Origin of the sequence: Cryobacterium sp. Hh7 (assembly GCF_004403155.1) — a bacterium.
In the GTDB taxonomy this organism is placed as follows: domain Bacteria; phylum Actinomycetota; class Actinomycetes; order Actinomycetales; family Microbacteriaceae; genus Cryobacterium; species Cryobacterium levicorallinum.
In genome coordinates this window covers 1-57,671 of sequence record NZ_SOHG01000032.1, presented here as the reverse complement: position 1 = coordinate 57,671, position 57,671 = coordinate 1, and the positions used below count along the sequence as shown (strand labels likewise).

General features: G+C 65.8%; 50 protein-coding genes (1 of these 50 running past the window's edge). 16 read left to right on the top strand and 34 right to left on the bottom strand.

Annotated elements, in window-relative coordinates; genetic code table 11:
* Positions 1–453: the start of a LysR family transcriptional regulator gene (locus tag E3T43_RS10820; protein ID WP_134472462.1), read on the bottom strand. The gene continues 489 nt to the left of window position 1, outside the view; 453 of the gene's 942 nt are visible here — the first part of the coding sequence; it begins with the start codon at positions 451–453; its stop codon lies off the left edge, out of view.
* A gap of 82 nt (positions 454–535) precedes the next feature.
* Between E3T43_RS10820 and E3T43_RS10815 the strand changes: the two genes are divergently transcribed.
* Positions 536–1,675 carry an aminotransferase class V-fold PLP-dependent enzyme gene (locus tag E3T43_RS10815; RefSeq protein WP_134472461.1) on the top strand — a complete coding sequence of 380 codons (1,140 nt, stop codon included), beginning with the start codon at positions 536–538 and terminating at the stop codon, positions 1,673–1,675.
* A gap of 72 nt (positions 1,676–1,747) precedes the next feature.
* Here E3T43_RS10815 and E3T43_RS10810 read toward each other — a convergent pair whose 3' ends face one another.
* Both E3T43_RS10810 and E3T43_RS10805 read right to left on the bottom strand, forming a co-directional pair.
* The gene (locus E3T43_RS10810; RefSeq protein WP_134472460.1) at positions 1,748–2,455 is read right to left on the bottom strand and encodes a type 1 glutamine amidotransferase domain-containing protein; all 708 of its coding nucleotides are present in this window, start codon (positions 2,453–2,455) and stop codon (positions 1,748–1,750) included.
* A gap of 53 nt (positions 2,456–2,508) precedes the next feature.
* A complete protein-coding gene (locus E3T43_RS10805; protein ID WP_134472459.1) occupies positions 2,509–3,543 on the bottom strand; it encodes an NADP-dependent oxidoreductase in 1,035 nt (344 codons plus the stop codon).
* 110 nt (positions 3,544–3,653) lie between these two features.
* On the opposite strand from E3T43_RS10805, the gene E3T43_RS10800 reads away from it, so the two are divergent.
* Complete coding sequence (locus E3T43_RS10800; RefSeq protein ID WP_241978935.1) at positions 3,654–4,250, top strand: TetR/AcrR family transcriptional regulator; 597 nt, start codon at positions 3,654–3,656, stop codon at positions 4,248–4,250.
* Between the two features lie 58 nt (positions 4,251–4,308).
* Here E3T43_RS10800 and E3T43_RS10795 read toward each other — a convergent pair whose 3' ends face one another.
* The 3 genes from E3T43_RS10795 to E3T43_RS10785 are packed head-to-tail and all read right to left on the bottom strand — an operon-like array spanning position 4,309 to position 7,232.
* Positions 4,309–5,028, bottom strand: coding sequence for a fumarylacetoacetate hydrolase family protein (locus E3T43_RS10795; protein ID WP_134472457.1), 720 nt, complete (start codon positions 5,026–5,028; stop codon positions 4,309–4,311).
* 33 nt (positions 5,029–5,061) lie between these two features.
* Positions 5,062–6,165, bottom strand: coding sequence for a branched-chain amino acid aminotransferase (locus E3T43_RS10790; protein ID WP_134472456.1), 1,104 nt, complete (start codon positions 6,163–6,165; stop codon positions 5,062–5,064).
* Positions 6,162–7,232, bottom strand: coding sequence for a 3-isopropylmalate dehydrogenase (locus tag E3T43_RS10785; protein WP_134472455.1), 1,071 nt, complete (start codon positions 7,230–7,232; stop codon positions 6,162–6,164). Before E3T43_RS10785 ends, E3T43_RS10790 begins: the two co-directional genes overlap by 4 nt.
* Positions 7,233–7,344: 112 nt before the next feature.
* On the opposite strand from E3T43_RS10785, the gene E3T43_RS10780 reads away from it, so the two are divergent.
* Positions 7,345–7,596 (top strand): DUF6458 family protein, encoded by a 252-nt coding sequence (locus tag E3T43_RS10780; RefSeq protein WP_134442607.1) that lies wholly within the window; start codon positions 7,345–7,347, stop codon positions 7,594–7,596.
* A gap of 74 nt (positions 7,597–7,670) precedes the next feature.
* On the opposite strand, the gene E3T43_RS10775 is transcribed toward E3T43_RS10780, so the two are convergent.
* A complete protein-coding gene (locus E3T43_RS10775) occupies positions 7,671–9,173 on the bottom strand; it encodes an MFS transporter (protein WP_241978941.1) in 1,503 nt (500 codons plus the stop codon).
* A gap of 203 nt (positions 9,174–9,376) precedes the next feature.
* Here E3T43_RS10775 and E3T43_RS19525 point away from each other — a divergent pair, with 203 nt between their 5' ends.
* Complete coding sequence (locus E3T43_RS19525; RefSeq protein ID WP_134442608.1) at positions 9,377–9,940, top strand: TetR/AcrR family transcriptional regulator; 564 nt, start codon at positions 9,377–9,379, stop codon at positions 9,938–9,940.
* 171 nt (positions 9,941–10,111) lie between these two features.
* On the opposite strand, the gene serA is transcribed toward E3T43_RS19525, so the two are convergent.
* A complete protein-coding gene (serA, locus tag E3T43_RS10765; protein WP_134442609.1) occupies positions 10,112–11,704 on the bottom strand; it encodes a phosphoglycerate dehydrogenase in 1,593 nt (530 codons plus the stop codon).
* Positions 11,705–11,790: 86 nt separating this feature from the next.
* On the opposite strand from serA, the gene E3T43_RS10760 reads away from it, so the two are divergent.
* Positions 11,791–12,186 carry a DoxX family protein gene (locus tag E3T43_RS10760; RefSeq protein ID WP_134442610.1) on the top strand — a complete coding sequence of 132 codons (396 nt, stop codon included), beginning with the start codon at positions 11,791–11,793 and terminating at the stop codon, positions 12,184–12,186.
* On the opposite strand, the gene E3T43_RS10755 is transcribed toward E3T43_RS10760, so the two are convergent.
* The 14 genes from E3T43_RS10755 to E3T43_RS10690 form a co-directional block, all read right to left on the bottom strand.
* Positions 12,187–12,561 carry a hypothetical protein gene (locus tag E3T43_RS10755; protein ID WP_134442611.1) on the bottom strand — a complete coding sequence of 125 codons (375 nt, stop codon included), beginning with the start codon at positions 12,559–12,561 and terminating at the stop codon, positions 12,187–12,189.
* Positions 12,558–13,079 carry a DNA polymerase III subunit gamma/tau gene (locus tag E3T43_RS10750; RefSeq protein ID WP_134442612.1) on the bottom strand — a complete coding sequence of 174 codons (522 nt, stop codon included), beginning with the start codon at positions 13,077–13,079 and terminating at the stop codon, positions 12,558–12,560. The genes E3T43_RS10755 and E3T43_RS10750 overlap by 4 nt, the downstream gene beginning before the upstream one ends.
* 29 nt (positions 13,080–13,108) lie before the next feature.
* Entirely contained in the window at positions 13,109–14,407 is a 1,299-nt protein-coding gene (locus E3T43_RS10745) for an Nramp family divalent metal transporter (RefSeq protein WP_134472453.1), read from the bottom strand.
* A gap of 158 nt (positions 14,408–14,565) precedes the next feature.
* Entirely contained in the window at positions 14,566–15,864 is a 1,299-nt protein-coding gene (locus E3T43_RS10740) for an alkaline phosphatase family protein (RefSeq protein WP_134472452.1), read from the bottom strand.
* Positions 15,865–15,887: 23 nt separating this feature from the next.
* Entirely contained in the window at positions 15,888–17,531 is a 1,644-nt protein-coding gene (locus tag E3T43_RS10735) for an alkaline phosphatase (RefSeq protein ID WP_134472451.1), read from the bottom strand.
* 86 nt (positions 17,532–17,617) lie between these two features.
* Entirely contained in the window at positions 17,618–18,292 is a 675-nt protein-coding gene (locus tag E3T43_RS10730) for a DUF998 domain-containing protein (RefSeq protein WP_134472450.1), read from the bottom strand.
* Positions 18,293–18,376: 84 nt separating this feature from the next.
* Positions 18,377–19,405, bottom strand: a complete 1,029-nt coding sequence (gene ilvC, locus E3T43_RS10725) for a ketol-acid reductoisomerase (RefSeq protein WP_092449282.1) — start codon at positions 19,403–19,405, stop codon at positions 18,377–18,379.
* A gap of 46 nt (positions 19,406–19,451) precedes the next feature.
* The gene (gene ilvN / locus E3T43_RS10720; protein WP_092449283.1) at positions 19,452–19,961 is read right to left on the bottom strand and encodes an acetolactate synthase small subunit; all 510 of its coding nucleotides are present in this window, start codon (positions 19,959–19,961) and stop codon (positions 19,452–19,454) included.
* Between the two features lie 2 nt (positions 19,962–19,963).
* Complete coding sequence (locus E3T43_RS10715) at positions 19,964–21,772, bottom strand: acetolactate synthase large subunit (protein ID WP_092449284.1); 1,809 nt, start codon at positions 21,770–21,772, stop codon at positions 19,964–19,966.
* A gap of 86 nt (positions 21,773–21,858) precedes the next feature.
* Entirely contained in the window at positions 21,859–23,553 is a 1,695-nt protein-coding gene (gene ilvD / locus E3T43_RS10710; protein WP_104132618.1) for a dihydroxy-acid dehydratase, read from the bottom strand.
* 47 nt (positions 23,554–23,600) lie between these two features.
* On the bottom strand, positions 23,601–25,910 hold the full coding sequence (locus E3T43_RS10705) for a bifunctional alpha,alpha-trehalose-phosphate synthase (UDP-forming)/trehalose-phosphatase (RefSeq protein WP_134472449.1): 2,310 nt from the start codon (positions 25,908–25,910) through the stop codon (positions 23,601–23,603).
* 92 nt (positions 25,911–26,002) lie between these two features.
* Positions 26,003–27,922 (bottom strand): YhgE/Pip family protein, encoded by a 1,920-nt coding sequence (locus tag E3T43_RS10700; RefSeq protein WP_134472448.1) that lies wholly within the window; start codon positions 27,920–27,922, stop codon positions 26,003–26,005.
* Positions 27,919–30,831 (bottom strand): MMPL family transporter, encoded by a 2,913-nt coding sequence (locus E3T43_RS10695; protein WP_198414347.1) that lies wholly within the window; start codon positions 30,829–30,831, stop codon positions 27,919–27,921. Before E3T43_RS10695 ends, E3T43_RS10700 begins: the two co-directional genes overlap by 4 nt.
* A 28-nt stretch (positions 30,832–30,859) precedes the next feature.
* Complete coding sequence (locus E3T43_RS10690) at positions 30,860–31,486, bottom strand: TetR/AcrR family transcriptional regulator (RefSeq protein ID WP_241978934.1); 627 nt, start codon at positions 31,484–31,486, stop codon at positions 30,860–30,862.
* Positions 31,487–31,610: 124 nt separating this feature from the next.
* Here E3T43_RS10690 and E3T43_RS10685 point away from each other — a divergent pair, with 124 nt between their 5' ends.
* The 8 genes from E3T43_RS10685 (at position 31,611) to E3T43_RS10650 (ending at position 37,939) form a co-directional block, all read left to right on the top strand.
* Positions 31,611–31,799 (top strand): hypothetical protein, encoded by a 189-nt coding sequence (locus E3T43_RS10685; protein ID WP_092449289.1) that lies wholly within the window; start codon positions 31,611–31,613, stop codon positions 31,797–31,799.
* A 99-nt stretch (positions 31,800–31,898) separates the two neighbouring features.
* Entirely contained in the window at positions 31,899–32,387 is a 489-nt protein-coding gene (locus E3T43_RS10680) for a hypothetical protein (protein WP_134472447.1), read from the top strand.
* 46 nt (positions 32,388–32,433) lie between these two features.
* Positions 32,434–34,233, top strand: coding sequence for a glycoside hydrolase family 15 protein (locus E3T43_RS10675; protein WP_134472446.1), 1,800 nt, complete (start codon positions 32,434–32,436; stop codon positions 34,231–34,233).
* 96 nt (positions 34,234–34,329) lie between these two features.
* Positions 34,330–34,938, top strand: coding sequence for a biotin transporter BioY (locus tag E3T43_RS10670; RefSeq protein ID WP_134472445.1), 609 nt, complete (start codon positions 34,330–34,332; stop codon positions 34,936–34,938).
* Positions 34,935–35,615, top strand: coding sequence for an energy-coupling factor ABC transporter ATP-binding protein (locus E3T43_RS10665; RefSeq protein WP_134472444.1), 681 nt, complete (start codon positions 34,935–34,937; stop codon positions 35,613–35,615). Before E3T43_RS10670 ends, E3T43_RS10665 begins: the two co-directional genes overlap by 4 nt.
* The gene (locus E3T43_RS10660) at positions 35,612–36,205 is read left to right on the top strand and encodes an energy-coupling factor transporter transmembrane protein EcfT (protein WP_134472443.1); all 594 of its coding nucleotides are present in this window, start codon (positions 35,612–35,614) and stop codon (positions 36,203–36,205) included. The genes E3T43_RS10665 and E3T43_RS10660 overlap by 4 nt, the downstream gene beginning before the upstream one ends.
* Positions 36,206–36,325: 120 nt before the next feature.
* Positions 36,326–37,318: an FKBP-type peptidyl-prolyl cis-trans isomerase gene (locus tag E3T43_RS10655; RefSeq protein WP_134472442.1), complete on the top strand. Its 993-nt coding sequence runs from the start codon at positions 36,326–36,328 to the stop codon at positions 37,316–37,318.
* A 294-nt stretch (positions 37,319–37,612) separates the two neighbouring features.
* The gene (locus tag E3T43_RS10650; protein WP_166788548.1) at positions 37,613–37,939 is read left to right on the top strand and encodes a DUF1801 domain-containing protein; all 327 of its coding nucleotides are present in this window, start codon (positions 37,613–37,615) and stop codon (positions 37,937–37,939) included.
* Positions 37,940–37,961: 22 nt separating this feature from the next.
* Here the strand turns inward: E3T43_RS10650 and E3T43_RS10645 are convergent, their stop codons facing one another.
* From E3T43_RS10645 to E3T43_RS10625, 5 genes are all read right to left on the bottom strand, one after another.
* Positions 37,962–40,187 carry an alpha-galactosidase gene (locus E3T43_RS10645; protein WP_134472441.1) on the bottom strand — a complete coding sequence of 742 codons (2,226 nt, stop codon included), beginning with the start codon at positions 40,185–40,187 and terminating at the stop codon, positions 37,962–37,964.
* A gap of 13 nt (positions 40,188–40,200) precedes the next feature.
* Positions 40,201–41,532, bottom strand: coding sequence for an extracellular solute-binding protein (locus E3T43_RS10640; RefSeq protein ID WP_134472440.1), 1,332 nt, complete (start codon positions 41,530–41,532; stop codon positions 40,201–40,203).
* An 80-nt stretch (positions 41,533–41,612) separates the two neighbouring features.
* On the bottom strand, positions 41,613–42,521 hold the full coding sequence (locus E3T43_RS10635; RefSeq protein WP_370449939.1) for a carbohydrate ABC transporter permease: 909 nt from the start codon (positions 42,519–42,521) through the stop codon (positions 41,613–41,615).
* The gene (locus E3T43_RS10630) at positions 42,518–43,471 is read right to left on the bottom strand and encodes a carbohydrate ABC transporter permease (protein ID WP_134472439.1); all 954 of its coding nucleotides are present in this window, start codon (positions 43,469–43,471) and stop codon (positions 42,518–42,520) included. The genes E3T43_RS10635 and E3T43_RS10630 overlap by 4 nt, the downstream gene beginning before the upstream one ends.
* Positions 43,468–45,504, bottom strand: a complete 2,037-nt coding sequence (locus E3T43_RS10625) for a beta-galactosidase (protein ID WP_134442630.1) — start codon at positions 45,502–45,504, stop codon at positions 43,468–43,470. The genes E3T43_RS10630 and E3T43_RS10625 overlap by 4 nt, the downstream gene beginning before the upstream one ends.
* Before the next feature lie 178 nt (positions 45,505–45,682).
* On the opposite strand from E3T43_RS10625, the gene E3T43_RS10620 reads away from it, so the two are divergent.
* Positions 45,683–46,705: a LacI family DNA-binding transcriptional regulator gene (locus E3T43_RS10620; RefSeq protein WP_134472438.1), complete on the top strand. Its 1,023-nt coding sequence runs from the start codon at positions 45,683–45,685 to the stop codon at positions 46,703–46,705.
* Positions 46,706–46,926: 221 nt separating this feature from the next.
* Here E3T43_RS10620 and E3T43_RS10615 read toward each other — a convergent pair whose 3' ends face one another.
* The 4 genes from E3T43_RS10615 to E3T43_RS10600 form a co-directional block, all read right to left on the bottom strand.
* The gene (locus E3T43_RS10615; RefSeq protein ID WP_134472437.1) at positions 46,927–47,823 is read right to left on the bottom strand and encodes a glycine betaine ABC transporter substrate-binding protein; all 897 of its coding nucleotides are present in this window, start codon (positions 47,821–47,823) and stop codon (positions 46,927–46,929) included.
* 134 nt (positions 47,824–47,957) lie between these two features.
* Complete coding sequence (locus E3T43_RS10610; protein ID WP_134442633.1) at positions 47,958–48,881, bottom strand: proline/glycine betaine ABC transporter permease; 924 nt, start codon at positions 48,879–48,881, stop codon at positions 47,958–47,960.
* Complete coding sequence (locus E3T43_RS10605) at positions 48,878–50,173, bottom strand: glycine betaine/L-proline ABC transporter ATP-binding protein (protein ID WP_134472436.1); 1,296 nt, start codon at positions 50,171–50,173, stop codon at positions 48,878–48,880. The genes E3T43_RS10610 and E3T43_RS10605 overlap by 4 nt, the downstream gene beginning before the upstream one ends.
* A 339-nt stretch (positions 50,174–50,512) precedes the next feature.
* Entirely contained in the window at positions 50,513–51,910 is a 1,398-nt protein-coding gene (locus tag E3T43_RS10600; RefSeq protein ID WP_134472435.1) for a cation:dicarboxylate symporter family transporter, read from the bottom strand.
* A gap of 136 nt (positions 51,911–52,046) precedes the next feature.
* Here E3T43_RS10600 and E3T43_RS10595 point away from each other — a divergent pair, with 136 nt between their 5' ends.
* A complete protein-coding gene (locus tag E3T43_RS10595; protein ID WP_134472434.1) occupies positions 52,047–53,744 on the top strand; it encodes a sensor histidine kinase in 1,698 nt (565 codons plus the stop codon).
* Positions 53,737–54,447, top strand: a complete 711-nt coding sequence (locus tag E3T43_RS10590; protein ID WP_134442717.1) for a response regulator — start codon at positions 53,737–53,739, stop codon at positions 54,445–54,447. The genes E3T43_RS10595 and E3T43_RS10590 overlap by 8 nt, the downstream gene beginning before the upstream one ends.
* Here E3T43_RS10590 and E3T43_RS10585 read toward each other — a convergent pair.
* The 3 genes from E3T43_RS10585 to E3T43_RS10575 all read right to left on the bottom strand — a co-directional run bounded on the left by E3T43_RS10585 (position 54,444) and on the right by E3T43_RS10575 (position 57,572).
* Positions 54,444–55,256: an enoyl-CoA hydratase gene (locus tag E3T43_RS10585; RefSeq protein ID WP_198414346.1), complete on the bottom strand. Its 813-nt coding sequence runs from the start codon at positions 55,254–55,256 to the stop codon at positions 54,444–54,446. The genes E3T43_RS10590 and E3T43_RS10585 overlap by 4 nt on opposite strands.
* Positions 55,253–56,461, bottom strand: a complete 1,209-nt coding sequence (locus E3T43_RS10580; RefSeq protein WP_241978933.1) for an enoyl-CoA hydratase/isomerase family protein — start codon at positions 56,459–56,461, stop codon at positions 55,253–55,255. The genes E3T43_RS10585 and E3T43_RS10580 overlap by 4 nt, the downstream gene beginning before the upstream one ends.
* A gap of 178 nt (positions 56,462–56,639) precedes the next feature.
* Positions 56,640–57,572, bottom strand: coding sequence for an HNH endonuclease signature motif containing protein (locus E3T43_RS10575; RefSeq protein ID WP_166791306.1), 933 nt, complete (start codon positions 57,570–57,572; stop codon positions 56,640–56,642).
* Positions 57,573–57,671: the final 99 nt, after the last annotated feature.

The following is a 57,671-nucleotide window of genomic DNA, read 5'->3' as shown; positions in this document are numbered from 1 at the left end:
GGCCCGATTCTCGCGCACGGCGGCGACGGCCTCCGGCGGTTCGGCCTCGAGATAGGTGATGCTGATCTGGGCATGCTGCTGCTTCATGCGCGCCAGCAGGCTCGGCACGAGGGTAGCGGATGCCGACGGGAAGGCCACGAGACGCACCAGCCCGGTGCGCAGCCCCTGCAGCTCGGCAATCTCCCCCGCGGCTGCATCGAGCGCTGTGGCCACGGTCACGGCGTGCCGCGCCAATACGAGGCCGGCCTCGGTCAGTCGCACTCCACGGCCGACACGTTCGACCACGGCGAGCCCGAGCCGCTTCTCGAGCCGTTTGAGCTGCTGACTCACTGCCGGCTGGCTGTAGCCGAGGGCGGCGGCCGCGGCGGTGATAGACCCGTTTTCATGAACCGCACGCACGACACGCAGTGCCTGGGCGTCAAGGTCGGGGCTCTGCCCAGGGAGGTGAATCATACCTCTAACCATAATCAGAAGTTATGCAATACATCGGATACTGGCCGTTGTCGCATGAATTCTCGATGGTCACACTAGAAACATGAGCCCCGCAGCAACGAGCACCAGCAGCCCCACCGCCAAACCGGCCACCAACCCGGGCGCCGGCAAGACCGCTGACACGAGCACGAGCACGGTAACCCTCCTCGAAGCCCGCGCCCGCTACACCTCGGGCCGCGGCTACCTCGCCGCCTGCACCCTCGGACTGCCCACGATCGACACGATCGCCGCGATGCGCGCCGATACCGAGGCCTGGGCCGGCGGCCAGGCCTGCGCCTCCCGCTACGGTGAGGTCGTCGAGCGCGTACGCGTCGGGTACGCCGATCTGGTGAACGTCACACCCCACAGGGTGGCGATCGGCTCGCAGGCCTCAGTCATGGCCGGCCTGGTCGCCGCGAGCCTGCCCGACGGTGCCGAAGTGGTGCTGCCCCTCGGTGACTTCAGCTCGATGGTGTTCCCGTTTCTGGCCCAGGCGCACCGCGGAGTGACAGTGCGGCAGGTCCCCCTCGCCGATCTGGCCTCAAGTCTCACCGCGAACACATGGCTGGTCGCGTTCTCGCTCGTACAATCCGCCACCGGAACTGTCGCCGACAGCGACGCCATCCGGGCCGCCGCACGTGTAACAGGTACCTTCACACTCTGCGACACCACCCAGGCCGCCGGGTGGATGCCGGTCGACGCCTCCCAGTTCGACGCCACCATCTGCCACAGCTACAAGTGGCTCTGCGCCCCGCGCGGCGTTGCGTTCTTCACGGTCGCCGAGACTTTCGCCGCACAACTGCACCCGATCAATGCCGGATGGTATGCGGGAGACGACCTGTGGGCATCCTGCTACGGTCCGGCGATGGCGCTTGCTGCCGAGGCCCGCCGGTTCGACGTATCGCCGGCCTGGCCGGCCTGGGTCGGTGCCGAACCGGCCATCGACCTGTTCCGCCGTCTGGATATGACCGAAGTGCGCACCCACGCTGCGGGGCTCGGTGACGCCCTGAGCGACGGTCTTGGCTTGCCTCGGCTTGATCAGGCCATCGTCAGCTGGCCGGATGCCGGTGGCCACGACCTCGCGCGCCTCGCCGCCGCCGGAATCACCGCCTCTGGCCGCGCCGGTCGAGCCCGCGTGGCGTTCCATCTCTGGAATGATCGGGACGACGTGGACGCCGTGCTGGACGCGCTGCGCCGCGGCTAGGTACAGCCAGGCAACGCTGGGCGTACGTTCGCTGTCGGCGACGTCGAGCTACTGGCCCGACGCCGCCCGCCGTTATACTTTCTCGGCGACAGCCGCGATGATCGCCTCGGCGAGGGCGCCCGACGAAGCGGGGTTCTGACCGGTGTACAGGTTGCGGTCGATCTCCATATGCGGGGCGAATGATTCACCGGCGATGAAGTCGGCTCCCAGTTCAACCAGGCGGCTCTGCACCAGCCACGGAGCTTTCGGAGCCAATCCGCCGAGAACCTCTTCGGCGTCGGTGAAGCCGGTCATCCGGTAGCCGGTGAACGGCCAGCTGCCGTCGGCGCGCTTGGCGGCGAGCAGCGCGGCTGGAGCGTGGCAGAGCACGCCGAGGATGCGGCCGGTGTCGAGAGATTCGGTGAGGATGCGCCCAGAGTCGGCGTCCACAGCGAGGTCTTCCATCGGGCCGTGACCGCCCGGGTAGAACACCACGTCGTAGTCGGCCACGGTGATGTCGTCGAGGCTGAGCGGTTCATCGAGCTGGCTGGAGATGGTTCCGATGTAGTCGATGATCTGTGCTGCACGGTCCTCTCCCCCGGCCGCATCGGCACGGAGGCTGACCGGGTCGATGGTCGGGGCCACACCGCCCGGTGTGGCAATGCTGATCTGCCAGCCGGCGGCGGAGAACAGACGGTGCGGCTCAGCGAGCTCCTCAGCCCAATAACCGGTGGGGTGCAGGCTGCCGTCGTTGAGAGTCCAGTGGTCAGCAGCGCTGACGACGAAAAGTACGTGGGTCATAGTGTCTCCGTTTTCAGTGAAGTCGTTCGTGAAATTGTGCGGGGTGATTCGAATCATAGGGTCGGGATGAGCCCGCCCGTGCGAACGACCTTTTTGCCGGTGTTCTCGCCGCGCATGAGGCCGAGGAACGCGTCGACACCGTTTTCGACGCCGTCGACGACGGTCTCGTCGAAGACGATCTCGCCGGAGTCCAGCCAGGCGGTCATCTCGGCGGAGAATGCCGGGAGGTGGGCCCAGTAGTTGCCGATGGTGAATCCCCGGAGGGTCAGGCCGCGGGTGACGATGTTGGACAGGTTGTTCGGACCGGCCGGGGCATCCGTGCTGTTGTACCGGGAGATCGCGCCGCACAGGGCCGCGCGGCCGCCGTCGTTGAAGGAGGCCAGGGCTGCCTCGAGGTGCTCACCGCCGACGTTGTCGAAGTACACGTCGATGCCGTCTGGCGCTGCGACGGCGAGCTGGTCTGTGATGGATCCGTCCTTGTAGTTGAACGCGGCGTCAAAGCCGTACTTGCTGGTGAGCAGGGCCACCTTCTCGGGCGATCCGGCCGAGCCGATGACGCGCTTGGCCCCCTTGAGCCGGGCGATCTGGCCGACCATGCTGCCGACCGCGCCGGCTGCGCCGGAGACAAACACGGTGTCGCCTTCTTTGAGCTGTGCGATCTCGAGCAGGCCGACATAGGCAGTCAGGGCGGTCATGCCGAGCACGCCGAGGTAAGCGGAGGCCGGAACGCCGGGGAGCTCGGGAACGACCCTGAAGCCGGCGGCGTCCTCCTGCACCAGGTCACGCCAGCCGTACTGATGGGTGACGACGTCGCCGATGGCGAACGCCTCGTTTGCGGAGGCGATGACGCGGCCGACAGCCGCGCCGGTCATGGTTTCACCGAGCACGAACGGCGGTATGTAGCTCTTCACATCGTTCATCCGGCCACGCATGTACGGGTCGACGGAGATGAATTCATTCGCGACTCGAATCTGGCCGACTGCAAGCTCCGGCAGGTCGACGGTCACTGTGCGGAAGTCCGCATCCGTCGGCCAGCCGACGGGACGGTTCACGAGCTGGATCTGGGTACTGACGGTATTTGACGCCATGGTCGGCTCCTCTGCTACTTCTAGAACGATCGTTTTACTATATAGTAGACTCATCGGTGCACAAAATTTTCCGATCGTCGGACAGGATTCAAGGAGCGAACATGGGGCGGATGCAGACCTTTGACAGCGGAGTGGTCGTGCAGGCTGCGCGAAACCTGTTTTGGGACAAGGGGTTCGACGGCGCATCCCTGGCCGAGCTGGAGGCGGCCACGGGCGTCGGGCGGTCCAGCCTGTACCACGCGTTCGGGAGCAAACGCGGGCTCTTCGACGCCGCGGTCACCGACTATCTGGAGACCGTTATCCGGCCGCGGCTGGCTGGATTGCGAGCGGGCCCCCGCGATTCCTCAGCCCTGCTCGAGTACTTCGCCGGCCTCGCCCGCGCAACGGTCACGCAGGCCCCCGACTCAGCGCAGACCGGATGCCTCCTGGTCAATTGCGCCGCCGGCCTCGCCGCGCACGACGAGCCGACCCGCGCCGTCGTGGAGGCATACCGCATCGAGTTGACCGATGCGCTCAGGCACGCCCTCGAATCGGCCGCGGCACCGTCATCGTCAGCGGCGGAATCCGTCGACGAGCGCGTGCGCACCCTGGCCTCCCTGTCCCTGAGCGCAATGCTCGTCGCCCGGGTGAACCGGGATGAGGCGATCGCCCTGCTGAACACGGCGTCGAACCAGGTCAGGATCTGGTTCCCCGACGCCACCGACTGAGTCCGGCGCCCGGATCCGGGCCCGGGCCTTTGCCTGGATCTTGGTGTCCGCTCGCGGGTCAGGCCGGGCGCACCACCGGGTTCACCAGCGAACCGATGCCCGCGATCGCCATCGTGATCGTGTCCCCATCGACGACGGCCGCGGGCGTGTCCAGGCGTCCGGTCAGGATCACATCACCGGGCAACAGCGTGAACACGCTCGAGGCGAACGCGACCAGGGCACAAACCGTGTCCTCGGTCATGCGCTCGTCATCGTCGAGCGCGACCGCCTGAAATTCCTCGTCGTTGATAAGCCCGCGCAGCGCTGATGACGCCTCATCGAATTCAGTCTCGATGACCGGACCGAGCGGCAAAAACGTGTCGAAGGCGCCCGCTACACCCGAAGCGAGGTTGGCCGCGGTGACGACCGTCGCGACGGTATAGCCGAAGACGCGGCTCAAAGCATCCGCTGGCGAAACGTTCTTGGCGATCTTGCCGATGATGATGGCGAGCTGGCCGTCGGCCTCGATCTGCTCCGACGCGGCCGGCAGCACGATGGCGTCGCCGGGGCCGACGACGGCGGTGTTCGGCCGCACCACGAACGCCTCGGCCGAGACCATCGCAACGATCTTCGACCGCGGAATCACCGGCGCGAGCATCTTCACGTCGGCGAGGGCGACCCGGTCGCCGGTCGTGTCGAATCCGGCGAACATCGGGTCACTGGTGAGCACGACCAGTTCGTGCTCGTCAACGATGCCGAACGCGATGGCGCCCTGGTAGCTGTAGCGTGCGATCTTCACGTGTCTCGTTCCCGCCCGCAAAGGCCAAAAGGTTCAGCTTAGCCGGGTGAGCCAGCCGTGACGGTCGGGCAGGCGCCCATACTGAATGTCGGTGAGTTCCTGGCGCAGCGACAGGGTGATCTCGCCGGCGGGGGCATCCGCGTCACCGATCGTGAAGTCGCGCGCCTTGAGCTGGCCGATCGGGGTGACGACGGCGGCGGTTCCGCAGGCAAAGACCTCGGTGATGGCACCGGATGCGACACCCTCACGCCACTCCCCGAGCGTCACCTCGCGTTCCTCCACCGTCATACCTCGGTCGCGGGCGAGCTGCATGATGCTGTCGCGGGTGACGCCCTCCAGAATGGATCCGGTCAGGCGCGGCGTGACGAGCGTGTCGGTGCCGTGCACGAAGAACACGTTCATACCGCCGAGCTCGTCGATGTGGCTGCCGGTCTCGCCGTCGAGAAAGAGCACCTGGGCACAGCCGTTTTCGTAGGCTTCCATCTGGGGCAGCAGCGACGCGGCGTAGTTGCCGCCGCACTTGGCGGCGCCGGTACCGCCGCGACCGGCGCGGGAGTATTCGGTCGACAGCCAGATCTTCACCGGGGCAACGCCGTCGGCGAAGTAGGCGCCGGCCGGGCTGGCGATGACGTAGAAGCTCACCTGGTGGGCGGCGCGCACGCCGAGAAAGCTCTCGTTGGCGATCATGAACGGGCGCAAGTAGAGGCTCGTCTCCGGCGCTGACGGAACCCAGTCGCCGTCGATCGCGATCATCTGCCTGATCGACTCGATGAAGTCGTCGACGGACAGCTCGGGCAAAGCCAGCCGGTGCGCGGAACGCTGCAGGCGCTGGGCGTTCTTCTCGGGCCGGAAGGTCCAGATCGTGTTGTCGGCGTGCCGGTACGCTTTGAGACCCTCGAAGATCTCCTGGCCGTAGTGCAGCACCGACGAGGCGGGGTCGAGCAGCAGCGGTCCGTAGGGCGTGACGCGGGCGTCGTGCCAGCCGGCATCGACCGACCAGTCAATGGTGACCATGTGGTCGGTGAAGTGCTTGCCAAAGCCCGGGTCGGCGAGAATTTCGGCGCGTTCGGCTTCGGCGCGGGCCTCGGTCGACGGGGTGACGGTGAAGTTCAGGGGAAACGTTGTGGTCTTGCTCATTTGAGTACCTTGTCTGTCAAAAGCGTCACGATGGCGTCTCCCACCTCAGCCGTGCTGCGTCGCACCGAAGCGGAGCGGCGCGCTAGGTCGTCGGCAACCGCGTCGTTGACGCGAGCCGCGGCATCCGTCAGCCCGAGATGATCGAGCAGCAGCGCCACCGAGAGGATGGCCGCGGTCGGGTCGGCGAGTTGCTGGCCGGCGATATCGGGGGCCGAGCCGTGCACCGGCTCGAACATGCTGGGAAAGCGGCCCGTCGGGTTGATATTGCCGGAGGCTGCCAGGCCGATGCCGCCGCTGATTGCCGCTGCCAGGTCGGTGAGAATATCGCCAAAGAGGTTGTCCGTGACGAGTACATCGAATCTACCCGGATTCGTGACGAAGAAAATGGTCGCCGCGTCGACGTGCAGGTAATCCACCGCAACCTGGGGGTACTCCAGCGCCACCTCGTTCACGATGCGCTGCCACAGGCTGCCGGCGAAGACCAGCACGTTGGTCTTGTGCACGAGGGTGAGGCGCTTGCGCTCACGCCCCTGGGCGACCTCGAAGGCGTAGCGCACGACGCGTTCCACGCCGTAGGCGGTGTTGACCGAGACCTCGTTGGCGACCTCCTGCGGGGTGCCACGGCGAATGGCGCCGCCGTTGCCGACGTAGGGACCTTCGGTTCCCTCACGCACGACGACGAAGTCAACCACGCCGGGGGCGGCGAGCGGGCTCGTCACTCCGGGGTAGATCGTGCAGGGCCGCAGGTTCACGTAGTGGTCGAGGGCGAAGCGCAGGCCGAGCAGCAAGCCCCGCTCAATATTGGCGTCTTTCAGCCGGGGGTCGCCGGGAACGCCGCCGACGGCGCCGAGCAGAATCGCATCGTGCTGCTGGATCGACGCGAGGTCGGCGTCGGTGAGCACATCACCGGTTTCAAGGAACCGCGCGGCGCCCAGCTGAAAGGTGCTCGCCTCAATCGTGACGTCATCACGCGCGGTGACAGCGCCGAGTACCTTCACGGCCTCAGCGACAACTTCCGGTCCAATCCCGTCTCCGGGAATGACAGCGAGTTTGATAGTACGAGACATGTGGCTCCGAAACAGTCAACGAACACCTGAATTGCGTATAGTCAAACCTTACCTTTGTCGCCGGAGTGCCTAGAATTGTCCCCAGGGCACCACCAATGGAGAGCGGGAAATCATGAGTATCGGACTAGGAATCTTTCTGCTCGTCGTGGGCGCCATTTTGGTCTGGGCCCTCGACGTGACCGTCACCGGCGTCGATCTGACGCTCGTCGGCTATATTCTGCTCGCGGCCGGAGCGCTCGTGACAATCCTCGGCATTGTGCTGATGACGCGGCGTCGTAACAGCGTGAGCACCACCCGCACGATCGCCGACCCGGCAAACGGCGAGCAGGTCACCCGTCGCGAGAACTCGATCGACGACCTCTAACCCACAGCTCGCGAAAGCGGGTGCAGTGTTGCTCCGCGGGTGCTGAAGCAACGCGTCACCCGCTTTCGCGGGCTTTAGCGAGCCCGGCGCAGCGACATCAGCGCCACGACGGCCGCTCCGAGCACCAGCGCGACGCCGATCCACGCGGTCAGGCCCACACCGCTGTCGAAGGCGTGTCGGGCCGACTCGAGCAGCTGCTCCCCGGCCGCGGGCGAAAGATGGCCGGCCACGGACACCGCTCCGCCGAGAGTCTCCCCCGCCGCCAGCCGGTCGGCCGCGCTCATACCGTCCGGCAACAGTACCGCCGCCCGGTAGGACACGGTGAGGATGGTGCCGAGTACGGCCGTTCCGAGCACCGCTCCCAGTTCGTAGGCTGTTTCAGACACAGCGGATGCCGCCCCTGCCTTGTCGGCCGGCGCGGTCGCCACGATGAGCTCGTTCGAGACGGTTTCGGCCGCGCCGATTCCGATGCCGAGCAGCACGAAGGCGACGCCGATCCAGAACGCATCGATTGCACCGCCGCGCAGCGCGATCGACGCGAATCCAGCCACCGACACCAGCAGCGCCACGGGCACCACCCGCGACGGCCGTACCCGGCGTGCAATCGGCACGATCAGCAGTCCGGCCACGATCATCGCGGCCAGGCCGGGAACGAGCACCAGCCCGGCGTTCAACGGCGACAGCCCGAGCACGAGTTGCAGGTGCTGCGAGATGAAGAACAGGCAGCCGACCAGCGCCGTGACACTGAGCAGGTTGACGCCGACCGCGCCGCTGAAAGCGCCGCGTCGAAACAGCCCCATGTCGAGCATGGGGTTCGGCACATGCAACTGTCGACGCACGAACCAGACGCCGAGCCCCAGCCCGAGCGCGATCGGGGCGACCGTGATCCAGGTCACGCCGTGCTCGGCGATGCTCTTGATGCCGTAAACGATCGGCAGCATGGTGCCGAGTGAGAGGGCAATACTGAGCAGGTCGATGCGCCCCGGGTGCGGATCCCGCGATTCGGTCACCAGAATTGGCGCCAGCACGAGCAGCGGCAGCAGAACGGGAACGGCGATCAGAAAGACCGAGCCCCAGGCGAAGTGCTCGAGCAGAATGCCGCCGACCACCGGGCCAAGGGCGCTGCCAGCCGCAAAGCCGGTGGCCCAAATCGCGATAGCGAGGCGACGCTGGTCGCGGTCGACGAAGGTGGAACGCAGCAGCGACAGAGTCGACGGCATGAGCATGGCGCCGAAGAATCCGAGGGCGGCGCGGGCGATGATGAGCCCCTCGATGCTCGGGGCGAAGGCCGCGAACACCGACACCACTCCGAAACCGGTCGAACCGATCATCAGCAGGCGGCGACGTCCAATGCGGTCGCCAAGGCTGCCCATGGCCACGAGCAGGCCGGCGAGCACGAGCGGGTAGATGTCGACCATCCAGAGCAGCTGCACCCCGGTCGGCCGAGTCGCCTCCGAGATGGCGGGGAGCGCAAAGTTGAGCACGGTGTTGTCGATCGACACCAGCAGCACCGGAAGCATCAGCACCGCGAGCGCCCACCATCGTCGGCGATCGTGCACGACTGTCAGAGCGGACACGGCGCCGCGCGCCTGCGGGGTAGCGCTGCTCAGGGCGGTGCTGGTCAGGTCAAGGGGCTTGGTGGGAACAACAGGGGCAGACACGATCTCAACACTCTCTGGTAGTTTTTGCGACCGCTCCTCCAGCGGCACAAGGTTTACTGTACCGGCTGGACGGTATAGTTGTCCAGCGTGAAGCCCGCCCATTTCGGTACCATGGGCCAATGTCGAAAAATGTGCCAGCATCATCCGTTCCTACCCGGGATCGTCTGCTCGATGCCTTCGAGGAGTTGCTGGTCGAGGGCGGAGAGCGCTCGGCGACGCTGGATGCCGTCGCGGCGGCCGCTGCGGTCTCCAAGGGCGGACTGCTTTATCACTTCAGCTCAAAAGGCGCCCTGATCGAGGGCATGCTGGCCCGTCTCGATGCGCTCGCGAACGAGGATGCCGAGAACATCCGCACGGCCCCGGCCGGCCCGGTCGACTACCTCATTCGAACCTCGGTGCACACCGGCAGCCCGCTCGACCGCGCCTACATCGCTGGCTCCCGCCTCGCCCAGGGTCGCGATCCACGAGCCATGCAGGTGCTCGGCGATATTCGGCGCCGCTGGCTCTCGGTCATCGAAGACGCTGTCCACGACCCGGATACCGCCGAGGCGATCATGCTCATTAGCGACGGACTCTACGTCAACAGTTCGCTGGCCGAACACGAACTGGCGCCACAGGACCACACCGCCGAGTCCATGACCCGGCTGATCACCCTGATCGGCCGGCTCCTGCCGCAGACCTGAACCGGATATCCCGCTGCCCACGCCGCGCGGGGTCGTAAAACGTCCTAAAACCAACCCCGGCAGTACGATTTGCGACCCTTCGGACTCACTTCGCGCGTCGGAGTCGTTTAACAGCGGATGCGAGTGGGCGCCGGCCTGGCCTCTGCCCACTCGCATCCGTTTTGAAGAGAGCTAGTCGGTGAGGGCGATCTCCACCATGATCTCGGCTTCGATGGCCGCGCGAACAGAGGCGAGCAGACCGGCTGGAACCTCGGAGTCGACGGTCAGAACGCTGAGAGCCTTGCCGCCGGCCACGTGGCGGGCGATCTGCATGCCGGCGATGTTAATGTTGGCGTTACCGAATTCGCGGCCATACACGGCGACGATTCCGGGGCGGTCGGTGTAAAGCATGACGATAAGGTTCTTGGCGAACGGAACCTCGACGTCGTAACCGTTGATCTCGACGATCTTCTCGATCTGCTTGGTGCCGGTGAGGGTACCCGAGACGGAGACCTGCGAACCATCGGCGAGGGCTCCGCGCAGGGTGATCACGTTGCGGTACTCGGGCGACTCGGCGTCGGTGAGCATGCGCACGGTGACACCGCGCTGCTCGGCCAGCAACGGCGCGTTGACGTAGGAGACGGTTTCGCTGACCACATTGGTGAAGATGCCCTTGAGCGCGGCGAGCTTGAGCACGCTGACGTCGTACGCGACGAGTTCGCCGCGCACCTCGATGTCGACGCTCGTGAGCGGGCTGTGGGCGGCGAGGCCGGAGAAGACCTGGCCGAGCTTTTCGACCAGCGGGATGCCGGGGCGCACATAGGGGTCGATGACTCCGCCGGCGACGTTGACCGCGTCGGGCACGAGCTCGCCCGACAGTGCGAGGCGCACGGACTTGGCGACGGAGACGCCGGCCTTCTCCTGCGCCTCGTCGGTCGACGCACCGAGGTGCGGCGTGGTGATGATGTTGTCGAGGCCGAGCAGCGGCGAGCCGGTCGGCGGTTCACTGACAAACACGTCGAGGCCGGCGCCGGCGATGGTGCCGGCGACGAGGGCTTCGTGCAGTGCGTCTTCGTCGATGAGGCCGCCGCGGGCGACGTTCACGACGAACGCGGTCGGCTTCATGAGCTTGAGCTGGGCTGCACCGATCATTCCGGTGGTCTCCGGCGTCTTCGGCATGTGGATCGTGACGAAGTCGGACTGCGCGAGCAGTTCATCGAGGGTGACCGGGGTCACGCCGAGCTGCTGGGCGCGCGCCGAGGTGATGTAGGGGTCGTAGGCGATGACGTTGGTGCCGAAGGCCTGCATGCGCGCGGTGATCAGGGCGCCGATGCGGCCGAGACCGATGATGCCGATGGTCTTTTCGTACAGCTCGGTGCCGGTGTACTTGGAGCGCTTCCACTGACCGTCGGCGAGAGCGCCGGAGGCGGCGGGGATGTGACGGGCGAGGCTCAGGATGTGCCCGACGGTCAGCTCAGCGGCCGAGATGATATTGGAGGTGGGAGCGTTGACGACCATGACGCCGGCCGCGGTGGCGGCCTTAATGTCAACGTTGTCCAGGCCGACGCCCGCACGAGCGATGACCTTCAGGAACGGAGCGGCCTGAATCGCTTCGGCATCCATTTTGGTGGCGGAGCGCACCAGAACGGCCTGCGCGGTGGCGAGCTCGGCGAACAGCGCGGAGCGATCCGTGCCGTCTACCTGGTGAATGTCAAAGTCGGGCCCGAGAGCATCGACGGTGGCGGGGGAAAGTTCTTCGGCGATCAGGACGACGGGCTTCGACAATAAAATCGGATCCTTAGATTGCGGGTGTTGGTGGCAGGGCAATAGGCGCCACTCTTTTTCCACCCTACCGGCTGCACAATAGAGCCATGAGCAGCGACGTAATAGACGGACTCCAACTGGCCCTGCGGGTTATTCTCGCGGTGGTCTTCATCGGCGCCGGGATCATCCATTTTCTGCCCTCGGTGCAGCGCACCATGGCGGCGATGATTCCGCCGCGACTGCGCACGGCGGGCTGGGCCAACCCGACCAACCTCGTACTGTTCACTGGGCTGTGCGAGCTGGCCGGCGGCTTCGGGTTGCTGTATCCCCCGACTATGCTGCTAGCCGCTGGGGCTCTCGTGCTGTTTCTGGCGGCGGTGTTTCCGGCTAACGCCTACGCCGCCCGGCACAAGAAACGATTCGGGCGGATCGCGATTCCGTTCGTTCCCCGACTCATCGCCCAACTGGTGCTGATGGCTCTGATCGTGGTCGCCGTGATCTAGTCAGGCGATCAGCCGACCGAGGCCGAACACCGTGGCGATGTCGAGCGACAGGGCAGCAACCGCACAGAGTCCGACGAGCAGGGTCAGCGCCTGCACTCCGAAGGCCCGGTTGCGGCCGAGCCAGAAGGCGAGGGCGTAGACCATCACCGGCAGGAGTACCGCAAAGATCAGCACGGCCCAACCGAAGCCGCTCAGCTGGGTGTCGAGGGACTGCGCCTGCAGGTTCAGACCGACCAGGTTGCCGATGGCTTCCCAGACGTCGTAGGCGTAGAACAGTCCGATGAACAGTGCGATGGTCAGCAGGATCCAGCGCGGCGGGCGGCGACGGTGCACGGTATTCGTACCAACGGTGCCGGTGGGCTCGAGGTCGCTCATCCGGGGATCCCCGATCCGAGCAGGAAGGGCACGGGAATCAAAACGACCGCGCCGATCAGCAACCAGACCCAGCGTGCGCGCGGCCGGCTCAGGGTGAGCCAGAAGGTCGCCCCAAACCAGATCACGGGTGCCGCCACGGCCAGCCAACCGCCGAGGGAAGTCATAAAATCGGCGACGGGATCGCCCGAAGTGAGAACCGTCGAACGCGCGAGACGGGACACGCCAATGAACCAGCCGATCGAGTAGAGCAGGTACATTCCGGCGAGGATACCCATGCCCACCAGGGCGGCCGAGCTCGCGGCCGCGCCATCCGATTCGGTCTTCTCGGCATCCGCTGCGGTGTCGGTGGGGGCAGCATCCGCTGCGGTGTCGGTGGGGGCAGCATCCGTTTTGGGGGTGGTCCACCCCTCCGGCAGGCTGGTCGTCTCGGGCGCGGCCCGACCGGTTCCCCCGGGAGCCAGCGTCGGGTCGTCGTCACCGGCCCAGTTCAGCGCATCGTCGTCGCGTGTGGCATTCATTTTTCCAGAGTATCCGGTTGCCGCCGAAGCTACCCGAACAGCGGCTTCAGAGCGGTGACCAGTTGTTGCACGCCCAACACGATGAAGAGCAGCGCGCAGATGCCCAGCGCACCGTTGGTGAACCACTTATTGCGCCATTCCCGCGGGATGCGCTTGCCGTTCAACAGTCCCAGCAAGGTGATGGCGAGAAACGGCATGAATAGTGAGCCGAGTACGCCGTAGGCCAGAATGAGGCCGATCGGTGAGCCGAGCAAAAACAGGATCATGGGCGGAAAGGTGAGCCATAACAGGTAGAACTTGAAGTATTTGCCACCGACGAGGGTGTCGGGGTGGCCGGACTTCTTACCGCGCATATTGCCCCAGAAGTCGGCGAACATGAGGCTCACGCCGTTCCACACACCGATGATCGACGAGAACGATGCCGCCCAGAAGCCCACCAGAAATCCGGTACCGACGACGACGCCGTACTTCTCGTTGAGCACCGTGGAGAGGTCGAGCAGTCCCGTGTCCCCCGCGCTCAGGGTGATACCGGCAGCGGCGACCACCTCGGCGCCGACGATGAGCATGGCGACGACGAAGATGCCGGTCATGACGTAGGCCATGCGGTTGTCGATGCGCATGACTTTCATCCAGCGCGGAGTGGACCAACCCTTTTCGCGCAGCCAGTAGCCGTAAGCGGCGAGGGTGATGGTGCCGCCGACACCGCCGGCCAAAGCGAGCGTGTAAAGCACTCCCCCCTCAGGAATGATCGGCACGAGGCCGGCGAGCATGGCCGGAAAGTCGGGCACGGCGATGACGGCGAGGCCGACGACGGTGACGAACATGATGCCGACGAGCACGGCGGTGACCTTCTCGAAGAAGGCGTAGCGGCCGAACCAGACCATGGTGAGACCGGCGAGACCCATGAGAACGGCCCAGACCTGCAGCGGAAAGACCGGGAACAGTGCGGCGAGGGGCAGGGCAGCCGAGGACATGGCGGTGGCGCCATAGACGAAGCCCCACAGCATGATGTACGGACCGAAGTACCAGGTGGTCCATTTACCGAGGGACCGCCAGCCCTCGAAGATGGTCATGCCGGTGGCCAGGGTGTACCGGCCGGCGCCCTCGACCAGCACGATCTTGAGGATCACACCGAGAATGACCGCCCAGAGCAGGGCATACCCATATCGGGATCCGGCGACGAGGGTGGCGACCATGTCGGCCGCTCCGACGCCGGTCGCGGCCACGACCAGTCCGGGGCCAACGATCTTCCATTTGGGAAGCGGACCGTCGTCGAGGGGGGCAGGGGCGACCAGGCTGACGTCGCCGGTGTTGTTGCCTGAGGTCATGGTGGTACCGGCCTTACGCGAGTGGAACGAAGGCCCCACAGGCCCCCGTTTTGCAGGACGTGCGGCGAAGCTGTGCGTCGGTGCACAGGACCAGCGGAACCGGCCATGCGACCGGTGCGTTCCTCGACTTTACCCATAATGGGGTAATCACCGGGTTTTTACACGGCGGTGAAGGCCACCGCCCGGTCGACTCCGTCATAGCCACCGGCCGGCGCTGCGAGACCGAACAAAGCCGCAACCGTCGGTGCTACGTCCATCGTGCGCGCCGGGTCCGACAGGGTGATTCCGGTGCGCACGCGCGGGCTTCCACCGGAGATGAAGAACGGAATCGGCTCCGTCGTCGGATGCCCGTGATTGCCCGGAATCGGATTCGACAGCACGGCCGGATCAGAAAAGCGCCAGCCCGCCCGGCAGTAGGCCACGAGGTCACCGGCGTTTGCGCCCAGTCGCAGCTCTGCCGGTTCATGCACCGCGAGCACCCCCTCGTGGGCCGTGACCAAAGCACGGACTTCGGCGAGTCCGGCAGCACGGCCGGCGTCGCTGCCCACCCAGTACACCAGGTCGGCGCCGCCGTTCTGCCCGATGACGACCTGCTCGCGCAGTGCCGGGTGATCCTGCAAAATCAGATCAATCGAGATCAGGTTCGAGGGGATCGACCAATCCATCGAGTGGTCGGCGAGCACCATGATGACACTGCTCTCCCAGAGCCCGACAGTGACCAGGTGATCGACGAAACGACCGATCTGAGAGTCGCTCCGGGCCAGAGCCGCGGTGCGGGCGATCTTGACCGAAGAGCCGGTTTCGTCAGAATGCCCGAACCGGTCGATGTCGCCGAAGTTGGCGAAGACCAGGTCGGGGTCGGACACCGTGACCATGGCGATGAGGGCGTCCATCGTGAACTGGTCGGGCGCGTGGCCGCTCACCGGTACGAGCGGCGCCGGCTCCCACCGGTAGGTCGCGCGTTCGCCGAATATTCCGAACAGGTACTCCTTACTGAGCACCGATCCGGTGGTCAGGCCACCGGTTCGCAGCCGCTCCAGCACGGTCGGAAACCGCAAATCGCTCGGTCGGTCCAGGTTGCGCACAACACCTTCAGCACGGTCGTAGACGGCATTCGCCGGAACACCGGAGCGGTCCGGCCGGACGCCGGTCATCATCATGACGTGATTGGGGATGGTCTCCATAATGGGGAGCGACCGGGCCGCCGGAAAATTGACGCCCTGTGTACGCAGCGCGTGCAGGCGGGGTGTGAGCTCAGGCGTGATCTCGTCGGGGCGGCATCCGTCAATGACCAGCACGTACACCCGGGTACGAGCGGCGGGGGCTCTTGGGTCTGCAGCAGCGGATGTCGCGGCCCAGGCCGCTCCCGGCGCAGCGGACAGCACGACGGCAGCTCCGGCGCCCACGGCAATCTTGAGAAATGTCCGACGGTTGGCGATGCCGTCTGCTTGGCTCACCGCTGTCAGCGAATCGAGGCCGCTCACAACGCGGCCGTCACCGTCTGCGTACCGGCTGCGACCCGGAACGACGTCGACAGTGAGCTCGTGGACGCCGGGCTGGTGCGCTCCGACAGCACGTACCAGTCCATCCGCACCGCTGCCGGTGTCACCTCGAGCACGGAGAAGCCGTGCGAGTCGAAGTCGAGGTATTTGACGTGCGGGTTCGCGGTCCGGAACGCGGTTTCAACGGCGAGGGACGCGGTGCGCGGCGGCACCCCGAGAATGTCGTCGAGATTGTCGCTGGTCACCGAGGTGCAGACCAGTTCGGTGGCGACGGAGGTGCCGGTTGTCGGGTAGGTCAGCGGGTCGGCCGGAATGTCGCAGGCCCAGCCGGAGTGGATGTCCCCGGTGAGGAAGACGGTATCCGTGACGCCGTGGTCGCGCAGGTGACTGATCACACGGCTGCGATCGGCGGCGTAGCCGTCCCACTGGTCGACGTTGTACGGCACGCCGTCGATCGTCGTGGTGCCGAGGAGGGCCTGCACTCCCCCGATCTCGGCGGTGGACAACGTCGACGGAAAGCGCACCGGCGCGATCATGACCGGGTTCCCCACCAGTTTCCACTGCGTGTCGGTTTGCGTGAACCCGTCGAGGAGCCAGTCCATTTGTGCGGTGCCGGTGATGGTGCGGTCGGGGCTGGAGATGTCGGCGCTGACCATGTTCGCGGCCTGCTCGCTGCGGTAGCTGCGCAGGTCGAGCATCGACACACTCGCCAGGTCGCCGAAGCCGAAGCGACGATAGAGCTGGCCGCCCACGTCGTAGCGCACCGGCATCCACTCGGCATAAGCCTGCTGGGACGCCTCCCGCCGCGCCTTCCAAGTGCCCTCGGCGCCCTCGGTGTGGTTTTCGGCGCCCTCCGACCAGGCATCGTTGGCGGATTCGTGGTCGTCCCAGGTGACGATGAAGGGCACCGCGGCGTGCAGCGCCTGCAGGTCGAGGTCGGATTTGTACTGCGCGTGCCGACGACGGTAGTGCTCGAGGGTGATCATTTCGGTCGTGGGGTCGTGTGGCCGCACGACCACGTCACGGGCCTGGTACTCACCGACGCCGTATTCGTAGAGGTAGTCCCCGAGGTGCAGCACGACGTCGAGGTCGCCGCGATCGGCGAGGTGGCGGTACGCGGTGAAGAAGCCCGCCTGCAGGTTGGCGCAGGACACGACACCGAGGCGCAGGCGATCGATTGCGACACCGGCGGCCGGGGCTGTCTTGGTGCGACCGACCGGGGAAACGACTCCGCCGGAACTGAAGCGAAACCAGTAGCTGGTGGACGGCCGCAGCCCGGTCGGTTTCGCCTTCACCGTGTGATCCCGGGCTGCACCGGTTATGGTCGTGCCCCTCGCTGCGACCCGCAAAAAGCCCGAGTCCTCGGCCACCTCCCAGGTCACCGAGACGTCGGGGCCCAGGCCCGACCCGGGTGCGGCTTCGGTCATCGGAGTGACCCGAGTCCAGAGCAGGATGCCGTCGGGCAGCGGGTCTCCGGAGGCAACCCCGTGGTCGAATCGGGTGCCGGCGGACAGGACGGCGGCGTTCGAGCTGGCTGGCTGGCCGCCCACGGTCGCTGCTGCGGCGCCGGCAACAACGAAAACACCGGCCGAGAAGAGATCACGTCGAGAGAGAGTAGACATCACCCCAGTTTGGGGGCGACTGCCGAATACTTGGCAGTGAGATCATTCTGTTCACCGAGTGTTCAGCGCGGGCCGGCTGGTGTAGGTCAGGCCAGTCGACGGATTCCGGCGCTCACGCACCACGTCCATCCCAGAATACCCACGAGGGCCAGGCGCTCCGCGAGCCCGACCACACCGGGCGCCCAGGCACTGGCGGCGACGACTGCGAGCAGACCGGTCAGGGTGAGCGCCGCGAAAACCATCGCCCACGGCTGCACCCGCGGCATAACCCGGCGGATGCGCAACCAGGCCGTAAGTAGCAGGATGGCGATCAGGGCCGCGACGAAGCCGAAGGACGCTACGGCCAGGTGGATGGCGCCGACGGTGGTCGACGTCTGCAGGGTGCTCTCGTGGGACGCGCTGACATCGGTCGGAAAGAAAGCGAGCACGGCCGAGCTGGCTCCCCCGACAAGAAACAGCCCGAGGCCGGCGCCGAGCAGCAGGTCCCGACGCCGTGGGACCAGCAGCCTGGCCGCCAGCGCGATCGCCACGACGGCGGCGACGCAGAACACCGCTCGCCCGAGAAAATTGAGGTTCATGATCCAGCCGAACGGCCCGACCGCGAGGTTGCTCTCGGCGTCGCTGATCGGGCTGTAGTGCGGCGGCAGAAATTGCAGCACCACGTCGATGAACACGTAGAGGCACACGCCGAGCATGGCCAGGGCCGACATGCGGTTGCGCCACACCGTTTGATTTTCGGTGCCCACGGCATCCGTTGTCATTCGTTTGCCCTTTCGACGCTCGTGCCGGGGAACGAAGAAGGGGCTCTCGCGAACGAGAACCCCTTCCTCAATCTAAGCGGATGCTTAGCGCGACACCGAACCGTCGGTGTAGTCGTCGTCGTTCGAGGCATTCCACGCGAAGAGCTTGCGCAGGCTGCGGCCGGTGGCCTCGATCGGGTGCTCTTCGCCCTTCTTGCGCAGGGCGAGGAACTCGACTCCGCCGTTGTCCTGGTCGGCGATGAAGCGCTCGGCGAATGCGCCGCTCTGGATGTCGGCGAGAACGGCCTTCATGTTCTCCTTGACGCTCGGGTCGATGACGCGCGGGCCGGAGACGTAGTCGCCGTACTCGGCGGTGTCGGAGACGCTCCAACGCTGCTTGGCGATGCCACCCTCCCACATGAGGTCGACGATGAGCTTGAGCTCGTGCAGCACCTCAAAGTACGCAACCTGCGGCTGGTAGCCGGCCTCGGTGAGAACCTCGAAGCCGTACTGGATCAGCTGTGAGGTACCGCCGCAGAGCACTGCCTGCTCGCCGAACAGGTCGGTTTCGGTTTCTTCGGTGAAGGTGGTCTTGATGCCGGCGGCGCGCAGGCCACCGATCGCCTTGGCGTAGCTGAGGGTGAGCGGCCAGGCGTTGCCCGAGGCGTCCTTCTCGACGGCGACGATCACGGGAACGCCGCGACCGGCTTCGAACTCGCGGCGCACGGTGTGGCCCGGACCCTTCGGGGCGACCATGACGACGTCAACGCCGTCGGGCGCCGTGATGTACCCGAAGCGGATGTTGAATCCGTGTCCGAAGACGAGGGCCTTACCGGCAGCCAGGTTCGGCAGCACGTCGTCCTTGTACAGGTGACGCTGCACCTGGTCGGGCGCGAGGATGACGATGACGTCGGCCCAGGCCGCGGCATCCGCTGTGGACAGCACGGTGAAGCCGGCTTCTTCGGCCTTGGCCTTGCTCTTGGAGCCGTCCTTCAGGCCGATCTTGACCTCGACGCCGGAGTCGCGCAGGTTCTGCGCGTGGGCGTGACCCTGCGAGCCGTAGCCGATGACGGCCACCTTCTTGCCCTGAATGATCGACAGGTCGGCGTCTTTGTCGTAGAAAATCTCAGACAATGTGTATTTCTCCTCGTGAATTGATTAGTAGAAAAAGTTGAAACCGTTAGTTTTTGAAGACGCGTTCGGTAATCGATTTGGAACCGCGGCCGATGGCGAGCATGCCCGACTGCGCAAGTTCGCGAATTCCGAACGGCTCGAGAATGCGCAAGAACGCCTGGGTCTTGCCGGTGTCACCGGTGACCTCGATAACGAGGGCGTCGGCGGCGACGTCGACGACCCGGGCTCGGAATAGGGTGACCGCTTCGAGCACCTGCGACCGGGTCGTGTTGTCCACCTTGACCTTGATCAGGAGGTGTTCGCGCTGCACCGACTGGGTGGGGTCGAGTTCGACGATCTTGATCACATTGATCAGCTTGTTGAGCTGCTTCGTCACCTGCTCGAGCGGGATGTCCTCGACGTCAACCAGAATCGTGATGCGGGACAGCCCGGCGATCTCGCTGTGCCCCACGGCGAGGCTCTCAATATTGAAGCCGCGACGCGCGAACAGGCCGGCGACGCGCGTGAGCAGGCCGGGCTTGTCCTCGACGAGCAGGCTCAGAACGTGGCTCGTCACGGTTACTCGTCTCCCCAGGTGGGTGCATGGTCTTTGGCGTACTGAACGAAACTGTTGCTGACTCCCTGCGGAACCATCGGCCACACCATGGCGCCGGGGCTCACAATGAAGTCGATGACGACGGGGCGGTCATTGGTGGCGAGGGCCAGTTTGATGGCGTCATCGACCTGGTCCTTGCTGGTGACCCGAATTCCGAGCGCACCATAGGCATCCGCCATCTTGATGAAGTCCGGAACCATGGCGGTGCCGTGACCGGTGTTCAGGTCGGTGAAGGAGTGCCGCCCGTCGTAAAACAGCGACTGCCACTGGCGCACCATGCCGAGGGAGGAGTTGTTGATGATCGCGACCTTGATCGGGATCTTGTTGATCGTGCAGGTGGCGAGTTCCTGGTTGGTCATCTGAAAGCAGCCGTCGCCGTCGATCGACCAGACCACGCGGTCCGGCTCGGCGACCTTGGCGCCCATCGCCGCGGGAACCGAGTACCCCATAGTGCCGGCTCCACCCGAGTTGAGCCATGAATTGGGACGCTCGTACTTGATGTACTGCGCCGCCCACATCTGGTGCTGGCCAACGCCTGCCGCGTAGACCGCTTCCGGGCCGGTGAGCTCGCCGATTCGCTGGATCACGTACTGCGGGGCCAACAGGCCGTCGGTTGGCTCGGTGAAGCCGAGCGGGAACTCGTCTTTCAAGCCACGCAGGTAGGTCCACCACTCAGCGGTGTCGGGAACACCGGCGTCGGGGGCGGCGGCCTGAACCGCCTCCTGCCAGGCAACGATGAGATCGGCGATGACATCTTTGGCATCACCGACGATGGGTACATCGGCCAGACGGATCTTGGAGATCTCGGCCGGGTCGACGTCAACGTGCACGATCTTCGCATTCGGGGCGAATTCGCTGATCTTTCCGGTCACCCGGTCGTCGAAGCGTGCTCCGAACGAAATGATGAGGTCGCTCTCCTGCAGCGCGAGCACGGCGGGAACGGTGCCGTGCATGCCCGGCATTCCGAGGTGCTGCGGGTGCGAGTCGGGGAAGGCGCCACGTGCCATCAGGGTGGTCACGACCGGTGCGCCGGTCGTCTCGGCGAGCACGAGGAGCTCGGGTGAGGCCTTGGCCCGGATCACACCGCCGCCCACGTAGAGCACCGGCTTCTTGGCATTGAGCAGCAACTGGGCCGCAACCTGCACCTGCTTGCCGTGGGCCTTGACGATCGGCCGGTAACCAGGAAGGTCGAGCTTCGGCGGCCAGATGAACGGTGCCAAGTTCTGCTGCGCGTCCTTGGTGATGTCGACGAGCACCGGGCCGGGGCGTCCGGTCGAGGCGATGTGGTACGCCGAGGCGATGGCCGCCGGAATCTCCTCTGCCCGGCGAGCCAGGAAGGAGTGCTTGGTGATCGGCATCGTGATGCCGATGATGTCGGCCTCCTGGAAGGCATCCGTTCCCATGGACGTCGAGAAGACCTGGCCGGTGATCGCGAGCAGCGGGACCGAGTCCATGTAGGCGTCTGCAATGGCCGTGACCAGGTTGGTGGCACCCGGTCCGCTCGTGGCGATCGCCACGCCGACTCGGCCGGTTGCGGAGGCATAACCCTCGGCGGCATGACCGGCACCCTGTTCGTGGCGCACCAGAATGTGGCGGATCTTGGTTTGCGTCATCAGCTCGTCGTACAGCGGGATGACGGCGCCGCCGGGGATACCGAAAACGTCGGTAACACCGAGCAGCTCCAGGGTGCGAATGATCGCCCCCGAACCGGTGAGCATTTCCGGCTCCGCGGACGCGGGGGCCGAGGGCACAGGCGTGGTTTCCGTGGTCATGATCGTAGAATCCCTACTTTGAAATCGGTCTTGCGACATCTATCAGCGTGTCCCCACGGGGTGTGCCGGTGAGCCGGTGCGCAGCGTCAGCCGGTGATGGCGCCTTCGGCGGCGGAATGCACGAGCTTTGCGTACTTTGCCAGCACGCCCCGGGTATAGCGCGGGGGAAGAGGTGCCCAGCCGACTTGCCGGGCGGCCAGCTCAGCAGGTGCGACCAGTAGGTCAAGCGTGCGAGCTGCGATATCGACCCGTATCAGATCACCATCGCGCACGAAGGCGATTGGACCTGCGTCCACCGCTTCGGGTGCTATGTGGCCGATGCACAGTCCGGTTGTGCCGCCTGAGAATCGACCGTCCGTTAATAGTAGTACATCGGAGCCGAGCCCAGCGCCCTTGATGGCGGCGGTGATCGAGAGCATCTCGCGCATTCCCGGCCCGCCCTTCGGGCCTTCGTAGCGGATGATGACGACGTCACCCTTGTAGATTTTCCCCTCGGTCAGGGCGTCCATCGCTGCGCGCTCTCGCTCGAACACCCGGGCGGGGCCTTCGAAGACGGCGGCGTCGAAGCCGGCGGTCTTCACCACAGCACCTTCGGGCGCGAAGCTGCCCTTGAGGATGGTGATGCCACCGCTCTTGTGGATCGGGTTGTCCAGGGTGCGCAGCACCTCGCCGTCGAGGTCGGGTGGGTCGATCTCGGCAAGGTTCTCGGCGACGGTCTTGCCGGTCACGGTGAGGGCGTCGCCGTGGATCAGGCCGGCTTCGAGCAGCGCGCGCATGACGACGGGCACGCCGCCCTGGCGGTCCACGTCGTTCATGACGTACTTGCCGAACGGCTTGAGGTCGCCGATGTGCGGAACCTTGTCGCCGATGCGGTTGAAGTCGTCGAGGGTCAGCTCGACCTCGGCCTCGCGGGCGATGGCGAGCAGGTGCAGCACGACGTTGGTGGAGCCGCCGAAGGCCATGGCCACGGCGATGGCGTTCTCGAATGCCTTGCGGGTGAGGATGTCGCGGGCGGTGATACCGAGGCGCAGCATGTTGACCACGGCCTCGCCCGAGCGGTGGGCGAAATAGTCACGGCGACGGTCAGCGGATGCCGGGCTCGCCGAGCCGGGCAGACTCATTCCGAGGGCTTCCGCGACACTGGCCATGGTGTTCGCGGTGTACATACCGCCGCAGGCGCCCTCGCCCGGAGCGAACGCGCACTCGATGCGCTTCGCATCCGCTTCACTCATGCGGCCGGCCTTGACCGCGCCGACGGCCTCGAACGCGTCGATGATGGTGATGTCTTTTTCGGTGCCGTCGGAAAGTTTGACCCAGCCCGGGGCGATCGATCCGGCGTAGAGGAACACGCTGGCGAGGTCGAGGCGGGCGGCGGCCATGAGCATGCCGGGCAGGGATTTGTCGCAACCGGCCAGCAGCACGCTGCCGTCGAGACGTTCGGCCTGCATGACGACCTCGACCGAGTCAGCGATGACCTCACGCGAGACGAGGGAGAAGTGCATGCCCTCGTGGCCCATCGAAATACCGTCGCTGACCGAGATGGTGCCGAACTGCAGCGGGTAGCCGCCACCGGAGTGCACGCCTTCTTTGGCGGCCTGGGCGAGGCGGTCGAGCGAGAGGTTGCACGGCGTGATCTCGTTCCACGAACTCGCAATGCCGATCTGGGGCTTGTCCCAGTCGGCGTCGCCCATGCCGACGGCGCGAAGCATTCCACGCGATGTGGTGGCCTCGATTCCATCCGTGACGGCGCGGCTACGGGGTTTCACATCGATCTCAGACATGCCTCCGAGTCTAGAACCTCAGGGCGCCCTCTATTTTCAATGGGGCCTCATAGCGCAAGGCCAGCACGGAGTGCGGCGATGCGCACGAGGACCTGAGTGACTTCCTTGGGGCTGCGCACCCGGTAGCCGGCGAGGGTCGCGCCCTGGCCGACCTTGAGGCCGAGATCGTCGTCACGCAATGCCGCGAAGGCGTCTTCATCGGTCACATCGTCGCCGGCGTAGAACACCCGGTCGGCCCCACTGTACTCGCGCAGCTTCTCGAGGGCATCGCCCTTGGTGCTGGAGCGTACCGAGAATTCCAGCACGTTCTTACCTTCGCGAACGGTAAGTCCGGGCAGCTGATCGGTGAGCTGTTCCCTTGCCTCGCGCTGAGCAGTTTGGCCGTCTTTCTCGGTCGCGAGCCGGGTGTGCAGGGCCAGACCGGCGGGCTTGCGCTCGATGGTGGTCCCGGCAATCGATCCGGAGATGCTGGTGAGCACCCGGGCAAGGGTGTCGAGCTGTTCGAGCTCGGAGGAGACCAGGTTGAGTTCAATCTCGGGGGTGTCCAGCTGAACCTCGATGCCGTGCGAGCCGGTGAGCAACACCGAACTCTGCGGCTGGGCAACGTGCTGCAGACTTACCAGGGCGCGCCCAGAGACGAAGGCTACGCGCACCCCGGGCAGGTCGAGCAGGGCTTGAATGGCTTCCCGGGTGCCGGTGATTGCACGGGCGTCTTCGGGGTGGTCAACGTGCGGGGCCAGCGTTCCGTCGAAGTCGAGGGCGATGAGCACGTTCTCGGCACCGGCAAGATTCTGCAAGGCCAGGTCGAGATCGTCGGGGATTCCGGCCGCCACGGCAGCGCCGCCGGTGAGGGCCCGCAGGAACGAGGCCGACCAGGCGGCAACATCGTTCTCCGCGACCTTGCGGCGCAGCGATCGCATACGCCTGGCGCGTTCCCGCCGGGGCATCTCGACCGCGCGCACGATGGCGTCCTTGGTGCCGTCGATGTCGTGCGGATTGATCAGGATGGCCTGTTTGAGTTCATCGGCGGCGCCGGCGAACTCGCTCAGCACGAGCACCCCGTCGGCATCGAAGCGCACGGCCACGTATTCCTTGGCGACGAGGTTCATGCCATCACGCAGCGCGGTGACGAGCATGACGTCAGCGGCGAGATACATCGCGACCATTTCTTCACGCGGGTAGCTGTGGTGGTGATAGCTGATGGCGGTGTGGCTGATCGTGGAGAAGTCACCGTTGAGTCGACCGACGGCGAGTTCAATCTCGTCGCGCAGGGCCATATAGGTGCTGACCCGTTCGCGGGACGGGCTCGCGATCTGCACCAGGGTGACGTCTTCGACACTCAGGCGTCCGTCGGCGAGCAGTTCCCCGAAGGCCTTGATGCGGTGGCCGATGCCCTTGGTGTAGTCGAGCCGGTCGACGCCCAGCATGAGCGTTTTCGGGTTGCCGAGGTCCTCCCGAATCTGACGTGCGCGGGCCTGGATATCGGGGCGTCTGGCCAGTTCTTCGTAGGCGGCCGCGTCGATCGAGATGGGAAAGTGCTTGGCGATGACACGACGAGTCTCTCCAGTCTGCCCGCTCTGGCCGGTCTGCCCGTTGTCGCCGGTGGGCACGTCGATAACGACGCCGCGGGTGGCATAGCCATAGAGGCGACGCACCGCTTGGGAGAAATTGCCGGCATCCGCTACCCGTTGAAAGCCGATAACGTCGGCGCCGAGCAGGCCGTGCAGAATCTGTTTACGCCAGGGCAGCTGCGCATAAATGCCATATGGCGGAAATGGAATGTGATTGAAGAAGCCGATGACGAGGTCGGGGCGGGCCTCCCGCAGCAGGCGCGGAACAAGCTGCAGCTGGTAGTCGTGCACCCAGACCGTGGCTCCGGGGGCGGCGACCGCTGCTGCGGCTGCAGCGAATCGACGGTTCACCCTGACGTAGGCGTCCCAGGTTTCGCGGTGATAGCTCGGCGGCGCAATAACGTCGTGGTAGAGCGGCCAGAGGGTGTCGTTGGAGAAGCCCTCGTAGTAGTCCTCAATGTCTTCTTCGTTGAGCCGCACGGGCACGAGCGAGATGCCGTCATTATCGAACGGCGCAAAGGAGCGATCAGCGACGCCGGGCCAGCCGACCCAGGCGCCGTTTGACGCACGCATGAGCGGTTCGAGTGCGGTGACCAGGCCGCCGGGTGAAGTGCGCCAGGTGGCGGCACCGTCGTCGCCTTCCTCGAAATCGACCGGCAGCCGGTTGGAGACGACGACGAGCGTGTAGGCACCGGTTGCGGTGTCATCGGGCGCAGCGTCAGCCCCCGAATCGTCGAGTGCGGTCTGGTCTCGGTCGAACCGCGTGGAGTCGGCTGAATAAGTAATGGATCATCCGTTCCGGGCACACCCGCGGTGCACGCCTGTGTTGCCCTCCCAAGGATACCAGTCGCCCCCAATCTCATGGGGGGCACCGCGCCCTACGCCCTGGCCAGCCCCAGCCCGAACGAGCGGGCTCCGCGCGCCCGGGCCACACTCCAGAACGAGAGCAGCACGCTACCGATCGCGAACAGGAGCAGTATTGCGGCGGCGGCGGCAATATCCGCTCCCCCGCTTTCACTGACAATCGCCTGCAGGCCGTTCACGGCCCAGGTCAGCGGCAGAAAGGGGCTCAACGCCTGGAACGGGGCGGCAACGAGTTCGATCGGGTACAGCCCACTCGCCGCGGCGAGTTGCAGGGCGAGCAGCACGAGCGAGATGACGATGCCGACCCGACCGAACGCGACGCTCAGCCAGTGCTGCACGGCCACGAACACGAAGGCCAACAGCAGGGCGAAGCCGAGGGTGGCCGGCAGCAGCGTCCACGCCACATCGAGGGCGGTATGCAGCAGCACGGTGACCAGAACGGCCTGGCCGGCAACGATGGCGAAGGCCCGGCCGAGGCCGCGACGCAGCAACCGGCCGGTGCTCGTCGTCGAAGCCAGGGCGGATGCTGTGAGCGGTTTGAACAGCAGAAAGACGACGAGAGCTCCGATCCACAGGCCGACCGGCACGAAAATCATGCCGATAATCGGGCCGGCCGAGTCGATCGCGTGGTCGCGCTCGGTCGTGACACTGACCGGCTCGGAGACGACCGCGGCGGTGGTCGCAGCATCGGTATCGGTGAAAACGGATGCCCCCGCCGCGCCGTCCGCCAGCCCGGTCGCGAGCTCGGCGGCCCCGGCTTCCAGTGCGTGCGTCCCGGCCTGGGCCGACTCGGTGCCGGAAGCGAGGGTACCGAGCCCCGCGGAAATTCCCTGCACACCGGTCGCGAGATCGCTTGCGCCGCTTGACAAGGCTGGGCCGCCGGCCGCGAGCGTAAGCGCACCGTTCGCACTCGACGAGATGCCGTCCAGCACCGACCCAATTCCGGTGCCGGCTGCCCCGATGCCCGGGCTCTGGGCGCCGAGTGTGGTGAGGCCGCCCTGAATTTGCGCGAGCGCGCCGGCGTAGGCTGCGACGTTCGGGTCGGCCTGCATCTGCGCGTTGAGGGCCGTGAACGCTGCCGCCGTTCCCTGCACTCCCGAAGCGTAGGCCGGGAGCCCGGTTTCGAGCGGAGCCAGCGCGCCGGCGCCGGACTTCAGCTCGGTCAGCCCCGCGCTCAGCCCGGTGACGCCGTCGGTATAGGAGGCCACGCCCGAGGCATAACTCGTCGCTCCGCTGGCAGCGGATGCCGCCCCGGTAGCGGCGGTCGCCGTGCCGGCCGCAAGGGAATCGAGGCCGGCCTTGACCCCACTCACCCCGGTGGAGAGCGCGGCCGCGCCGTCGGCGGCATCGGTGAGGGACGAGCCAAGCAGGGCGAGATTCGTGTACAGGCCTTCGAGATACTGCGCGGTGATCGCCTGGCCGAAGGCGCCCGTCATGGCCGAGCCGACCGATTGGGCCAGCGAGCCGGCGAGGTAGGAATGGGCGTCATCGGTGCGAATATCGAGGTCTGCCTGCACCGGGGTGCTGCCCGAGAGCGAGGTGATCGAGGCGGAGAAATCGCTGGGGATGGTCAGAATCGCGTAGGCGTCTCCGGCGGCGAGCGCCGCTTGCGCGTCGGCCGTGTTGGAGATGGTCCAGTCGAATCCGGCCGTGCTGGCATCGCTGGCGCTGGGCGCGGTCAGTTCGGTCACGAGCAATCGACCGGCTAGAACCTGTTGTTCGGTGCCGTCCGGCAGGGTGGTCGTGACGAATTCGTCGTTGTTCACGACGATCGCGGGAATGGTGTCGACCCGGTCATCGGCCGAAACGAGAGCCACCGTGAACAGTCCGGCCACGGCGAGCGGCACGGCGACCACGACGGCCACGAGAGCGGCGACGGTCAGCCGCCGCTGCCGCGGGGTACGGCTGAACAGTTTGTCGAGTGCGGTGCTCATCGCTGCAGGGCCTTTCCATCGAGGGAATCCATCATCAGGTCGTCGTCAACTGGCGCGTCGAGATCGATCTGCTGCCACGGTCGATCGTGCGCCGATTCCGGGCCATCGATGTCGAAGCGTGCAGCGCCGAGCACCAGTGTGGTTGTCGGGGGTGCCAGCATGGCCAGTACCGTCGCCAGGTCCCGGCCCAGGAAAGGCTCGGGGAGGCCCTCGCCGAGGTCGACGAAGACCACACCGGGGCGTTCGGTGAGCGCCGCCGCGACCAGGACGGTCGCCCGGCCGTGGGCCGGTAGCGCCGAAATCGTCGTGGCGGCCGTCACCGGCTGACCGGCACCCAGGGCCCGGTTGATACTGCTGATCCAGTCGGCGCGACGGCTGGCGACCGAGGCGGTCCGGTACCAGGGCAGGGTGAGCCGCAGCCGTTCGGCGAGCAGTTCTCCGACGGTGATCTCGGTGTCCCGATGCTCACCGATATCGGCGAGGGCAACCCGGCGCAGGGCCTGCTGCCGGTCGGATGGCAGCGGGTAGCCGAGCACCTGCAGTCGTCCGCGGACCGGATCGAGTCGCCCGGCCAGGGTGGCCGCGACGACCCGGCGGTGGCCGGCCGTGCCGGTGAGCCACACGAGCGAACCAGCCGGAATACTCAGGCTGAGCGGACCGATCGGCGCGGTCTCGAGGCCGAAGACGACTTCATCGGCCGTGATCGCATCGGTCTGCTCCGCCGCCCACGCGCTGTCGTGCAGGTGCTGGCGCAGTCCGTCCCCCTCGATGTCGACGTTCGGCAGCAGCCGCCCGAGCCAGCGTGGCAGCCACCAGGCGGCGTTTCCGGCGAGTGCCATCGCGGCCGGAACGAGCGTCATGCGCACCAGGAAGGCGTCGAGCATGACACCGATAGCCAGAGCGAAGGCGATGCCTTTAATGGCGCCGGTGCCGTCGGGGACGAACGCGAAGAAGACGAAGAACATAATCAGGGCCGCGGCGGTGACAACCCGGCCGGCATGGGCGAAGCCGTGGATGATCGATTGCCGGGCGTTGCCGGTGCGCACGAATTCCTCGCGCATTCCCGAGACGAGGAACACCTCGTAGTCCATCGCGAGGCCGAACAAGACCGCCATGAGCAGAATTGGCAGAAAGCTGAGGATGGGGCCGGGGTTTTCTACGCCGAACAGGTCGGGAAACCAGCCCCACTGAAAGATCGCCACGGTGGCGCCGATGGCGGCGAACACCGACAGTAAAAAGCCGAGCGCGGCCTTGATCGGCACGAAGACGGAGCGAAACACCATCATGAGCAGAATGATCGAGAGCCCAACCACGATGAGCGCGAAGGGAATGAGCGCGTCGGTCAGCCGGTTGGAGATGTCTATGCCGACGGCAGTCGCGCCGGTGACGGCGATCGGGGTGCCGAGGCTCGCGGTGATGCCCGGGCCGAGGTCTCGAATCATTTGCACGAGGTCTTTCGTGGCCGCGGCATCCGGTGCGCTGTCGGGCATCACCTGAATGATGGCCGTGTCGACGGTGGGGTTTGGGGTACCCGTGCCCACGTAGGCGACGCCCGGCAGGTCGCGAATCTGGGCGCCGATGGTGTCGAGGTCGCCGAAGATGTCGGTGGTCTGGGTGATGTCGACGACGACGATGAGCGGGCCGTTGTAGCCGGGGCCGAAGCCGTCGTTGATGAGCTGGTAGGCCTCCCGCTGGGTGGAGCCGGCCGGTTCGGAGCCGCCGTCCGGCAGGTTGAGGTCGAGGCTGAGTGCGGGAATGGCGAGGGTTCCCAGCACGCCGACCACCACGATGACGGCGACGATCGGGGCTTTGAGTACCAGTCCGACCCAGCGCCGGCCCAGGGTCGGTCTTCCATCGTCGGGGGTGGTCGCCCGGCGGTGGGCCCGTCCGCCGACCTTGGGGATGAGTTTGCCCTTGACCACGCCGAGCACGGCGGGCAGCAGGGTCACGGCCACGCCGATCGAGACCAGCACGGCGAATGCGGCGCCGAGTCCCATCACGCTCAAGAAGGGGATGCCGACCACGAGTAGTCCGAGCAGGGCGATGATCACAGTAATGCCGGCAAAGACCACGGCGCCACCGGCGGTGGCGACGGCCGTCGCGGCCGATTCGTGCGGTTTCATGCCGGTAGCCAGCTGGGATCGATGCCGCGACAAAATGAACAGCGAGTAGTCGATGCCCACCGCGAGCCCGAGCATGAGCGCGAGCATGGGAGCGGTGCTCGAGACCGAGACGAAGGCGCTCACCGCGGTGATGCCGCCGATCGCGACGCCGACGCCGATCATGGCCATGAGCAGCGGCATGCCGGCGGCGAGCAGGGAACCGAAGGTGATGAGCAGCACGACGCCGGCGAAGAGCACGCCGAGCACCTCGGTGACGGTGATACCGAAGGTGTTGTCCTGAAAGACCTGGCCGCCGAACGCGACCTGCAAGCCGGCGTCCTCCCCGATCGACCGAGTGGCCACGAGGGCGTCGAGGGTGTCCGTAGAAACGTCGGTGGATTGCCCAGTGAGCGCCACCTGACTGAAGGCGGTCTCGGAGTCGCTCGAGACGGCATCCGCTGCGTAGTCGCTGAACGGGGTGATCACGGTGTCGACGCCGTCGATGGCGCCGATCTCTGTGGCCATGCTTTCGATGGCGGCCCGGTACGGCGCATCATCAATGGATGCCCCGCTCGGCACGTGATAAACGACCTGCACCTGCGCGCCGGCCGCCGAGGGGAACACCGCGGCGAGCGAGTCGATGGCATCCTGCGACTCGGTGCCGGGGATTGCGTAGGACTCCTGCGTCTGGCCGTTGAGGGCCACGCCGCCGCCGAAGATGCCGGCGAGCAGCAGCACCCAGATGCCGATGACGAGCCAGGCCCGCCGGTAGGCGAAGTGGCCGAGACGATACAGAACGGTTGCCATGAAAACTACTTTCGGACGGCGCAGAAATTCAGGAGTGAGCGGGGCGCGGGTGTACGGAGACGGGGGCGAGCAGTTCGGTCATCACGGTGCGCAGCGCCGGACGCAGGTCGTCGTCGGGCAGGGTGGCCTCGCCCAGAAAGGTCATGCCGGCCACGAGCGAGTAGGCGGCACCGCCGAGGGCGAAGCCGAACCGCAGGCGGTCTTCATTGCTCGCGTCGTCGTGGCAGATACTCGCGGCGAGACGAACGATGAGCAGTCCGGCCCGGTCGATGATGGCGATGCCGCGCAGCGACTGGGCCTGGTTGATGAAGGTGTGCAGTTCCAGCCGAAACTCGAGCAGAAAGTCGATGAAGTCGTCGACGAACCGCTCACGGGTGGCAATGCTCTCGGGCGCGGTCACGAAGCGGTCGAGAACAACCTCGAGCTGGTCGATGGCCGGCGTGAGCACCTGCTCGAGCAGCACCTCCTTGGAGGCGAAGTGGTAGAGCACGCTGGATTTGGAGAAGCCCGCGATGTCGGCAATATTCTGCAGCGAGGTTGCCGCGAATCCCACCGAGGCGAACTGGGTCAGCGCGACCTGGCGCAGGTCGGCGCCGGTTTGTGAGCGGATGCCGCCGGCCGGCGGTGCAGCGGATGTCGCAGGAAGAATGGGCACGACCACAGGCTAGTTGACCGATCGGTCAGATCCTGTCCGATCGGTCAGTTCAGGGGTTTTTCTCAGCCTATTCGGGTTTGCCCCGGCCGGGGAGGCTCCGGGTAACCTTAGGCCGGAGGTTCACATGCGAAAGTTCATATTCAGCAGTGCCATGATCGGCGTCATCGCCGGCGGATGGAACACCGTGCAGGCCACCAGGCACGGACCGCGCGACTGGCGTCTGGTGATGTTGTGGCTGGGGTGGGCACTGAGCGCCGCTGTGGCCATCGGCACGGTCATCGAAGACGCCAATAAACGCGAAATCGACAGCTGAGTTCGGCTGCTGGTCGGCGCGCCGTCCGGCGAGTCGCGGTTTGGTGACCGAAACTGGAGGTAGCAACTGATTGTCGGCTGCATCTGAAAGGGGCTCGTCATGTTTGGTCGTCGACGCCGACGTTTGGCCGCGAGCGCGGCGATGAGCGTGGCCGCAGCTCCAGTCCTTGGCGACGAACAGATTTTTGAGCTGCTGCACGACAAGCTCGGCGAGCTGATCGGCGAAACCGGTGCCTGGACGCTCTCGCCCCGGACCCCCGGCGATACTGACGTCATTTTTCACGGGCTCAAGGCCCGGGAGATCGCGGTCGAACTGACCGAGACCATCCTCACCGAGCAGGCGACGCTGCGCGGCGAAAGCAGCGGTGAACCGACGGCGTTGTCCTGGATCCCGGCCCCGATTGTCACCTGGAACGAACCCGTCCCGATCACCGGGCAGCCAATCGACGCAGCCCCGATCCACACCAAGCTGATCAACACGGCCCCTATTGCAACCGTGGCCAGCGCGGACGACGACCTCGCCGCAGCATCCGCTGCCTGGATCGACAAGGCGTCGGCCACCCTCGCCTCCGCTCGCCTCGTAGCCTAAGCAGATCGTCAGCGCACTCTCACCCTCCTGCTGACAGGATGGCCTGATGGCACTCCCCATCGAGGACTACGCACTGATCAGCGACTGCCACTCGGCGGCACTGGTCGGACTCAATGGCAGCATCGACTGGCTCTGCCTGCCCCGCTACGACTCCGCCTCCATGTTCGGTGCGCTGCTCGGCGATGAAAACCATGGCCGCTGGCTGCTCGCGCCCGCCGACCCAAACGCCATCGCCACCCGCCGCTATGATGGCGACACCTTCGTGCTATCGACACTGTGGACCACCAGCACCGGGCAGGTCGAGGTGCTCGACTTCATGCCGCACGGTGATGGCCGGGCCGACCTGGTGCGCCGGGTGCGCGGCATCACCGGCACGATGGCGATGACGCAGGATCTGCGCATCCGCTTTGGCTATGCGACGACGATTCCGTGGGTGCGCCAGCTGAAGGGCGAGTCGGTGCGCGGCCTGGTCGCGATCGCCGGACCCGACGCCATCGTCGTGCGCGGCCCGGCGCTCCGCGCGTCAGACCACCGGCACGAATCGCACTTCGATGTCATCGCCGGCGAAACCGTCGATGCCCAAATGACCTGGTATCGCTCGCACCGGGAGATTCCACCGGCCATCGACATCGATGCGGCCTACCGCTCGACCCGCGCCTGGTGGCAGAGCTGGGCATCCCGTTGCAGCCACGAAGGCCCCCTGCGCGCCCAGGTGGTGCGTTCGCTGCTGGTGCTGCGCGCCCTGACGCACGAACGAACCGGCGGCATCGTGGCCGCAGCGACCACGTCACTCCCCGAGCAGACCGGAGGCACCCGCAACTGGGATTACCGCTACGTCTGGCTGCGGGACGCCTCACTCACGCTCGAGGTCCTGCTCAGCCACGGCTACGAGGTGGAAGCCGGCGACTGGCGGGCCTGGCTGCTGCGCGCCATTGCCGGGGATTCGAGCGACGTGCAGATCATGTATGGGCTCTCCGGCGAGCGCTACCTCCCCGAACGCGAGCTGAGCAGCCTGCCCGGCTACAACGGCTCCTCCCCCGTGCGGGTCGGCAACGACGCGGTCAACCAGTTCCAGTCCGACGTCATCGGCGAGGTCATGGTCGCCCTGCACGCCGCACGCGCTGCCGGGGTGCGCGAAACCGAGTTCTCCTGGCCGCTGCAGCGCGCACTGATGAGCTTTCTCGAGAAGAACTGGCGCCGGGCCGACCAGGGCATCTGGGAGGTGCGCGGGCAGGCCCGCGAATTCACGCACTCCCGCGTCATGGTCTGGGCCGCCTTCGACCGTGCCGTGCGCGGCATCCAGGAGTGCGGCCTCGACGGCCCGCTCGAACGTTGGAAGACGCTGCGCGACGAGGTGCGCGCCGACATCGAAACCCGCGGTTTCAACGAAAACCTCGGCAGCTACGTGCAGTACTACGGCAGTACCGAAGTGGATGCCTCCCTCCTCGTCCTCCCGCAGGTCGGCTTCTGCGCCCCCACCGATCCGCGCATGCTCGGCACCGTGGCCGCGATCGAGGAGGACCTCTGCCGCGATGGCCTGCTCCTGCGCTACCGCACGGCCGCCGGGGTGGACGGATTGCCGCCGGGTGAGCATCCGTTTCTGGCCTGCTCGTTCTGGCTGGTCGAGCAGTACGCCACCTCCGGTCGCATCGACGATGCCAACACGCTGATGAACCGCCTGCTCGGCTTCGTGAACGATGTCGGCCTGCTCTCCGAGGAGTACGACGTGGCAGGCGGGCATCAGGCCGGAAACACGCCGCAGGCGCTCTCCCACCTGGCCCTGGTTCGGGCAGCGGATGCGATCGTCGCCGGCCTGGCCTCCCCCACCCGAATGCTGGCGGGCTGACGGGCCGACGGAAGAAATCACAACCTCTACAGTTCGACGCTTTTTGTTGTAGGTATTCTTCAGCGCCGGGTACCTGCCGAAATCTAAATTGAAAACATGACCGACACCATCCGCTCGAGCGCTCCGGCTCGTCGCATTCTGCCCGCCCGTGATCTTGCCCAGATCGCTATTTTCGCCGCCCTCATCGCCGCGCTCGGCCTGCCGGGACCGCTCAATATCGGCCCCGTGCCGATCACGATGCAGACCCTCGGCGTGATGCTCGCCGGCGCCATTCTCGGCCCGCGCAAGGGAACCCTCGCCGTGCTGTTGTTCCTCGTGCTGACCGCGGTCGGGCTGCCCCTACTCGCCGGCGCCCGCGGTGGAATCGGCGTGTTCACCGTCAGCCCGGCTGCCGGCTACCTGTACGGCTGGCTGCTCGGTGCTTTCGTCACCGGCTATCTCACCGCCCGGCTGCTGCCGAAGTACCCGTTCTGGCCGGCCCTCGGTGCCACCATTCTCGGCGGCATCGTCGCGGTCTATCTCCTGGGCATTCCGGTCATGGCCATCAATCTCGGGCTGCCGCTCTGGACTGCGATCAGCCTGAACGTCGCCTTCCTGCCCGGCGACCTGATCAAGGTCATCGTGACTGTGCTGGTCGCCCGCCAGGTACACAAGGCCTACCCCGGCCTGATCGCGCGGCCGTTGGGGCACCAGGGCCGCGCGTGAGCAGCATCCGCTTCGAGCAGGTTTCGCATGCGTTCGGCGCCCGCTCTGTGCTGCGTGATGTGAACCTGCACCTGACCGAGCAGCGCATCGGTATCGTCGGCGCGAACGGCTCGGGCAAGTCCACCCTGGTGCGCCTGATCAACGGGCTCATCACCCCGCAGATCGGCACCGTGACAGTCGACGGGCAGACTGTGGGCCGGCACGCCCGCGACGTGCGGCGCAAGATCGGGTTCATCTTCACCAACCCCGACAACCAGATCGTGATGCCCACGGTACGAGAAGACGTCGCCTTCACGCTGCGACGCCGCGGCCTCGACAAGCGGCAGATCGACGAGCGCACGACGGCCGCGCTCGCTCAGTTCGGGCTGAGCGAGCACGCCGATCATCCGGCGCATCGCCTGTCCGGCGGGCAGAAACAGCTGTTGGCTCTCGCCGCCGTGCTGGTCGCCGAGCCGGCGACGATTATCGCCGATGAACCGACCACTCTGCTCGACGCCCGCAATGTGCGGCGCATCAGCGAACTGTTGCAGACGCTCCCCCAGCAGGTCATCGTGGTCACCCATCACCTGCACCTGGTCGAAGAATTCGACCGGGTGATCGTGATCGAGGAGGGCGAAGTCGTGGCCGACGGCACGCCGGAACGGTCGCTCGCGGCCTATCGCGCCCTGCTCGCATGATCGGGCTGTACAGCCCCGGCAGCTCGTTCATTCACCGCGCGCCGACGCTGCTCAAGCTGTTTCTGCTCTCGCTCTGTGTCGTCGTGATCGGAACCTCGCCCGACCTCCGCCTTATCGGCGGCGCCGTGGCCGGGGTCGTGCTCCTGTTTGTGATCGCCCACGTTCCGGTGCGAGCCGCCGCGGGGCAGATCATGCCGATTCTGTTCATTTTGCTAATCGCCGTGCCCATCCAGGGGCTGCTCTCCGGCTGGCTCGTCGCTGCCCTCATGGCTGGCCGGTTGCTGGTTGCCGTCGCCCTCGCCGCCCTGTTCACCATGACCACAACGGTCACGGCGGTGCTCGAAGCGTTCCAGACGCTGCTGCGCCCTTTTCGACGGTTCATTGACCCCGACAGGGTAGGACTGCTCGTGGCCCTCACCATTCGCTGTATTCCGCTGGTCAGTGACATCGTGCGGGAGGTACTCGAGGCGCGCACCGCGCGCGGTACGCAGTGGTCGCTCATGTCGATCGCAGTACCGGTGGTGGTGCGCTCACTTTATGCAGCGGATGCTCTCGGCGAGGCGCTGATCGCGCGCGGTCTCGACGACTGAATCGCGCAACCGCGCGCCATTCAGCCCGCTCCTAGGCGAGGCGTGGCAGAGTAGGCACTTGGCCGTTCGCGCCAACCGAACAATTGCCTGCCAACTTGCTACGTTCTCGAAAGAGGCCCCGTGTCGAAAATCCCCGCCCTGCTGACCATTGTGGGCCTGACGCTCGCGCTCACCGCCTGCGGAAGCAGCGACACGACCAAAACAACGGATGCCGCTGCCGCCAGCTCCCCCTCGGCCGACTGCACCGAGTCGGGCAAACTCTCCGATAGCGTGAAGGTCACCGGTGACTTCGGCGCTCCGCTCGACATCTCGATCGATGCACCACTGGAGCCGACGGCTTCGCAGCGCACGGTCGCCATCAAGGGCACCGGAACCGACACCGCCAAGACGGACTCGATCGTCGAGGTGGCGATCACCCTGTACAACGCCAAGACCGAAGAGGTCATTCAGCCGACGACCTACAACACCGACGGTGCCAGCCTCGTGATTCCGATCAATGACACGAGCTTTCTGCCGGGCCTGGTGCGTTCAGCCAATTGCGCTGTCGAGGGTGAACGCATTGTCACCGTGAGCCCGGCAGCGGATGCCTTCGCCGACCAGGGCACGACCGGCGTCGCCGCCGGCGAGCCGGTCATCTTCGTGATGGACGTCATCAGCGTGATCGAGGATGTCCCGACCCAGGCCTCCGGCGAGGACCAGCCCGTCGAAGACGGCTTCCCCACCGTGGCCCTCGCCGATGACGGCGCACCGACCATCACCATCCCCGCCACCGACGCTCCCACCGACCTGAAGATCACGAACCTGAAGACCGGTGACGGAGAAGTCGTGACCGATGGCGCGAGCGTGGCCGTCGCCTACACCGGTGCCCTCTGGGCCACCGGCGAAACCTTCGATTCCTCCTGGGGCCGGGCCGACTACAGCCTGTTCCCGACCAACGGCGTGATCGCCGGCTTCACCGAAGCTCTGGTCGGTCAGACCGTCGGTTCCCAGGTCCTGGCCGTGATTCCGCCGGAATTCGGCTATGGCGAGGAGGGTACCCAGGGCATCTCCGGTACCGACACCCTGGTGTTCGTCATTGACATCCTCGCCGTTGCCGGTGGTCCGGCGGCCTAGAACCTGTAGTTTCATCGGGCGCCGCCCGTCGACCATCCGGTCGGCGGGCGGCGCTTTTTCCTGTGCCTGGAAGCGCTGTTCCTGAGTGTCTGCCCAGCCTCGAACGCGAATTCCGTGAGAGTGTGGAAGCAGTAACGAACCTGTCCGGCACCTCGCCGGGCCTGAACTCCAGCATCGAAAGAGGCTATTCACCTGACATCCACGCTCACTTCCGCCCCCACCGAATTCCACGTCGACGCCCCGGCTATCGCCACTGTCGCAGCCGCTGCCAAGCCGACGACCATCGCCGAGTACGTGGCCGTGCCGGCCGAGCCGCTCGCGACCGTCGTCGGCCTGCTCCGGGACAAGTTCGACCTGGCCCTGCCGGAGACCTCGACGGAACTGTGGCACGGACATCCGGTCTGGCTCGACGATGACCTACCGGTCGCCGGATTCAAGGCGTACCCCACCTTCGTCACCGTGTTGTTCTGGCGAGGACAGGCCATCACCGATGACTCGGGCAAGCTCAACGCGAGCGGGTCGGCCGAAATGAGCGAGTACAAGCTCAAGAGCGTCGACGACTTCGACAGCGACCTGTTCGACGTCTGGCTGCAGCAGGTGCGCGAGCTCGAAGCCGCGTAACACCAGGCACAGGCAGAATCGCTCAGTCGACCGCGTCGACCGCGAAGAGTGCGGCCTGCTCCGGGGCAAGCAGCGGCGCGGTCAGCCCGACGCGGGCGAGCACCGCTCCGGTCAGCGTTACCGAACCTCCGACACTGCCACTGGCAGCGTCGTCGACGGTCGGTGAAGCGGCGCTTGAGCCTCCACCCGCGGCATTCCATGCCGGCGGTGCATCCTGAATTGCGCGCGGGGCGCTTCCGAGCAGCAGAGGCGACACTCGGTAGCGCCGCTCTGGCGCGAGCCCGGGAAACCGCATCCGTTCGGGCAGCGCCGAACGCGGGGCGGTGAGGGCCACCTGGGCGAAGAGGGCCGTGTTCTGGTCGGGCGAGACGACGCCGTGCAATTCGAGAGCCGGGTCGCTGGGGTCGGCCCGCACAACGACGCCGGAGTGCAGTAGGAGGCGCAGGCGCTTATAGTGCGTGATCCACTCAGCGATCTGCCCGAGCTCCTCGGCGTTGGCGCTGGTGAGGTCCCACTCGATGCCGGCGCTGCCGAACAGGGCAGTCGCCAGTCGGAAGCTGAGCTCGGAGGTGCGTCCGGTGGTGTGCGCCGTGGCCGCACCGAGATGCCCGCCGAGGTATTCCGGCGGCACGAGCACGCCCGTATAGCGCTGGATCTGCTGTCGCTCGAGCGGGTCGTTGGTATCGCTGGTCCAGACCCGGTCGACGCGCTCGAGGATACCCAGGTCGATCCGGGCTCCCCCTGACGCACAGGACTCGATCTCGACGCCCGGATGCGCCGCGCGTACCGCATCGATGAGCCGGTACAGCGCCGCCGTCTGCCGGTGCGCGGAACCGGCCAGCAGATCGCGGTTGTGGTCCCACTTCAGGTAGGCGATCGGGTACTCCGTGAGCAGGGCGGTGAGCCGTGCCAAGACCCACGCAAAGGCCTCCGGATGGCCAAGGTCGAGCACGCGCTGGAACCGCCAGGTCAGCGCCGCTGTTTCACCGGCGGCGGGTTCGGAGACTCCACCGAGCACCCACTCCGGGTGCGCACGGGCCACCTCCGAATCGAGACTCACCATCTCTGGTTCGACCCAGAGGCCAAAATCCAGGCCGGCCGCGTGCACATGTTCGATCAGAGGATGCAGGCCATGGGGCCAGGTCACGGGGTCGACGAACCAGTCGCCGAGGGCACGGCGATCATCCCGACGATTGGTGAACCAGCCGTCGTCGAGGACGAATCGTTCCACGCCGGCCTGCGCCGCGGCATCCGCAAGTCGAGCCAGAGTCGGCAGGTCGTGCTTGAAGTAGACGGCCTCCCACGTGTTCAGCACGACTGGGCGCGGCGTCCTAATAGTTGACCACGATCGGATCCACGGATGCAGCCGCGCCGACAGCCCGTCGAGCCCAGCCTCCGAGTATGCGGCAACGGTCCAGGGGGTGCTGTAACTCTCACCGGCGGCCACACCCAGCTCGCCGGGAGCCAGCAGTTCACCGCTTCCGAGCACCGAAAAGCCCAAGGGGCTGTTCTCCGCCCAGGCGCGCTTGTCACCGCTCCAGGCGAGGTGGGTGCACCACACTTCACCGGAACGGAAACCGAATCCGGGTGTTCCGGCCACCATGAGAAAGGAGTCGTCATGCCCGGGACGGCCGTGTCGGGACTCCCGGCTCCACACGCCGTGGCCAAGGATGCTGCGTTGCGGCCGGCGCTCGTGAGTCCACAGCCCGGTGAAGTCAAGCAGTTCGCCGGCCCGACCGGGAATTGGCAGGATGACGTCGAGCGAACCGAGTTCGAATGCTGCATCGCCGGCGGCGGTACTCGTATTGGTCACGGTGTGGCGCAGCCGAAGCACCCCCTGAACCGAGAGTTCAAGGTCAGTGCGCACGGATATCTGGGCGGCGGCATCGGCCAGCAAGAGTGTCAGGGTCTGGGTACCGGGCAATGCGGCGCGCCCCGCGGGGCGCTCACCGGCCCGAACGTCGACCAGGCTAAGGTCGATGGCCGGGCTGCCCAGGCGCGGCCGGAAACCGCTGATTCCCGGGCGTGCGCTCCACCCCTGCGCGAGGGTGGGCAGCAGGGTGAGCCGCAGAGGCACGTCGATCGAGCTTGGCGCGATCGCCGGCACGGATGCGTCGGCCAACGTCGTCAGCATAGCGGCGCTCAAATCGCCCAGGTCGGCACCCCAGTGCACGATGACGGGCACCCCCGTGCCGCGGGCGTCCAGCACCAGGCTGGTGCCCGCGGCACGGAGGTAGGAAATGGGCACAGTAGAACTGATGCTACTTGTTGACCGGGATCGACTGAGCCTCGAGAGCGTTGATCGTGCTCTGCTGAGCGCTCGTGAGAGCCTCCGTCAGGGTGCCATTACCCGTGACAGCGCCCTTGAAGCCGTCCGAGGTGTCGTTGTACACCTGCGTCATGGTTGGGCCCCAGACGAAGTCGGGCGATACCTGAGCTGACGCCTCGGCGAACACGTCATAGATGGGCTGGCCACCGTAGAACTCAACGCCTTCCTTGAGGGCCGGCAGTTCCAGGCCGCTCTTGGCGGCCGGGTACAGGTTGGCCGACTCGTTCAGCATCGTGAGCGCCTCGTCAGAGGTGTTCAGCCACAGCGCGAACTGGGCAGCCTCGTACGGGTGCTTCGAGCCCTTGAAGACCGCGGTCGACGAGCCACCCCAGTTTCCGGCGGCGTTGTCGCCGGAAGCCCACTGCGGTGAGAGGGCGACGGACCAGTTGCCGGCGGTGTCCGGAGCGCCGCTGGCAATGGAGTTCGCACCCCAGGCTGCGGAGTTCCAGGTCCAGTTGGAGCCGGTGTTGTAGGCGTTGTTCCACTCGTCGGTCCACGGCGGGTTGGTCGAGACGAGGTCGCGGTCGATCAGGTCCTGCCAATAGTCGGCAACCTTGACGGACTCCGGGCTGGTCAGGTCGATGGTCCAGTTATCACCATCGTTCTCGAACCAGCTTCCGCCGGCCTGCCAGACGAATCCGGCGAACTGGTTGATGTCGCTCTGCGAGAAGTTGGTGATGTATCCACCGGTGGCGCGCACGGCCTCTGCGGCAACGGCGAACTCTTCCCAGGTGGTGGGGATCGCAATGTTGTTGGCCGCGAAGAGATCTGCGCGGTAGAACATGGCCATGGGCCCGGCATCCTGAGGCACCGCGTAAACGGCGTCTGCTTCACCGAAGTTGACCTGACCCCAGGTCCAATCCACGAAGTTGTCCTGAGCATCGAGCATACCCTCGCAGGAAGCGAGGTTGGTCAGTCCGTCCTGCACGCGAAAGTTGGGGAGGGCATCGTATTCGATCTGGCCGAGGTCAGGCGCGTTGCCGGCCTTGAGCTGGTTAAAGAAGTTCTGGTACGTGCCGCCGTTGCCGTTCGGGCCGGTCTGCACCTTCACCTGAACGTCGGGGTTGTCCTCGTTCCAGATCTTGACGACGTCCTCGATCCCAGGGATCCAGGTCGTAAAGGTCAGATCAACCTTGCCGTCCGAGGGTGCGCAGGCTGCGGCGTCGCCGCCGTCCTGCGCGGTCGAGCCGGACGCGCAGCCGGCCAGCACGACCGTGGCTGCGGTGAGCAAAGCGACGGTGGCTGCTCTCTTCTTGATCTGCATTATTCTTCTTTTCTCTTGGGGTGGGGTGGGGTGGGGTGGGGGTGGTGCAGCTGGGGGGGGAAAGCGAGGGGTGAAGCTGGCTACTTCACCGAACCGGCGCTGAGGCCGTTTCGCCAGAAGCGCTGGAGCAACAGGAAGATGATGATCAGCGGGATGATCGACAGCAGAGCGCCGATCAGAACGTAATCGCGCAGCACGGGGATCTGGTTGACCTGCGAGTTCCAGGCGTAGAGGCCGAGCGTGACCGGGAACAGGGTCTCGTCGCGCAGCATGATCAGCGGCAGGAAGAAATTGTTCCAGATGGCGACGAACTGGAAGAGGAAGACGGTGACCAGGGCCGGCACCATCATCCGCACCGAGACAGTGAAGAAGGTGCGCAGTTCGCCGGCGCCGTCGAGGCGGGCGGCCTCGATCAGTTCGTCGGGAACGCTGGCCGACGCGTAGATGCGGGAGAGGTAGACCCCGAACGGGCTGACCAGGCTGGGCAGGAACACCGACCAGAACGTGTTGGTCAGGCTGATCTGGCTGAAGATCAGGAACAGCGGCAGTGCCAGAGCCGTGGCGGGCACGAGCACCCCGCCGAGCACGACGTTGAAGATCAGTTCGCGTCCCGGGAAGTTGTACTTGGCCAGTGCGTACCCGCACATTCCGGCGATGAGCGTGCCCACGAGGGCGCCGCCACCGGCGTACAGCGCGCTGTTGAGCATCCACTTGAGGTAGACGCCGTCGCGGTAGGCCACCAGGTTTGCCATGTTCTCGAACAGGGAGAAGTCAGCGAACCAGAGCGGGTTCGTGTTATTGAACTCGGAGCGGTTCTTCGAGGCCGCGACAAGCAGCCACCAGATCGGCACCAGGAAATAGAGCGTGAAGACGCCCATGACGATCATGGCGCTGACCCGGGCGAACGGGCTCTCTCGCTGCGCGCGCGGCGTCTTGCCCTCGAAGGAACGGATTCCGCGTGCCGGCTTGGTAGGGGTCAGGGTGCTCACTTGCTTTCCTTCCGCTGCGTGAACTTCAGGAACGTGAAGGAGAGGATGAACGTGGCCAGGGCCAGCACCACGGAGAACGCGGCGGCCAGGTTGAAGTTCGGGATCGATGAGGTGGAGTACACCGTCAGGTTCGGAGTGAACGTGCTGGTCACGGCCGAGCTGAAGCTGCGGAACACCTGCGGTTCGGCGAGCAGCTGCAGGGTGCCGATGATCGAGAAGATCGCGGTCAGGACGATCGCCGGCATGATCAGCGGGATCTTGACCGACCAGGCGATGCGCAGCTGCCCGGCCCCGTCGAGGCGGGCGGCCTCGTAGAGCTCGGCCGGGATCGCCAACAACGCCGAGTAGATAATGAGCATGTTGTATCCCACGAAGACCCAGGTGACGACGTTGGCGATGGCCCAGAGAACGAGGTCCGCCGAGAGGAAATTGATGTTCTCGGTGACGGCACTGAACGGTGACAGGTTGGGCGAGTAGAGGTAGCCCCACATGATCGCGGCGATGACGCCGGGCACCGCGTAGGGAACAAAGAACGCCAGCCGAAAGAACTTTTTTCCGCGCACGAGCGGCGAGTCCAGCAGCAGGGCGAATAGCAGTGCAAGGCCGAGCATGATCGGCACCTGCACGATGCCGAAGGCGAGCACCCGGCCGATCGACTCCCAGAAGGGCCCGTTCTCGAAGACCAGGATGTACTGGGTGAGTCCGCCGAAGACCTGAGTCGCTTGACCGAAAGTGCCCTCGCGCTCGATCACGAGCAGCGATTGGTAGATCGCATAGCCGATCGGCAGGAGGTAGAACAGGGCGAACAGTGCACCGAACGGGATCACGAACGCGAGGATCGCTCCCTTGTGCTGCACGCGCGGCTTTGCTCCTGGCGGCTTGGCGGCGCGGGGCCCCTTCCCGGCGGCGGCGCCCGGGGCATCCGTTATAGGAACGGCAGGTGCGCTCATGATGCGGGGTCCTCTCTAATCACGCGGACGGCGCCGGCCGGCACGCGCACGGTTCGACCGATGGGCTCTCCGACGACAAGTTCATGGCCGGAGGCCGGAAGCTCAACGTCATCGTGACCGTGGTTGATGATGAACAGGTAGCTGCCGGTGGCGTTCACTCGGCGAACGACTTCGATGGTTCCCGCGCTCTCCGGGCCAACCGCGGTAACGCGTGCTTCCTCAGCAATCGTGCGCATGAGGTTCCTCAATGCTCCGGGCTCCAGCGCGGTCGCAACGTACCAGGCGGTCCCGCTTCCGTGACCGTTGCGAGTGATGGCGGGGATTCCGGGTAGTGGCCCGTCAAGGTAGTTCGCCACCACCTCGGCGGTGTCCACCCGCAGGCGTTCGCTCCACAGGCTCGCGGCGGCGCCAGAGTCGAGGGTGAGAACGTGTCCGGGCAGCAGCGGGGAGAATTCTTCCACAGTGATTCCGAGGAGCTCGCGGAACGCGCCAGGGTAGCCACCGGAGCGCACCCGGTCGTCTTCGTCGACGATGCCGCTGAAAAAAGTGATCAGGGCGTGGCCGCCGGCCGCAACATAGGAACCCAGGTTCCGGGCCTGCTCGTCAGAGATCAGGTAGAGGCACGGGGCGACAACGAGGCGGTAGGCCGAGAAATCAGCGTCGGGCGAGACGATGTCGACCGTGACGCCGAGCTGGTGCAGAGCCGTGTAGGCGGCGTGCACCTGGTCGAGATAGCGCACCGCATGGGAGGGGCGAGACTCTCCGTCGCCGGCCCACCAGGCCTCCCAGCTGAAGATGATCGCAGCATCCGCGACGACCCGGCTGCCGGCGACCTCGACGAGGCGATCAAGGGTCGCGCCCAGGGCCACGACCTCGCGCCAGAGCACGGTGTCGGTGCCAGCGTGGGGTACCAGGGCGGAGTGGAACTTCTCTGACCCTTGTAGGGAGGCGCGCCACTGGAAGAAGCAGATGCCATCGGCACCGCGGGCGACGTGGGCGAGGGAATTGCGAGTCATCTCGCCGGGCACCTTGGCCAGGTTGTGCGGCTGCCAGTTGACGGCGCCGGTGGCCTGTTCCATGAGCAGCCAGGGCTCCCCCTGGGCGAGCCCACGAGTGAGGTCAGCGGCGAAAGCGAGTTCGATGGCTGGGTCGGCGAGGCGATGGTCGAGGTAGTGGTCGTTGGCGATGATGTCCATATCGCCGGCCCAAGACCAGTAGTCGAGGTTACGGATGTGCGCGGTGACCATGAAATTGGTGGTCACCGCCACGTTCGAGTGGCGGCGCAGCACCGCGGCCTCGAGGCGGTAGTAGTCGAGCAGTTCGGCCGAGCTGAATCGGTGGAAGTCGAGCACCTGGCCGGGGTTCCGGCTGGACAGCGTGAGCCGCGGGGTAAGAATCTCGGCCCACTCGCCGTAGCGCTGGCTCCAGAACGAAGTACCCCAGGCGGCGTTGAGAGCGTCAATCGTGCCGTAGCGCGCCTGCAGCCAGAGACGAAACGCAGCCGCGGTGTCATCGCAGTAGCACAGCGCGTTGTGGCAGCCCAGTTCGTTGGACACGTGCCAGAGGGCGACGGCCGGGTGGCGGCCGTACCGCTCGGCGACCTTCTCCACCAGGGCGAGCGCGTGCTCACGGAACACGGCCGAACTCGGACACCAGGCCTGGCGGCCGCCCGGGAAGCGGGTGGTGCCTTCGGCGGTGACCGGAAGCATCTCGGGGTGGAGCGTGGTCAGCCACGGCGGCGGCGAGGAGGTGCCGGTGCCGAGATTGACCCGGATGCCATTGGCGTGCAAGAGCTCGATAATCGTGTCGAGGGTGGCAAAGTCGTATTCGCCCGCCCGCGGTTCGAGGTGGGACCAGCCAAAGATATTGATGGCGACGAGGTCAACGCCGGCCTCGCGCATCAGGCGCACGTCGTCGGTCCACGTCTCGGGCCCCCACTGCTCGGGATTGTAGTCACAGCCGTAGGCGATGCCCTCGTGCACGAACGGAGTGGCCGTGGCCGTCTCGTTCAAAGTGGCTGCTCGCGAGTTCATGCGCTCCCTGACTGTGGCGTGCAAGCCGTATTGGCGACACACTGTTGACGGCTCTGTGAACGTACACAGAATCAAGAAAAAAACTCTCCATTGGGTTTTCTGTGAACGTACACAGACTAAGTATCCGCCGGCGGTCGTGTCAAGTGCGGCGGTTGTTCGTGAGCGTTACAGTTATCAAATGGTGATAATTCCGTCTCGACGCAAACGCGCGACGATTCACGACGTCGCCGTGGAGGCTGGCGTGTCCCGCGGCACGGTCAGTCGGGTCGTAAACGACGAACCCTACGTCTCGGCGTCAGCCCGCATCGCCATCGAAGCCGCCATCGAGAAGGTCGGTTATGTACCGAACAACGCAGCGCGCAGTCTGGTCATGCAGCGCTCAGAAGCGGTCGGCTTCATTGTGCACGAGCCACACTCGCTATTTCTGGATGACCCGAACATCGGCGGCATCCTGCTCGGGGCCAACACCGTGCTTTCCCACTCGGACTACCAGATGGTCAGTCTCGTCATCGACTCCCAGCGCGACACCGACCGCGTCGCCCGCTACCTCAGCGGCGGTTTCGTCGACGGGGTAATCATCGTCTCCGCCCGCCGCGAAGACCCAACCACCCGAGTCATCGAGAAGCTGCGTCTTCCGGCGGCTTTCGTTGGACATCCGCCAGAGCAGAGCCCGCTGCCATTCGTAGGAATCGACAACCGGGCATCAGCGCGCGCGATCACCGAACGCCTCATGCAGACCGGACGCAAGCGCATCGGCATGATTGCAGCCGCACTCGATCGCGATTCCGGCGCCGACCGACTCGCCGGCTTCACGGATGCCCTGGGCGACCGCTTCGACCCTGCTCTCGTCGCCCAAGTACCGCTCTACACCTTCACCGACGGGATTGAAGGCATGTGCACGCTGCTTGAACGCGACCCACTGATTGACGGCGTGTTCGCGGCTTCTGACGCCGTAGCAGCGGGAGCACTCGAAGCGCTCCGCCATGCCGGGCGCAGCGTGCCCGGTGACGTCGGCATCGTCGGATTCGACGACAGTTCCTGGGCGCTGCGCACCCAGCCACACCTGTCGACCGTGCACCAGCCGGCCTTCGGTCTGGGTGAGCGAGCAGCGGAGTGCGTGCTCGGCCAGCTGCGCGGCGAGGAGCAACCCGCCGACGGCATCCTTCTTCAGACACCTATCGTCTGGCGCGACTCCGCTTAAGCGACAAGCGTTGGGGATTCCACACCCGGCGTGGCGAACACCCGTGGCGGACACCACCTCCGCTGTACCGAGATTCGCGCCGTAACTCCATGAACAGCTGATGGCTGACCACGGCGACGTGATGAAAAAATCATGTATCTATCGACAAGTTCTACTCCGCGACAATAAACAGAACGGCCCACGTCCGAGGACGCGGGCCGTTCTTCGTTCAGAATCCGTGACTAGCTGGTGAGGCCGTCCACGTATTCCTGGTTGTCTTCGATCCACTGGGCGACGATCGGAGCGTAGTCCGAGCCGTCGTAGTCGACGAACATGGCCTCTTCGAGGGTGTACAGAGTCTCGAGGTCCATCTCGAAGCCTTCGATCCAGCTACTGGCTTTGGGGAACTTCTCCGAGAAGTCGGCGCTGCCGAAGGAGTGCAGGCTCTCGACGGACTCGAGGGTCCCCTCGGGGTCTTCGAGGTTCTTGATCGGGAACGAACCGTAAGCCCAGTGCGGCTCCCAGAGGGTCACGACGACGTTCTCGCCGGCATCCGTGGCTGCCTTGAGTTCGGTCAGCATGGCCGCCGTCGACGACGTGGTGAATTCCATGCCCTCGAGGCCGTAAGACGGAATGACGCGGTCTTGGGTCGCAGCGGTCAGGCCGGCGCCGGCTTCGATGCCCACAATCTGGTTGCCGAACAGGTCAGCGTTCTCGGCCAGTTCGGCGAGCGAGTCGATCGGGGCGTCCGCGTTCACCGCGATGGTGAGCTTGGACTCGTTGTTCCAGGCGCCCAGGTCGGTGATCTCGTCGCCGTAGGTCTTGAGGTACTCGCCGTGGGTGTCGGGCAGCCAGATGTCCATGGTGAGGTCGTAGTCGCCAGTGGAGAGGCCCTCGTAGACGGGGGCAACGTCGGCGTACTCGAGTTCGACGTTGTAACCCTTCTCGTCGAGAATGGCTTTCCACAGCTCGGAGACCGCGACGCCTTCATCCCAGCCGTTGAACACGGCGAGGGTGACGTTCTTCTGGTCGTCGTTGCCGTTTCCGACCGTGTCGACCTCGGTTTCGGCGGCACAGCCCGCTAGGGCGAGGAGCGAAACCGCTCCAAGGGCGATAAGGGGTGTTGAACGAATTTTCATGCGTCTTCCTTTCGTGCCACCCGCTGCGGGCGACTGGGGATTGACTCGTGGTGCGTGCGCCAGCTCCCATGGAGCCTGCGCACATGGAACGGATGCGGGGCATCCGTTGGGAGGAGGGACTCGGAATGACCAGGTCAGACGAGAGCCGATGCTGGCACGTTTGCCGGCTGTGCTGCAGAGTTCGCAGCCACGCGATTGGCCTTACGGGCAGCGAGCATACGTCCGAGCGGAGTGCTTCCATTGCCGAGCGCGGCGGTGACACGGTCGAGGAAGATCGCCAAGATGACCACGGCGAGACCGGCCTCGAAACCGAGGGCGACGTCGAGACGCGACAGCGCCGCCACAATCTCACCGCCGAGAGCACCGGCGCCGACCATGCCGGCGATGACGACCATCGAGAGCGACAGCATGATGACCTGGTTGATGCCGGCCATGATCGTCGGCGTTGCCAGCGGCAGCTGAATCTGCCTGAGGATACGCCACGGGCTCGCGCCGAAGGCCTGGCCGGCCTCGACGACCTCCTTGTCGACCCCGCGGATGCCGAGTTCGGTGAGCCGCACACCGGGTGCCATGGCAAAGATGATGGTCGCCACGATGCCGGGAACCTCGCCGACCCGAAACAGAATGAGGGCCGGAACCAGGTAGACGAAGGCCGGCATAGTCTGCAGAAAGTCCAGCATCGGCCGGATGGCACTCGAGGCGACCGAAGATTTGGCCGCGAGAATACCGAGCGGAACACTCAGCCCGATGGCGATGATGCTCGCCACGAGAACCAGGGCGAGGGTCAACATCGCGTTTTCCCACTGATTGACACCGAGAATGAGGCCGAGGCCGATCACTGTTCCCACGGCGAACTTCCAGCCGCGGACGGCGAAGCCGATGGCCGCTGCGATCGCGATGATGACGTAAAACGGCGGCGCGACGAGCACGAAGGCTACGCCTCCGAAGGCACCGTCAACAATCAGGCGAATGAAAGCAAAAACAAACCCGAAGGTAACCGTGATCCATTCGATAAAGGATTCGATCAAGGTGCCGAGGGGAATACGGAAGTCGTTCACGCTTCGGCTCCGTCCAGCGCGGTGTCGCGCAAAATATCGGTAATAACGTTGACCGGAATAGTCGCCGGCGGGTGGATCACCGGCAGTTCACCAGTGCTCGTGGTGACGTTGCCAATTGCAGCGAGCAGGGTGACGCGCGGAATGACTCCGAGCAAGCGATTCTTCGAGTCGACGACTGCGATGGGCAGGTCGCTGCCGACGGAAGGCTCGACGAGATCGACAAGGGCAGTATCGGGCGCAACTGTGGTGGCATCGTCTCGAATGATTGCTCGGAGGTCGGCGTCCCCGGCCTTGACCATTTTGAGCACGTCGCGGTCGCGCACGATTCCGGCGAAACTGCGGTCGCGGTTGAGCACGAAAACAACGGATGTCTGGAGGTCTCGCATCGTGCGGAGCGCGGCTCGCGGGCCAGCCGTTTTGGTGACGACAGCCCGAACCGGTTCCATGACGGTCGTCGCGGTGAGCACGCGCGCCCGGTCGACGTCCTGCACGAACTGGGCGACGTAGTCGTTGGCCGGGTCGGTCAGGATCTCTTCCGGCGTGCCGATCTGCACGATGCGCCCGTCACGCATGACGGCGATTCGGTCGCCCAGGAACATGGCCTCGTTGAGATCGTGGGTGATGAAAATGATGGTCTTGCCGAGCGCGGCCTGCAGCTCGATGAGCTGCTCCTGCATCTCACGGCGAATGAGCGGGTCGAGGGCCGAGAAGGCTTCGTCCATGAGCAGCACGTCGGTGTCGGCAGCGAGGGCTCGTCCGAGGCCCACTCGCTGCTGCATTCCGCCCGACAACTCGGACGGCAGGTTGTCGGCCCAGCCAGCGAGACCGACGAGGTCGATGATCGTCTGGGCCTTGGCGAGGCGTTCTGCTCGCCCCATGCCCTGAATCTCCAGGCCGTAGGCCACGTTGTCGATCACGGTGCGGTGTGGCAGCAGGGCGAAGTGCTGGAAGACCATGGAAATGCTCTTGCGGCGCACGTCGCGCAATTCCTTGGCCGACACGTCGGTGATGTCCGTGCCGCCAACGGTTACGGTGCCGGAGGTCGTCTCCCACAGGCCGTTGAGCATGCGGATGAGAGTCGATTTGCCCGAGCCGGACAGGCCCATGACGACGAAGATCTCGCCCCTCTTGACCTCGAAGGAAGCGTCGATGACGGCGGCCACCCCGAGGGAAGAGATTTCGGCGCGGCTCTTGCCGGCCTTGAGCTTCTTGACGATTTCATGCGGACGACGTCCGAATGCTTTGTAGAGGTGATCTGCCTTGACGGCTATGGTTTCTGAACTCTCGGTCACGCGTTCTCCGGTGCACGCCGAACGTAGCCGATTTCACGGCTGACACTGGGGCGTGCTCTCTTGTCGGACGGGTTGGCGCCAAGCGGCCCAAACGCGACAATCAACGCGGGCTGGAGCAATCATGGGATCGCATCCGTCGGTGCCGCACCATACGAAGGCGGCCGTTCCATCTCAAATGGTGGCTACGTCTGCGCGTCCTGGTGAAGGGTTGTAAGACCGTCAACAATCCTAACACACCCCGGTTTCGGTTGCCCGAAAGGGCAGAAAAAAAGGGGTGCCGCCCGGGAGGATTCCTCCGGACGACACCCTTAGCGCGAGTCTAATACTCGCCTTTTCGACTCAAATGCGTTCCAATACCCGGGATTGTGCGGCCTTCTCTTCGGTGCGCTGGGTGTCGGCGACGCTGACGTGACCGTGGGTGAGCATGGTGCGTTCGTCAAACGGTTCGAGCTTGTCCAGCACGCGGTCAACCTGCACCCGGTCGAGTTCCTTGGTCCAGGAGCCAATCATGACGGTTGCCACGGCGTTGCCGGTGAAGTTGGTCAGCGCGCGAGCTTCAGACATGAAACGGTCGATGCCGACGATGAAGCCGACGCCGCCGACGAGTTGCGGGGCGTGGGCCTGCAGGCCCGCGGCCAGTGTTGCGAGGCCGGCGCCGGAGACCCCGGCGGCGCCCTTGCTGGCGATAATCATGAAGACGAGCAGCCCGATCTGTTCGCCGAGGGCCAGCGGCTGACCGAGCGCGTTGGCGATGAACAGCGAGGCCATGGTGAGGTAGATCGCGGTACCGTCGAGGTTGAACGAGTAGCCGGTGGGCACGGTGACTCCAACGACGGGCTTGGAGACGCCGAGGTGTTCCATCTTGGCGATCAGTCGCGGCAGCGCGGCTTCGGACGACGACGTCGACACGATGAGCAGGTATTCCCGGCCGAGGTAGCGCATGAGCTTGAACAGGTTCACACCCGTGACCAGCTTGAGGAGGCCGCCAAGGATGACCACGATGAAGAGGATGCAGGTGATGTAGAAGGCGGCCATGAGCGTGAACAAACTGATTACGGCCTGAATGCCGGTGGCACCGACGACCGCCGCGATCGCACCGAATGCACCGATCGGGGCGAGCCACATGACCATGATCAGAATGCGAAAGACCAGGGCCTGCACGTGGGCCAGCCCATCGAGAATCGGCTTGCCGGCCGGGCCCATGCGCTGCAGCGCGAAGCCGGCGATGAGAGCCACGAGCAGCGTCTGCAGAATGTTCCCGCTGGTCAGCGACGAGAACAGGGTGGTGGGAACGATCCCGAGCAGGAACGATTTGGTGTCGGCCGATTCCGTGGCGGCGAAGGTGGCATCCGACAAGTTGATGCCCTCGCCCGGGTGGATCATGTTGCCCACGACCAGTCCGATGCCGAGCGCGAAGGTCGACATGACCAGGAAGTAGCCGAGGGCGAGGCCACCGATCTTGCCGACGGTGGCTGCCTTGGCGATGGAGCCGATACCGAGGATGATCGTGCAGAAGATGATCGGGGCGATCATCATCTTGATCAGGGCGATGAACAGGTCACCAAGCGGCTTGAGCGAGACCGCGAAACCCTCGGGTCCGCCCCAGACCAAACCGACGACGATGCCGAGCACGACCGCGACGATGACGGCCATGTAGAGGTAGTGCGACGAGTCGATTCTCTTCTTGGGCTTGCCGGGTTTGTTGAGTTTGGTACGGGTTGATGGCGTCGATGCCATGTCAGACTCCTATGTCTAGGCTTAACCTGATCCACCAGGGGCTCCGGTCGGTGCAATTTATTCCACACTGGTAGACGCACCCCGCTCGCGCACGGTTGCGGTCATATTGTTCACGAGCTCACGAAAGAGGCAGGTAGTGCGTAAGGAATGGAGCATCGCTCGGCGTCTCTTTTTCGCGCACGCATTGTTCATCGTCATGCTCACGCTCTTCGTCGGAACGGCCTTCTTCGTCGACGCGCGCGATCGCGGCTACGTCGAGACCGGCAACCGGATGCTCGCGGTCGCCACCGCCATCGCCGACAGTCCGCTCGTGCTCGCGGCGAGTGAGTCGGCCGACCCGAGCGCGTCGCTGCAGCCTTACACGCTCGAGTTGAGCGCCGATGCGGGGCTCGATTTCATCACGATCATGGCCCCAGACCGTACCCGGTGGACCCACCCAACCGACACCGAGATCGGCAGGGACTACATCGGCGCCATCGCTCCGGCACTCTCCGGAACCGCCTTCACCGAAATCAGCACCGGAACCCTCGGGCCATCCGTTCGTGCCGTGGTGCCGGTAACGGATGCCGACGGCACCGTGCGCGCGCTCGTCGCGGTCGGCACCACGACGAGCAACATCACGATCGCCCTGAACGCCCGGTTACCCTCGGTGCTCGGTCTGGCTCTCGGGCTCCTCACGTCGGGGTCAGTGGTGACCTGGCTGCTGGGGCGCTACTTACGCCGGGTCACCCTGGGCTGGGGACCGGAGCACCTCGCGCAACTGTTCGTCTACTACGACTCGGTGCTGCACTCCGTGCGGGAGGGTCTGGTACTAGTCGATCTGCACGGTGACCTCGTGCTCTACAACGATCAGGCGGCCACCCTGCTGGGGATTCCGCCGCGCCCGGCTGCGGGAAGTTTCGAGCGACCGCAGGCTTTGACCGCCCTGAGCCTGCCGCCGAGTCTCGGAGATCTGCTGCGGAGCGGCCGCAACGCGCACGACGAGATTCATGTGACCGGCACGCGAGTACTCGTAGTGAACCAGGAGCCGGCGACCGCCTCGGGGAACGCGGGTGCCCGGGCGGAACCGATGGGGTTCGTGGCGACGATTCGCGACCACACCGATCTGCAGAACCTGGGCAGTGAGCTGCAGTCAATGCGGACCCTGTCCGATGCACTGCGAGCGCAGACCCACGAGCATTCCAACCGGCTGCACACGATCGTGTCGCTGATGGAACTCGGCCGCACCGAGCAGGCACTCGAATTCGCCACAAAAGACCTCGAATTGAGCCAGCGACTCGCCGACGAGATGGTCGGCTCGGTCGACGAACCGGTGATCAGCGCCCTGATCATGGGCAAATCGGCACAGGCCAACGAACTGGGTATCACCCTGACCGTCACGGCGTCCGGCACGCTCGCGCAGTCCGGGCTGTCGATCCAGGACCTCGTGACGGTGCTCGGCAATCTGGTCGACAACGCGCTCGATGCGGCGGCGGGCGGCGACGACCCACGCCGCGTATCGGTCACGGTGTCGTCGACCGAGCAGGCCGTCGTGATCGAGGTGGCCGACAGCGGTGCCGGTGTGGCGCTCGATGTCATCGATGAGGTGCTGCGGCTGGGATTCAGCACCAAGGGCACTGGCACGGTCGGCGGCCGCGGCCTCGGTTTGGCTTTGGTGCGCCAGGCGGTCACGCGCCTCGGTGGCACACTCACCATCGGGCGTCGCGAGGGTGCCGTGTTCACGGTGACGATTCCGGCGATTGCTCTGCCCGCAGCGCCTCTGCCCGCAGCAGCAGACACCACGGCCACACCGACACCGCCCGAAACGCTCGCTGCGGCGGTCAATCATGACTGACTCAGCACCGATTCGCGTGCTCGTCGTCGAGGACGAACCACTCGCCGCCGAGGCGCACGCCGTCTACATCGGTCGCCTGGCCGGGTTCGAGCTCGTCGCCACGGTCGGCACCGGGCAGGAGGCCTTTCGCCGGGTAGCGGCCGCCGCCTCGGCCGGCACCCCGATCGACCTCGTGCTGATGGACATGAACCTGCCGGACAGCCACGGGCTCGACGTGAGCCGGCGCATCCGTTCGGCCGGTCTGTCCACGGATATCATCGCCATCACCGCGGTGCGCGACCTCGACAATGTGCGCGGGGCGATCGCCGCCGGCGTCGTGCAGTACCTGATCAAGCCGTTCACCTACTCGACCTTCGCTGCGAAATTGTCCAGTTACCGGGACTTTCGTGCGGAACTGAACGCGCACGCATCCGTTGTGACGCAGTCGGCGGTTGATAACGCGTTCGCGAGCCTGCGCGCGCCGACCGATATTCCGCTGCCGAAGGGCCTGGCCGATTCGACGCTGAATCCGCTGGTCACCTATCTGCAGGCCCAGACCGCGTCGGTCTCGGCGAGTGAGCTGATGGAGCCGCTGGGGCTCTCCCGGGTGACCGCGCGCCGCTACCTGGAATATCTCGCCAACACCGGTCTCGTGCTACGCGCGCCGCGCTACGGCACGCCCGGGCGGCCCGAGAATGAGTACAGCTGGAAGCGTGGTCGCTAGCGGTTCGTGAAATTCGGTGACCGCTTTTCGATGAAGGCGGCCATGCCCTCGCTCTGATCCTCAGTCGCGAACACCGAATGAAACAGGCGACGTTCCAAGTGGATGCCGCCGCTCAGCATCGATTCGTACGCCGCGTTGACGACGTCCTTGGCGAGCATCGCGATCGGTGCCGATTTGGCCGCGATCTCCGTGGCGGTCGCGAGGGCATCGGCCAGCAGGTCGGCGGCGGGCACGATGCGGGCGACGAGACCGGCCCGTTCGGCTTCGACGGCGTCGATGGTACGGCCGGTGAGGATCATCTCCATCGCCTTGGCCTTGCCGACGGCGCGGGTCAGGCGCTGGGATCCGCCCATGCCCGGTATGACGCCGAGCTTGATCTCGGGCTGGCCGAACGTCGCGGTGTCGGAGGCGATAATGAAATCGCAGATCAGGGCGAGTTCGCAGCCGCCGCCGAGGGCGTGGCCGGAAACAGCGGCGATGACCGGGGTGCGCACGGCGGCGAGCTTGTCCCAGCCGGCGAACCAGTCCTGGAGGTACATATCCATGTAGCTCATCGACGCCATCTCCTTGATGTCGGCGCCGGCCGCGAAGGCCCGCTCCGAACCGGTGATCACGATCGCGCCGATCGAGGGGTCGGTGTCGAGCCGGGTGGCGGCACCGACGACGTCCTGCATGGTGGCGAAGTTGAGGGCGTTCAGCGCCTTCGGGCGGTTGAGCGTGATCACGCCGACCCGGCCGTGGCGCTCGAGCAGGATGTTTTCGTAGATGTCGGCGTCGGTCAGAGTTTCGGTCTGGGTTGTGTCGCTCATGCGGTGGCCTTCCGTTCGGTGTTCTGGCGGAGTTCACCGGTCGTGTGGATTTCGCCGGTCATGCCGGGCTCGACGCTCGTGCTTGGCTGCACGCTCGTTTCGGGCTCGGCGGGAACGTGTACGCGTGGCAGGCGCAGCTCGCGCTCCCCCAACGGCGCGAAGTGCGCCTGCACATCGGTGCCGGACACGGCGTCCAGGCTGCTCGGCTGCCAGTTCGGGTTGCGGTCCTTGTCGATGACCTGGGCGCGAATGCCCTCGACCACATCGTGGCCGGCCACCATGCGCAGGGAGACTCGGTATTCCTGCTCGAGCACCGCTTCGAGGCTGTCGAGTTCACGGGCGCGGCGGAGGGCTTCGAGGGTGACCGTGAGCGCGGTGGGCGACTTGGCCAGAATGGCCGTGGCGGCGTCGCGGGCCGCAGCAACGGGAGAGTTCTGCAGCCGATCGATGATCCCGGGCAGGCTATTGCCGGCGTAGCACTCGTCGATCCAGGTGCGCTCGGCCAGCAGCGGGGCCGCGGGCACCGTCGACTCGGCGTACTCGGCGATGGCCGCGGCAACGGGCATCCGTTTGAGGGCATCGACCAGGGAATCGAGCCGGGTCGAGTCGACGAAACTGTCGGCCAGGCCGAGCGCGATCGCATCAGAACCGGTCATGGTCGCGGCGGTAAGGGCGAGATGGGTGCCGAGCTCGCCGGGGGTGCGCGAGTAGAGGTAGGTACCGCCGACGTCGGGCACGAAACCGATGGTGGTCTCCGGCATGCCGAGTCGGGTGCGTTCGGTCACGACGCGGTGTGAGGCGTGGCCGGAGAGGCCGACTCCCCCGCCGAGCACAATGCGGTCCATCAGGGCGACGAAGGGTTTGGGGTACCGCTTGATCTGCGCGTTCAGGGTGTATTCATCGGCCCAGAACCGGGCATTCTCGTCTGGATGGGTGCGGGCGTCGCGGTAGATCGAGACGATGTCGCCGCCGGCGCACAGGGCGCGGTCGCCGCTGCCGGTGAGCAGCACGGTCTGCACGGTCTCGTCGTCGGCCCAGTCGGTGAGCGCTGCGGTGATCGACCGGATCATGCCGTGGGTCAGCGCGTTGAGCGCCTTGGGCCGGTTCAGGATGATGCGGGCCAGCGATCCGTCCCGCTGCAGCCGCACCTCGCCGTCAGCGTGTGCCGAAGCGGATGCGTCGGTGCCGGTCGTTGACACCGTCACGCCCTGATCGGAGGGTGTAGCAGTTGAATCCGTGCGGGGCATAGAGACCTTTCCGCGTCGCTGCGGTTGAGTTGGGGTGAACGTTGGCACAGTCTATCGAGGTGAATTTTCTGGCCGGCAACGGGCGAAGGTGCCGGAGTACACCCCGAACCGACGAACCCGGTGAGGATCACTTGCCCTAGAACGGTTGAGGATCGGTGTCGAGGTCGAGGTTGTCGGTGTTCCAGGTGGAGTTCCCGGCGGAGGTCCAGTCGGTGTTCCAGGGGTCGGGCACGGGTGGTGCCGGCTCGGCCGGCATGGGTGGTGCTGGCGCGGTTTGTTGTTGCGGTGGGTTGATGCGGGTGGCGGGGTCGGTGGCGTAGTGTTTGCCGGCGGGGCTGGTCCAGTGGACGGTGCCGTCGGGGTCGGCGACGGCTTTCCAATCGGAGAAGTGTTTGAGGTTGTGGTGGGCGGGCGAGAGGAAGTGGAGGTTGGTGGCGGTGGTGGGGCCGCCGAATTGTTTATCGATGGTGTGGTCAAGGTCGGAGTGGCCGGCGGAGCGGTTGCAGCCGGGGAACCGGCAGGTTCCATCGCGTAGGCGCAAGTATTTCTTCAGCGCCGCGGGCACGCGGAACGGGGTGGAGCTGACGTCGAGGACGATGCCGGTGTGCGGGTGAGTGAGGACGCGCAGAAAACTCGTCGCCGTCCCAGCCAGCCGGCGGGCCGTCTCCGGATCGATCGGGCCGTAGCCTTCGAGGNGGGTGAGGACGGGGACGGTGATGTTGACGTTGGCGGTGAGGCCGGCGCCGAGGCCGCTGCCGGTGACGCCCTGCTGGAGCAGGTCGATGGCGACGTCGGCGCGGAGTTGGCTGAGGGTGCGGGGCTCATCGGGGCCCTGCAGACTGATCGCAGCATCGGTGACCCGGGTATAGACGCCTTGCAGGTCGTCGCCGGCCGCGCGCAGCCAGAGGGTGGCCATGCCGTCCTTGTCGGGGAAGAACTGCACCCGGCGGTCGGCCAGACACCGGGCGCGGCGAACGGTGATGCTGTCGGGGTGGAACCGCTCCCGCAGCTTGCGAGCCTTGCCATCGAACTGCGCCGCGGTGAGTTTGCGAGCGTGCGGCAGCAACACGAGGGTGTCAGATGGTCTGTGTAAGGGGTTGCGGATCTATTTGAAGGAGTGACACTAATGGTCATGACTGAACGAAATGAGAAGCTGAAAGCACCGAAG

Excerpts from the sequence above, each read along its gene's own strand:
- E3T43_RS10815 (WP_134472461.1), top strand. The coding sequence starts at position 536 with ATGAGCCCCGCAGCAACGAGCACCAGCAGCCCCACCGCCAAACCGGCC.
- E3T43_RS10810 (WP_134472460.1), bottom strand. The coding sequence starts at position 2,455 with ATGACCCACGTACTTTTCGTCGTCAGCGCTGCTGACCACTGGACTCTC.
- E3T43_RS10805 (WP_134472459.1), bottom strand. The coding sequence starts at position 3,543 with ATGGCGTCAAATACCGTCAGTACCCAGATCCAGCTCGTGAACCGTCCC.
- E3T43_RS10800 (WP_241978935.1), top strand. The coding sequence starts at position 3,654 with ATGCAGACCTTTGACAGCGGAGTGGTCGTGCAGGCTGCGCGAAACCTG.
- E3T43_RS10790 (WP_134472456.1), bottom strand. The coding sequence starts at position 6,165 with ATGAGCAAGACCACAACGTTTCCCCTGAACTTCACCGTCACCCCGTCG.
- E3T43_RS10785 (WP_134472455.1), bottom strand. The coding sequence starts at position 7,232 with ATGTCTCGTACTATCAAACTCGCTGTCATTCCCGGAGACGGGATTGGA.
- E3T43_RS10780 (WP_134442607.1), top strand. The coding sequence starts at position 7,345 with ATGAGTATCGGACTAGGAATCTTTCTGCTCGTCGTGGGCGCCATTTTG.
- E3T43_RS19525 (WP_134442608.1), top strand. The coding sequence starts at position 9,377 with ATGTCGAAAAATGTGCCAGCATCATCCGTTCCTACCCGGGATCGTCTG.
- E3T43_RS10760 (WP_134442610.1), top strand. The coding sequence starts at position 11,791 with ATGAGCAGCGACGTAATAGACGGACTCCAACTGGCCCTGCGGGTTATT.
- E3T43_RS10755 (WP_134442611.1), bottom strand. The coding sequence starts at position 12,561 with ATGAGCGACCTCGAGCCCACCGGCACCGTTGGTACGAATACCGTGCAC.
- E3T43_RS10750 (WP_134442612.1), bottom strand. The coding sequence starts at position 13,079 with ATGAATGCCACACGCGACGACGATGCGCTGAACTGGGCCGGTGACGAC.
- E3T43_RS10745 (WP_134472453.1), bottom strand. The coding sequence starts at position 14,407 with ATGACCTCAGGCAACAACACCGGCGACGTCAGCCTGGTCGCCCCTGCC.
- E3T43_RS10735 (WP_134472451.1), bottom strand. The coding sequence starts at position 17,531 with ATGTCTACTCTCTCTCGACGTGATCTCTTCTCGGCCGGTGTTTTCGTT.
- E3T43_RS10730 (WP_134472450.1), bottom strand. The coding sequence starts at position 18,292 with ATGACAACGGATGCCGTGGGCACCGAAAATCAAACGGTGTGGCGCAAC.
- E3T43_RS10715 (WP_092449284.1), bottom strand. The coding sequence starts at position 21,772 with ATGACCACGGAAACCACGCCTGTGCCCTCGGCCCCCGCGTCCGCGGAG.
- ilvD (WP_104132618.1), bottom strand. The coding sequence starts at position 23,553 with ATGTCTGAGATCGATGTGAAACCCCGTAGCCGCGCCGTCACGGATGGA.
- E3T43_RS10700 (WP_134472448.1), bottom strand. The coding sequence starts at position 27,922 with ATGAGCACCGCACTCGACAAACTGTTCAGCCGTACCCCGCGGCAGCGG.
- E3T43_RS10695 (WP_198414347.1), bottom strand. The coding sequence starts at position 30,831 with ATGGCAACCGTTCTGTATCGTCTCGGCCACTTCGCCTACCGGCGGGCC.
- E3T43_RS10685 (WP_092449289.1), top strand. The coding sequence starts at position 31,611 with ATGCGAAAGTTCATATTCAGCAGTGCCATGATCGGCGTCATCGCCGGC.
- E3T43_RS10680 (WP_134472447.1), top strand. The coding sequence starts at position 31,899 with ATGTTTGGTCGTCGACGCCGACGTTTGGCCGCGAGCGCGGCGATGAGC.
- E3T43_RS10675 (WP_134472446.1), top strand. The coding sequence starts at position 32,434 with ATGGCACTCCCCATCGAGGACTACGCACTGATCAGCGACTGCCACTCG.
- E3T43_RS10670 (WP_134472445.1), top strand. The coding sequence starts at position 34,330 with ATGACCGACACCATCCGCTCGAGCGCTCCGGCTCGTCGCATTCTGCCC.
- E3T43_RS10660 (WP_134472443.1), top strand. The coding sequence starts at position 35,612 with ATGATCGGGCTGTACAGCCCCGGCAGCTCGTTCATTCACCGCGCGCCG.
- E3T43_RS10640 (WP_134472440.1), bottom strand. The coding sequence starts at position 41,532 with ATGCAGATCAAGAAGAGAGCAGCCACCGTCGCTTTGCTCACCGCAGCC.
- E3T43_RS10630 (WP_134472439.1), bottom strand. The coding sequence starts at position 43,471 with ATGAGCGCACCTGCCGTTCCTATAACGGATGCCCCGGGCGCCGCCGCC.
- E3T43_RS10625 (WP_134442630.1), bottom strand. The coding sequence starts at position 45,504 with ATGAACTCGCGAGCAGCCACTTTGAACGAGACGGCCACGGCCACTCCG.
- E3T43_RS10620 (WP_134472438.1), top strand. The coding sequence starts at position 45,683 with ATGGTGATAATTCCGTCTCGACGCAAACGCGCGACGATTCACGACGTC.
- E3T43_RS10615 (WP_134472437.1), bottom strand. The coding sequence starts at position 47,823 with ATGAAAATTCGTTCAACACCCCTTATCGCCCTTGGAGCGGTTTCGCTC.
- E3T43_RS10600 (WP_134472435.1), bottom strand. The coding sequence starts at position 51,910 with ATGGCATCGACGCCATCAACCCGTACCAAACTCAACAAACCCGGCAAG.
- E3T43_RS10590 (WP_134442717.1), top strand. The coding sequence starts at position 53,737 with ATGACTGACTCAGCACCGATTCGCGTGCTCGTCGTCGAGGACGAACCA.
- E3T43_RS10585 (WP_198414346.1), bottom strand. The coding sequence starts at position 55,256 with ATGAGCGACACAACCCAGACCGAAACTCTGACCGACGCCGACATCTAC.